Source organism: Devosia sp. 67-54 (assembly GCF_001899075.1).
Taxonomy (GTDB): domain Bacteria; phylum Pseudomonadota; class Alphaproteobacteria; order Rhizobiales; family Devosiaceae; genus Devosia_A.
Genome location: NZ_MKVA01000011.1, coordinates 387,548 through 441,948, shown reverse-complemented (window position 1 = coordinate 441,948; position 54,401 = coordinate 387,548). Strand labels below are relative to the sequence as shown.

The window sequence follows — 54,401 nt, the reverse complement described above, 5'->3', positions numbered from 1 at the left end:
GATTTCGGCATCGGAAAATACCTGCCTCGACACCTTCTGCGGAGTGCTGGCGTAGTCGTAGTAGATCATCTCGATCGGAAGCGACGCGGGTACCGCGTCAAGGAAGAGCGAGAGCTGATCGGACGCTGCACTGTCGAGTCCGGCCCTGAGAGCGGAGACCAGCGGATGAGTTGAATTCAGGGCGTACCGGATGCCGTTCTGATCAGCGTAACGCTCCCAGAGCGGGGCGGTCGTTTCCTGAAACAGTCTCGCGCCGCGCCCGCTGTGAACGGTCGTGCTGCGGGTCGAGATGCGCTCGATGATCTGCCGCAGGCGTTCGCGGACGGCATGGGGCGGACGCGCACGAGACTTCTTGATATCGATGGTCCACGATTCATCGACGCTGTTTGGAAAATCGATCTGAATACGGGCGAGCTTTGTGGCCTCGCCCTTGGGAATGAGTCGGAACCAGTCGCCCCAGGCCATCAGTCGGCCGTTGCGGTAGATGTAGGCACCCTGATTGGAAAGAAAGTCGCTGCGGCTCTGATAGAAGTCATACTCGGCAGCCGTCAGTCTGCTGTGATGCGGCAGGATGTACGGCTGGATATGGACCTCGGCCCCAGCGACCCGGACTACTTCCTCGGGCAGTATCTGCGTTGCAGGGTTCTTGCGGCAGAAGGGATCGAACTGCGCAACCGGATGGCCGTTCACGGCAATGGTCAGCTTTCTGACGCCCCTTATTTCCCCCGCAAGGAAGCGGTGGAACACCAGCGCGAGATGCTTTTCCAAGGCATCGAGCTTCTCGTTGACGATTTCGTGCCGTCGGTCGCCACGCTCGTCCTCGAACAGCCTGTCGAGGTTGCGCCAGATGACTGCGGTCCCGTGACCGGCGAGCTTTTGGGCAACAGGCTGACCCGCTGCTTCCTCGGGCTCGAGGACAAGCAGGGCCCATTCATCCTCACGGTCAATCAGATCAAGGTCCCATTCAGCCCCGGATAACGCGCCGTCCTTCAGGGTCAGTACGGTGAGGCGACGGCACTGCGAGAAGGATGCGGTCTTCAGGCCAAGTCCGAACCGTCCGAGGTCGTCGGGACGGCGGGCGTCCCCCGGATGACCCGCGCCGTGACGCATGGCGATGAGCAGCTCGTCGGTTGACATGCCGCTGCCGTTGTCGATGACAGCGAGACTTGGACTGTCATGCTCAAGGTCGCAGACAATGTCCACTTGGGTTGCCCTGGCGGAGATGCTGTTGTCCACGAGGTCTGCGACAGCGGTCTCAAGCGAGTAACCCAGATCGCGCATCGAAGCAGCGAGGGACGATGCGCTCGGTGGAAGAACGTGCCTGCGGCTCATGGAACCGCCTCCACAAGGTCAGCCCGAATCTGCCGGATGACGGAGTCCGGCGACTTCTGAAGCTCGCACTCCCAGACGGTCAGAACGTTCCAGCCAAGGCGTCGCAGCTCTGCCGATTTCTTTGCGTCGCGCGCGACAGTGGCATCGAACTTTGTGGTCCAGAATTCCGTTCGGGATGAAGGGGTGTACGCCTTTGAGCATCCTTCATGGCGGTGCCAGAAGCAGCCATTGACGAAGATCGCCGTCCGATATTTCGGAAGCACAATGTCAGGTCGTCCCGGCAGCGAAGATGCGTGAAGCCTGAAGCGGTAGCCAGCCCTGTGCAGGATCGAGCGGAGCTGTCGCTCCGGTCTGGTGTCCTTTCCCGTGATGCGGGACATGTTCCAGCTGCGGCGATCCGGCGACAGGGTATCCGCCATCACGGCTCCTCGCTGACGCGGTCAAGCACATCGGCGACAATATCGGCGATCTGCCCGGCGAGGTGCGGAGGAACGGCGTTGCCTACCTGGTGATACTGAGAGGTGCGGTTGCCCAGAAATCTGTAGTTGTCGGGGAATGTCTGGAGGCGGGCTGCCTCGCGCAGCGTGAGACTGCGGCATTGCAGCGGGTCGTAGTGGATGAAGTAGTGGCCGTCCTTCGAGATGTGCGACGTGATCGTTGTCGAGGCACGCTGCGGGAGCTGCACTCGGAACCGGTCAGCAAACATATCGCCGGAAACGCCCTTGGTGACGTTTCCATGAGCAGGCAGAAGCGAGGGAGGAAAGTCCGCGAGTTTGGGGCTGCGCCCCGTAGCATCGGCAAAGACGGCTGCGAACAGATAGCGCTGAAGGTCCGAGGCCATGTGGGATCGGGACTCGTGTCCATCGAGAACCTTAAGCAGGGGATCACGGACGAGCGATACGGCGTTGGACGGGCGTCCCGGCGCGTAGGCTGTGGCAGACGTGTCCTCGGGCCAGTCGGCAAAAGGGCCTGTGACAACCTCGATCTCGCTGCGCACCGCCCTGGTGTAGTCGGCTCCATTGAGATGTTTTGCGATCTCGGCAGGGCGAACGGATGTGACTGCGGCACGCCAAAGGTCCGGGTTGTCGGGCTGCCGTGAGAGTCGGCTTCTGATGCGCGGCAGATCGCCGATCATGTCACGGACTGAAGGTCCATCCTGACGCTTCAGAAGAGAGGGCCTGACAATAAGGTCATTGCGAATGCCGACAATGAACATGCGATGCCGGGCCTGGGGAACACCGTAGTCTTCGGCGCGGACGATGAACATGCGCGGATCGACTTGCCCTCCGGGAGCATCCTGCTCAACAAGCGAAAAGAGCCTGTACGTCACGCCATCCGATTTCCCCTTGAGGGCCTTGGATGGGTCTTCAAGGTCGGCCACGATCCGCGTGATCATCGACACACCTTCGACCGTCGCGGACAGCAGGCCCTTCACGTTCTCCATGACGAATACCGGAGGCAGGTGATCTGCGATGATCTTGAGGTATTCCTTGTAGAGGAAATGGCGCTCGTCCTGCTCGAAATCAGGATCTCCGCCCATTCGCGACCGACCGACAAGTGAATAGGCCTGGCACGGCGGTCCGCCGACGAGCGCCCATTTCGTCTGATCTTTCAGCCGGGTGGTCAGCAGCTTCTTCACTTCAGCGTGGCTGCTCTCTCCAAGCGTGATGCGGCGGGCCGAACCCGACGCTGAGGCGTGCTCTTCCGGGTGCGCCGCGTACAGGTCTTCGAGGCTCATCTCTCCAGCGAGAAAGCTGTAGTAATCTTCCGGGAACTCGGCCCCGAAGGCGCGAACGAAGTGTCGCAGCGTCAAAGTCGCATGCGCGTCCTCGTCCTTTTCGACTGACAGAGCGGATTTGAAGCGGGAGCTTCCCTTGCTGTCTGTTCGGGACAGAAATCCCTCGCCAAGGCCGCCTGGGCCCGCGAACACGTCCACCAGTAGATGCGGCTGTTTTCTGCCGGTCAAAGTAAGTCCCTAAAATAAAGTACGGCTGTCCAGGCACTGCCCGGAGCAATCTGCCGATCAAAGCGGAATTCCCCCCTGTGAACTCTAGTCGGTTGCCCCGGAAAATGCCAGCGGGGCCGCCACGTTCGACATTATGGGAAGCTGCTCCGCGTCCTGCAGAAATGAGTCGGGGAACGACGCCTGCGGGACGGCTCAGGCCGCCCCTTCACGCTGACCCACCGTGAACCGCAGATTGTCCAGGTTCCATTCCGTCGGGGGTTCAGGTCGATGATGCTGAACGCCGCCAGGGGCCTCGCCGTTCTTCAGCGCGGTCATGAGGTCCAGCAAAGAGTGAGAGCGGGGCGCATCAAACGTCGCAAGCTGGACCGCGTTGTAGAACTGCGGCCACGTGGCGTATGTGGTGTCAGCACCTTCAGCCACATCCTTCAGCGGAAACGCGTAATGGCGCGACACGATGACCCTAAACAGACGAACCGGGGGAAATCTGCGATCAAGGCGCAGGGCGGAACGAATACCGCTGTCGCCCGCAAGTGAAGTCCACTCATCGAGCGCCTTCAGCCAGTGAGAGACCTGGTCCTTCAGTCTGTTCAGGCGATTATGTGCCGACCGAAGGTCGGCCCCGTACAGGTCCTGGTGTTTGAGCTGGCACAGCAGGACAACACCGGTCTTTTCCTCCATGACAACGAGATCAATGTCCGTCAGTTCACGCCCACCGACTCTGACCTTGATATTGTCGCGATAGGTAAGGCCCGCGAATGCTTCATCCAGGACTCGCCGGATGGCGGCCTGCATTGACGCTTCGCGGGTCTGCTGATGGCGATCGTATTCCCTAGGAAAATGATGGCGCAGGGAGTTCAGCAGGAACTGCATCGGGTTGGACGCGGCTCCGGTGTTGCACCAGATAAAGTCGTGGTCGGAGCACTGGACCATTAGTGGCAGCGGGGACGCGGGCTGTGCAAGCAGGCCGGTGTTTCGCCTGCTGATGGAGAGCACATCAAAGATGCGGCGAACCTCATCCAGATCAGCGGCACTGTAGTCGGGATACCGTGACCCAAATGCGTTGATTGCTTCACGCATCGTATCGAGGAAGCCGTCTGTGGCCGCCGACACGGTCAGCACGTCCTCAAGCCGTATCGAGGAGTGCTTCTTCACAAGCGTCTCGGCGAAGCTCTGATGCCGAATGCAGCATGCGATAAGGAACGTTACCGCGAGCACGTATTTTCCGAACGGCACGCCACCGAAGCGGGTAGAGTAGTGAAATGTATCGTAGCCATCACGCAACTGGATCTGGTGCATCGCCATGGCGAAGAAATACTCGTCCAGCAGCGGGTCGGCGTCGTAGCCGATGAAGTAGGTGGCGAAGACATGCACGAGGTCCCGCATCACGCGGCCGACCTCCTTGCCCAGCTTCTTCCCCGTTCGCGACCGCAGCTTTTTCTGGAACTGGTCTTCGCTGGCACTGCGATAGTGCTCGCGGACGGCTCGCTCGTAATACTCACCGTCGGGCAGGCTGTCCGGCAGCGTGAACCGATATGTTCCGTCTACGGTCAGTTCAACCTCACATTCGCCCGTCGTGGCTGCGTGTGCGACACGCCGTCCGTGCTCAACGAACGCGATACCGGCGACCAGTCGAAGCGCCTTTGAGGTAATGTTCTGGTTTCTGCGGAACATCACGGTCGGCACATCAAACGACGGGCGCACGTCGAGGGCCAGTTTCACGAGCCGGGGCACTCCGAGCTGAAGCAGATAGAACTGCTCTTCCTGCTCCGGCGTCGGGTTCGACGTGCGCACCATGTGGTAGGCGTACCAGTCGAGTTCGTTAATGGCCGCGCGCAACATCAACCCGAGGTTGTCGGCCGCGAGGGACCCCCGGAAATTAGCTTCCTCAAGGTCGAGGGCATTCAGGAAATTGCTGATCGTCTGGTTCATCAGGGGATCGTAGGCCCAAATGCCGCAGGGGCGAAGTGATCAAGCACTCCATCGCAGGCCATCAAAGACGACGTGGTTCACCGGCGAAACGGTGACGGCATCAAACCTGTGGAAGGTTGGTCGAAGGGCTGGAAGGGAGAGCGGAATTCTCCCGTCCTTGCGCTCCACCGGCAAGCACGGTGGCGGCATCCAATCGGCGGACGGTTGGTCATGGGGTCTCGGGGAGCAAGAAGGCTTCAGGTCTGGCTAGCGGATGTTATGAGGGGTGGCGATACGCCCTTCATGTCGATGGGGTGTCCGAGAGAGGGGAAGTCTCCCGCTCAAGTGGTCAGCGAATGCCCGGTGGCAAAAGCACTCTCGGGGCGCTGGCGCTGCTGGCGCATGATGGCTCCTCCTTAGTTGACAGCGGGGCCGCGAGAACAACTGACAACGGATCTGCATGATCGGTGAAGGCCGGAGTCAATTCCGGCAGGCTCGCCTGGTGTGGAGTCGCTTGAGACGGCTTTCTGTCCTGCATGGCAGAACACCACTCACTGTAGGTCATATCCGCCGAACTGGCGCGACCGGCTCCAATTCCCCAGTACTCCGTCAGTATCTCTTTCAAGGGCTGCGGGTTGTGCGCCGCACCATTGAGAGATGCTCCCTGCCGCGTGACCACAATGCCGGTAAAGGGCAATGGGTCGGTGCAGGGTTGGGACAGTTCGCCGTAGGTCGGGTTTGCCTTCTTTAACGCGTAGGCCCAAACCGCTCCAAACAGGGTCATTCCATCCAGCCCGGCAGAGGCTGAAACATTGTTCATGCCAAGGAATACGCGGCTCTTCATGTCATGCAGCACCTGATGTAGCATGGCTCGGTCGGCTCCGGCCAAGCCAGCCTCAGCGAATGCAGAGAAGCTGTCCCGGTCAATCAGGTGACCATGCCGATCATCCAGAACCGGCTGTTCGTCGGCCAGACGGCGCAGGGCAGTTTTGATGTGATCCGAAAATTCTTGTGCCAACTGTTCTGTATTTCGCATATTTCCTCGCTATTGTTGCCATTATGGCAAATATACAATAACTATTATGAATATGTCAAAATTTCCGAATATCTACTTGAAGTATGAAGGACTTTCTCATCTGATCAGGGGCGGCGAGCGATGACGCCTTGGAGCCCCGGGCAGCGGACGAATGGTGGCCGCAATGGGCGCGGCTCGACGCCGAATGCTGGCAGCGCCTCAAGGTGCGCCGGGCTCGTGGGGCGCACCTTGAGACCAATGTATAGTTACAGGGCGGCCGTGGCCGCGAGTTCTGCCTTCTGTTGGGAAGACGGGCGCAACGTACCCACGGGAAGCTCCTCGGTACGCACCGCAGAATTGTCCGAGTGGCGATAGGTCCGTTCAAAGACATCGCTTTGAATCAGACGATAGTTGTCGCCCTGCCGAACGATTACTGCCCCATCCCTGAACTGTTGAGGTGTCGCCGCTGGACCTGCGAACGTTCCTTCTCCAGTCAGTCGGATTGCCGGGCAAATGTCCCGGTCGTCCCGCTTGTGCAGCCCAAATCCATCGGCCCCCAGATCTCCAACAGGGCTCATTTTGCTCTGCACAAAGCCGCGATCGGAATTGTACGTATCCTCCAGGCCAAGCCCTCTCGCCATTTCGAGAACGGCCTTGATCTGGGCGAGGGACAAAGCCTCTGGTGTCCCTGCGAGTTGCTCGATGAAGGACGTAAGCTTCTTTGCCTGCTGATCATTCACTTCATTCATAATGATCACGCCGCTGCCGTCGCCTCTCGCCGCCTGCACCGCTCGGTCCTTGCCGTTGTAGAAAACGACCCCCGACTGCCCGATGGCATTTCCCTGCCAGTCAACGATCGGCATGCCCTCTACGAGAGAACCATCCTTCCCTCTCGATCCGCCTGGGTAGATCAGAGGCTCGCCATCTGAAAGCTCCGGGATGGGAATTATGTATTTCTGCGCAGATGAAATTACTTTCACAGCATCTGCAAAATAAAGTTCTTCAATAGTAATTGTTTTCATGCAATCTCCACGTTAGTTGAACACTGTCAGATATTATGCCGTACGGGGTTGTATTCGTCAAAATTCCGCCTTTGGCGACTAGACTAGAAGGGCGGCCCGCCCGACGGTCGAACGGTCGCTGACCGCAGATGCTGGCGCTCGCCCAACCTTGCATTGCGCTCCACCGGCAACCACGGTGGCGGCATCCAATCGGCGCACGGTTGGTCATGGGGGTCTCGGGGAGCACGAAGGCTCCCGCGAGCGCGATGGAACGGCGGACGTTCCTCCATGGTCCGGTGCCGGTGGAGCGGGAAGGCTCCAGGTCCGGCGAGCGGGTGTCATGAGGGGCGGCGATACGCCCTTCATGTCGATGGGGTTCTGCAGGGGAGCGCGACGGCTCCCCTCAGTGGCGATGAAACGGCCAGACGGTGTCGGTGGAGAGGCACGTCTCCAAGTCCGACGAGTGGATCAACCGGCGATACGGTTGGCGGTGCGACGAGGCTCAATGCCGAGGCCGCGCCGCAGGCCGGGGGTATGCAACAGGGGCGCGCAGCGGGCCCCTTTGCCAAGATGTGTGGTACTACCACACACATCTTGCGCATCCTTCTGCGGGGGGTTTTGACCTTGACCCTGCTGCTCTGGTATTCTTGCTGATGATGGGGATGGGGCTCCCCGATAACCGCCGTCGTGGCTGATAACTCCTGCTGCAACGAGAGGCTGCAAGGCTTCGTCGCGGTGGGATGTTTTTGCGAAGACCCCTCCTGAACGAACCGGACCCGGCCTCCAACTTGAAGGGGTGGCCATGGGCGCTCTTGGATTTGTGATTGTGTTCGTCGGGGCCGGGCTTGGCGGCATGGCCCGGCATGGGATGAACATCGTGGTGGGCACGATAGCCGGGACCGGCTTCCCGATGGGGACGCTGGTGGTGAATGTGTCGGGCTGCTTCATCATGGCGATCATCGCCGAGTATTTTGCGCAGCGCTCGGGTCTGCCGCAGGAATGGCGGCTGTTTCTGACGACGGGGGTGCTCGGCGGGTACACGACGTTCTCGGCGTTTTCACTCGACACGGTGCTGCTGGTCGAACGCGGACAGTTCGGCGCGGCGGTCGGCTATGCCGCCGCCTCGGTGTTCGTGTCGCTTGGCGCGCTCCTGCTCGGCCTGATGCTCGTGCGCGCGCTTCTGGCCGGTGCATCCTGAGCGCATGCGAAAAGGCCCCGCCGTCCACCGGCAGGGCCTTTCGGGATCGAGGGGGCTGTTCAGTTCGGTCGCGGCTGACGGTTGTTGGAACGCGCACTCGGTGCCTGTTCCTGGTCGCGGGGCTTGTTCACCCGAAGGGCGATGCGGCCATCGACGGGAATGCCGTCGAACATGAGAGCGAGGCCCTTTTTGTCCTTGTGGGGGAACGCGACGCCCACCTTGATCCATCGGGCGGTTTCACCGTCGCCGAGCACTTTATAGATCGTGTGGGTCGGGTGGGTTCTGTTGCTTGTATCGGTCATTCCAGTCTCCTTCTTTTCGCCGGGCACCGTGCCCGGCTTCATGGGGACGTAGAGCCGCAAGCGCGGGATCGACCGATCACACGCCAACGCCCGAAGGGGCGCTGCTGCACAAGCGAAGCGCGGAAGCGAGCGCGTTGATCGTCGATCAGCTTGCGGCAGGCCCCACCAATGAAGCCGTGTTCGATGCCCCGGAGGACGCGAGACGAGATGTGCGGTACTGCCAACAGGCCCCGACTTTTCTCGATGCAAATGCCTGGACGAAACGCGGATTGCCCAATGAAGGCAGCGGGTTAACCTGTCACCAAATCTTCACCGAGATTCCGCTTCCCAACGCACCGTCGTCGGCGCTATTTTTCTGGTGTCTCGCTGGGGTGCTCCCGATCCGGGAGCTGAGCAAAACCCATTAATCCGGAACTGAGTGGCAATGCTGCCGCCGTTCGGCGTGGTCGTTGTGACCCCGGCAGATGACTCCGTCATTCGCCCGTCGCGCGCTCCGCCAATGCGGCACGCTCTCAGTCCCCAGCGATACAACTGCGGGTTGAAGTCCAATCATAGGTTCAACCAGCAATATGTGAAATAACTTGCAGTCATATGGCTGTGAATGGCAGTATTAAACTAGGGACATTGCCAGCAACGGCCCGGAGTAACTGACTGAATAACTGAGATCGGAGACGGCAGATGATAAAGGACAAATTCAATAGCGCCGCCGGGTCATTCCCCGTCGCAAGCGACGGGCTGCCGAGCCACTCCCAGATTCAGGTTTTCAACGATCCCGACACTGTCGGCGAGGGGCGAACGGCTCTGAACTTCGATGTGAGCAAGTACCTGCCATATCTGGAGGACAGCGAACTCACGGAAGCGCAGGGCAAGGAGCTTCTGGAGTCGCTTTGGGTCATCGTGGTCGGCTTCGTTGATCTCGGGTTCGGAACGAGCCCGATCCAGCAGGCTATGGATAAGTCCAAGGTAATTGAAGGCACCGCGACTGCCGCGATGGTAGTATCGGTACCCGGACAATCCGAAACCGCAAAACAAACCGACGAGGCGCGCTCATCCCGTGCGCCGCGTGAATGGAGGACTCATGAGCCATACTGAGTGGGACTTTGAAATGGATCGCGCCGACAAGCGCGCGATCATCTATGCACGCGTCAGCAGCCCCAATCAGGTGCGGAAGGGCGATGGCCTCGCGTCGCAGGAAGCGACCTGTCGTCAGTATGCCGAGCGCATGGGGTATGATGTGGTCGAGGTCTTCCGTGACAATGTCACGGGCGGCGTGACCGACCGCCCCGCAATGGGGGCGCTCATCAAGTTCCTGCGCACCCGCCGCGCCGACAAGCTCGTCGTCATCGTGGATCATCCCAATCGCTTTTCACGCGACATTCGCGGGCACTGGGATTTGCGGGACCTTCTGACGGCGGCGGGCGGGCGGCTGGAAAGCCCGAACATGAAGTTCGGCGACAGCTCGGCCGAGCGCCTGGTCGAGAATCTCATGATGTCCACTGCCCAGTATCAGCGCGAGCAGAATGCAGAGCAGACCAAGGACCGCATGAAGGGACGACTGCTGAACGGGTTCTGGCCATTCATCCCGCCGCGCGGCATGCGCCAGGAACGCGTCGCAGGCGTCGGCAATATCCTTGTGCGTGTCGAACCGGAAGCATCGGTGATCGCCGAGGGTCTTGAGGCCTTCGCAACTGGCCGGCTCTGTTCACAGGCGGAGCTGGCGCGTTGGCTCAATGAGCACCCCGACTTCAGTAAGGGTCGCCGCACGCGCATAACGAACCAGCAGGCGCATGACCTGCTCACCAATGTGCTTTATGGCGGCGTAGTCGAGAAGGCCGACTGGGGCGTAACGCGACGCAAGGGGCGTCATGAGGGTCTCGTGAGCTACGAGACCTTCGAACGCATCCAGCAGCGGCTCATCGACGGGTCACGTGCGCCTATGCGCACCGACCTCAATGTCGATTTTCCGCTGCGTGGCGCTGTGGTCTGCGCCTCTTGTGACCACCCGCTGACCGCATGCTGGTCCACCAGCAAGACCGGCGCGAAGCATCCCTATTACATGTGCTTCAAGCGCGGGTGCAGCGAGTACCGCAAGTCGATCCGCCGTGACGTGATCGAAGGAGAGTTCGCAGGTGTCCTCGACCAGCTCACGCCCTCTGCAAAGCTGATGGACCTCGCCATGGCGATGTTCAAGGACGCCTGGGATCAGCGAAGTGCTCAGGCGAGTGCCATGGCGGCACACTACAAGCGCGAGCTTGCAACCGTTGAGACAAGCATAGCACGGCTCGTGGATCGCATCGTCGAGAGCACGACGGACGCGGTTGTGCGGGCCTGCGAAGCGCGCATCGCGGAACACGAGCGCACTAAGCTGGTGCTGCTCGAAAAGGCAGGGCAGACGTTGCCGAAGGCAGGCAAGTTCGACGAGTTGTTCGAACTCGCCTTCGAGTTCCTCGCAAACCCTTCCAAACTCTGGGATTCGGGTCGCTACGACTACCGCAGACTGGTGCTGAGAATGACGTTTTCGGACAAACTGGCTTACAGCGCGAAAACGGGTTTTCGAACCCCAGAAACCACCTTACCATTCAATGTGTTAGGTGGTCTTGGCGAGGGTGTTGAAGGAATGGCGGAGAGAAAGGGATTCGAACCCTTGAGACGGTTACCCGCCTACACACTTTCCAGGCGTGCGCCTTCGACCACTCGGCCATCTCTCCGCGCGGCGGGCGCCGGCGACATCGGCCTTTGCCGCACGGGGCGGGACGAGGGGGCGGAACACCCCTCCAAAGGCGGGGGCAATATACTCATGGAGGGCGGCGCCGCAAGGCCGGAAAACATGGGCTGTGGAGCGGTGCCGGCGCGGCGGCGGCACACCTTGTGCCGGCCGGATGCAGCATGCAAAAAGGGCCGCACTCCATGGTGGTTTACCGGACGTCGTGGTTCCGGTGGTGGAAAGTGGCGGCATGCGGCTCCTGCTCCGGATCATCGGTACATTGCTGATCGCCTGCGCGGTGATCCTGGTGATCATCGACGGCACCAAATCGCTGGGCGCCAACGCCATCGTGATCACGCCGCTGCGCGACAGCTGGACCCAGATGCACCCGCAAAGCCTTGCGGCGGTTCATGATTTCCTGACGAGCCGGCTGTTCGGGCCGGTGCTGCAGCCGGCGGTGGAGGCGCTGCTGGGCTGCCCCGGCTGGGCGGTGATCGGGGTGCCCGGACTGCTGCTCGCCTGGGCCGGACGGTCGCGGCGGGTGCGCGTCTTCCTCCGCCAGGACCAATTGTGAGCCCTGACACTGTGTCCGGTTATCGCGGGTCGACGTCGCGCTTTGCCGTGCACATCGCCGCCGGGTGCGATTGACGGCGAAGCGGGCGGCCCGTTTACTCGACGGATTAGCGACCGGGCCGGGGGCCGGAGATGATTGCCATCCTGCTGTATCTGATCGGGCTGATCTCGGTCGTCGTCACGGTGGTGCTGGCGGCGTTCGACGCCCCGGCGCTCGTGCAGAGCCTCATGGCCGCCTACACTTCCGGGCTCGACGCCGTGCTGCCGGCGCTGGGGCGCGCCGCGGCGTCGCTGAACTGGGCGCTGATGCCGTTCCTCGGCGGGCTGCTGCTGATGGGGTTTGCGCGGATCATGATGCTGCTCGGCGCGATCCGTCACGCGCTGAAGGGTCCCGCATAAACCTCCGCGGCAAGAAAAACGGCCGCCCCGGGAGGCGGCCGCAGTCTTCGTCGGGAGACGACCAGGAGATGAAACGCGCGTCAGGCTCAGCCCTGCGGCTGCGGCACGATGCGCAAATAGGGGCGCGGCGCCGTCCAGCCACCGGGGAATTTCGCCCTGGCGGCCTCGTCGGTGAGGCCCGAGCCGATGACCACGTCCTCGCCCGGCTTCCAGTTCACCGGGGTCGCGACCGAATGCTTCGCAGTCAATTGCAGGCTGTCGATGGCGCGCAGGATCTCGTCGAAGTTGCGGCCGGTCGAGGCGGGGTATTCGATCTTGAGCTTCACCTTCTTGTCCGGGCCGATGACGTAGACGGCGCGCACGGTGAGCGAAGTGTCGGCATTGGGGTGGATCATGCCGTATTTGGTGGCGATCTCGCGGCTCGGATCGGCGAGCAGCGGGAAGTTGAGCGCAGTGCCCTGCGTCTCCTCGATGTCCTTGGACCAGGCGTCGTGGTTCTTCAGTTCGTCGACGCTGACGCCGAGCACGACCACGCCGCGCTTGTCGAAATCGGGCTTCAGCCTGGCGGTGTAGCCCAGTTCGGTGGTGCAGATCGGGGTGAAGTTCTTGGGGTGCGAGAACAGCACCGCCCATTTGCCGTCGATGTAGTCGTAAAAGTGGATGCGACCCTGGGTGCTTTCCGCCTCGAAATCGGGGGCGGTGTCGCCGATGAGAAGTGCCATTGCGTCAGTTCCTTCCGGCCCGCTCGCTCGGGCCATGCTGAAAGGGAATATCGGCGCTCGGGCGCGGCGGGGGCAGCGGCGGACGGGAAAATTCTTTATGTTTTCGGCGGCGGGCGGACCAAGCCATTCCCCGCCGCGGCCGATCGGCGCGAAGTGCGGCCGAAGCGCCTCAAAGACTGGCGGCGGCCGCCTCGAGCGCGAACAGCAGCAGCAGCGGGGCGAAGGCGAACGCGAAAGCCACGCCCTGGCGGGCGCGCAGCACCCGGGCGATGCAGAAGAACGTGACGAACACCACCACGCTCGCCATCAGCGAGGCATAGGCGCCATCGAAGAAGCCGAAAATCGCGGGCATCGGACCACCTCGTCATGGACAGGCGCCAAGGATGCGACCCCGAGGCTCGCGGCAGCCTTACCGGCCGAGACAGAATTTGTCGCAAATTGCCGCGATGGGGTGGCCTGCATGGTTGCTCGCCCGCACGTCATCCCCGGCTTGACCGGGACCCGATTCGACGCTGGCGCAAGGCGAGGGTCGGGTCCCCGCTTTCGCGGGGATGACACCTGGTGGGGGCGTCCGATCGCCCAACCACCAAAGCGTTTCAGCTTCGAACGGACGCATGTCCGGTGGTTGAGGCCCCCACCCTCGGTCCCTCCCCGCAAGGGGGAGGGAGGCGATGGAGCCGCATTCTCCGGTGCTTCAGTCAGGCTCCCCTCCCCCTTGCGGGGAGGGGCTGGGGTGGGGGGCAACAGCCAGCGGGCTCTATCTCATCGCTAGATGCTTAGTTGGGCTTGCCGTTGCTCCAGGTGACGTCGAGGCCGTTGAGCGGCACGGCCGAGAGCGACATCTTGCCCGAGCCCATCTGCAGCTCGCGGGCATGGGCGAGATAGAGCAGCGTGTTGTTGGCCTTGTCGTAGATGCGGGTGATGCGCAGCGATTTGAAGATCAGGCTGCGCTGCTGCTTGAAGATCTCCTGGCCGCCGGCGGAGGTGGAGATGTTGCCCACCGTCACCGGCCCGGAGGCGGCGCAGTCGATGGCCGAATAGGACGGATCCTCGAACCAGTTGCCCTGCTGCAGGCGGTCGATGAGGCTGCGGTTGAAATAGGCGACGTGGCAGACGACGCCCTTCACGTCGGGGTCCTCCACCGCCTCGATGGCGATGTCGTTGCCGGTCCAGTCGACATTGATCTTGCCGACGCCGGTCGAATTGTCCTTGCCGCAGGCGGCAAGCAGCACGACGAGCGCGAGCGCACCGGCGGCGCGGGCGAGATTGGTCAGCATCAGCGTGTTTCCCTCGACGGAGCCAAAGACCGCGATGATGTGGGGATGATCCGGGCGGGCGCAAGTGGGGGGCCGGCATCCGGTGGATGGGGCACCGGGTATCCGGTGGCTTGGCCGGCATCCGGTGGATGTGGCCCCCACCCCCGGCCCCTCCCCGCAAGGGGGAGGGGGGCGATGGAGCCGCATTCTCCAGTGCTTCAGTCAGGTGGGGGGGCACGCAGCGGCTGTCGTGCGACGCAGAGAGCCGGATCAGCGCTTCATGCGGTGTTCGATGTAGCGGACGACCAGCGACAGCGAGATGGTCATGGTCAGGTAGAGGAAGGCGACGACGTTGTAGGTTTCGAAGAATTTGAAGGTGGCGGCGGAATAGACCTTGCCGAGCTGGGTGATGTCCTGGACGCCCAGCGAGGAGACGAGCGCCGAATCCTTGATCATCGACACGAAATCGTTGCCGAGCGGCGGCAGGATGATGCGGAAGGCCTGCGGCGCGACGATCCTGCGGAAAATCTGGCCGCGGCTCAGGCCCATGGCGCGCGCCGCCTCGAGCTGGCCCTCGGGCACCGCCTCGATGCCGGCGCGGAAGATTTCGGCGAGGAAGGCCGAATAGCAGATCGTCAGCGCCACGATGGCGCGCCAGGTGAGATCGAAATTGCGCACGGTGAGCGCCGGCATCCAGCCGAACTGCTGCAGCGGCGCGGTGAGCCAGTTGGCGGCGACGATGGTGGCCGGAGCGCCGACGAAGGCGATGTAGAACAGGAACACCAGGATGGGGATGCCGCGCACCAGCTCGGTGTAGAAGGTCGCGAGCTGCACCAGCAGCGCCCGGCCGGAGGTGCGCATCAGCGCGACGGCAAGGCCGAGCAGGATGGCGAGGGCGAAGGCGACCAGCGTCACCCACATGGTGGTGAGCACGCCGCCCGACAGCGCCCGGAAGATGCGGGTGTAGTCGCCGTCGGCGACGATGGCCCAGAGCGCGACGATGCCGAGCAGCGCGATGGCGAGCAGCCAGTACGGGAAATCGGCGAGGCGTCGGCGGTGACGGTCTTGCATGTGCGCTGCTGTGGTTGTGGATGCTTGTCTGGTGGGCCTGGCCCCCACCCCCGGCCCCTCCCCGCAAGGGGGAGGGGAGCCCGACTGCTTCATCGGAGGAGCGTGGCACCGGCCCCCGCTCCTCCCCGCCATGGGAGCGGACGCGACGTGGCGTGGCGGGCGTGGCGGGTGTGGCCCCCACCCCCAACCCCTCCCCGCAAGGGGGAGGGGAGCCTGACTTCCACATCTCGCTCGCGGCTCTATCGCCCCCCTCCCCCTTGCGGGGAGGGGACGGGAGTGGGGCCACGCGCACTGTCGATGGGGCCCCGTCGCCGCTATTTGGCGGCGCTGTACTCGTAGAACCATTTGCGGTTCAGGGCGTCGAGGGTGCCGTCGGCCTGCATCGATGCCAGGGCGGCGTTGACCGGGGCCACGAGGTCGGAGCCCGGCTTGAAGATGAAGCCGAACTGGTCCGAGCCGATCGGATCGCCCACGGTCTTGAACACGCCCGGATCGGCGGCGATGTAGCCGTTGATCGAGGCCTGGTCCATCAGCACCATGTCGACGTCGCCGGCCTTGAGCGCCTGCACCGAGGCGCCGAAGGTGTCGAACAGCTTGATGCGGCTGTCGTCGGGCGTGTCGCCGTCCTTGAGGTCGGGATTGAGCAGGCCTTCGGCGGCGTAGAAGCCGGAGGTGCCCGACTGCGCGCCGATCAAGAGGTCGGTGTTGGTGACGAGATCGCCCGGCTGCCTGATGCGATCCTCGCTTTGGCGGACCAGCATGTATTCCTTGTTGTCCATGTAGGGGTCGGAGAAATCGACCTGCGCCTTGCGCTCGTCGGTGATGGAAATGCCGTCCATGCCGATGTCGAACTGGCCGTCATGCACGGCCTGGATCATGGTGTCCCACGACATGACGTTCCAGTTGATCTTCGCGTTGAGGCGCTTACCGATCTCGTCGACCGCGTCGTATTCCCAGCCGATGCCCTTGCCGGTGGCCGGATCGGCGAAGTTGAGCGGGGTGTAGGCGTTCTCGGTGACCGCCTGGATGGTGCGGCCCTTGAGGTCGGGCAGCTCAGCGGCAGCGGCGGAACCGATGGCGGCGGCGGCGGCGAACAGCGTCGCGGCGAGCGCGGTCAAAGCGTGTCTCATGAGGCGCAGTCTCCCTGATCGTGTGCCTGCACATCGTCCCCGGTGCAGGCTTGCCGGCGACACTAGAGCAGTTAAACCGCAAGCGAAAGCGCGGTTGGCGGCGGTGGGGCTGGCGGGGTTGGTGGATGGCGCGGCCGGTGGGCGTGGCCCCCACCCCCGGCCCCTCCCCGCAAGGGGGAGGGGGGGCCCGACTGATGCGTCGGCGCGGGCCGCTCGATCGTTTCCCGCGGCCGGCTTTTGCGGCGTCAGCCGTCCGATGGAACAGGTTTTGCGGCGCGGTCGATGTGGCCGAGGTCGCGGCCGGGATCGATGCGGTCGCGCAGCAGCTGCTTGAGCTGCCGGACATCGGGGAAGCCGCCGTCGCGCCTGCGGTCCCAGAGCAGCGCGCCATCGAGGTGGATCCGGAAGATGCCGCCGGTGCCGGGAACGAGCGCCACCTCGCCCAGCTCGAGCGAGAAGGTCGCGAGCGCCTCCTGCGCCATCCAGGCGGCGCGCAGCAGCCAGTTGCACTGGGTGCAGTAGGTGATGCGCAGGACGGGCTTGCCGGCGGTCATATCGCGGGGTCGGTCCAGCTCGACATGAAATTCTGCGGCAGGACCAGCGCCGGCTCCTCGGCCTTGTCGCGGGTGAGGAGCGCGGTGGTGGCGTTGACGCGCTGCGCCAAGAGGCGAGCGATCTGCAGCAGCCAGTCGGGGTGGGCGTTGAGCACGGCGATGGCGTCGTCGATGACGAAATAGTCGACGGCGGTGACGGCGCGTACCGTGGCGCTTTGCGGCATGTCGAGCAGGACGCTGATTTCGCCGACCACGGCGCCGGGCGTCCGGATGGTCGAGACGTGCCGGCCGTCGCGCAAGACTTCGAGCTGGCCGTCCTTGAGGACGTAGAGCTGGCCGGTGCTGCCGCCCTGCTCGATCAGGGTCATGCCGGGGGCGATCCAGTCGCGGCGGAGCCAGGGAGCGGGCACGGCGGCGTCCTCTCGGTCGATGCGCAAGGGCCGGACCCCGAAGGCCCGGCCTTTGCATGCTAGCCGATGATGGCGCCGGAGGCTATTCGACCCAGACCACGGTGCGGCTGCCGGTATCGACCAGCGCCGGGCGGTCGTTGAGATAGACGTAGCCGTAGCCGCGGGCGTCGGGGATGGCGGTGATCCGGACGCTGCTCTTCAGATGCGCGCCGGGCGCCAGGCTGCCGGAGAAGCGGACCGAGCCGGTCGGGTGCGCCTTGACGTAGGCGACGGTGCGGTCGGAGACGACGAAGCCGGGCGAGGCGACGATCTTGCCGCTGCTGCGGTCGACGATCCAGACGCGGTTGTTGGCGTAGAAATAGGCGTGCGCGTCGTCGCCGTCGATCGGGTAGAGCTTGACGGTGCCGCCGACCTTGTAGCCGACCTTCACATGATCCTTGAGATAGACCTGCTCGACCGGATGGGTGCCGGCGAAGGTCACCGAGGTGTCGGGAACGGTGCTGCCGACGACGGCGCCGGAAAAGCCGCCGATGATGGCGCCGACCGGGCCGCCGAAGATGAAGCCGAGGGTCGAGCCGGTGGTGGCGCCGGCCGCGGCGCCGAGGGTGCTCGCGGCATAGGCGGCGGGCAGGGTGGCGGCGCCGAGGCTGAGCACGGCGACACCGGCCAGGAGGAGTTTGCGCATGGGGAATCCTTTCGTGTTGTCGGGACTTGCGACCTCCACCCCCCAACCCCGGTGCCCGCGGCCCGGTTCCCGCGACAATTCGCGGCGGCGGGGATATGCGGGGCCTTCCGGCGGCGCCGATTTTTCGGCATGAGGGAGCGGCCCCGCGCCGGCCATGGCGGACGCGCGGCGGGCGCCGGCGCCGGGCCGGTGAGGAGCGCGCGATGGGTGAAACGACGGCACGACGGCGGCTGCAGGCGGTCGACGTCTATCGCGGCCTGGCGCTGGTGGCGATGGCCGCCTACCATCTGTGCTGGGACCTCAATTATTACGGCCTGATCAATGTCGGCATCGGCGTCGATCCGGTGTGGATCACGGCGCAGCGCGCGATCCTCACGGCGTTCCTGCTGCTCGCCGGCGCCGGGCTGACGTTGGCGCATGGCGAGGGCATCGCCTGGCGCGGCTTCTGGCGGCGCGAGGCGATGCTGGTGGCCGCGGCCGCCGCGGTGAGCGCCGGAACGTGGTTCCTGTTCGGCGACGATCTCGCCTATTTCGGCGTGCTGCACATGATCGCGCTGGGCTCGCTGCTGTGCCTGCCGCTGGTCGGCGCGCCGCTATGGGCGGGCGCGGCGGTGGCCGCATTGGCGCTGGGGCTGCCGGCGGTGTTTTCGTCCGATGCGTTCGATCCGCGCTGGCTCAACTGGATCGGCTTGTTCAGGGTGACGCCGGAGACGGCCGACCTGGTGCCGGTGTTCCCGTGGCTGGGGGTGATGCTGCTCGGCATGCTCGGCATGCGGGTGCTGCGCGGCACGCCGGCCTTCGGCTGGTCGAGCGGCAGCCGGGCGGTGCGCGGGCTGGCGCTCCTCGGGCGCTGGAGCCTTGTCGTCTACCTGGTGCACCAGCCGATCCTGTTCGGCATCGTGACGCCGATCGCCAATTGGCGGCAATCGGCAGAGCAGGCCAAGCTCGAGAGCTTCACGCAGAGCTGCACCGCGAGCTGCCTTGCCGGCAAGGGCAAGGCCGAGGGCGCCGGCGGGCCGCAATTCTGCACCGCCTATTGCCGCTGCGCGCTCGACATGACGGTGGAGCACGATCTGTGGAGCGCTTCGCCGACCGAGCTCAAGGACATGAGCGCGCTGTGCACGGCGATGAGCGAATAGCGTTCTGGTGGGCGGCTATTTCTTCTCGACGTGGCCGCCGAAGCCGAAGCGCATGGCGCTCAGCAGCTTTTCGGCGAAATTGTGCGACTGGCGCGAGCGGAAGCGGGTGTAGAGCGAGGCGGTGAGCACCTCGGCGGGGATCGCCTCCTCGATGGCGGCCTCGACGGTCCAGCGGCCTTCGCCGGAATCCTCGACATAGCCGGAGAAGGTTTCGAGCGCCGGATCCCTGGCCAGCGCCTCGGCGGCGAGGTCGAGCAGCCAGGAGGAGATCACCGAGCCGCGGCGCCACACTTCGGCGACGTCGGCGAGCTTCAGATCGTAGCGCTCGCCGGGCGGCAATAGATCGGCGTTCTTGCCCTTGAGGATGTCGAAGCCTTCGCCATAGGCCTGCATCATGCCGTATTCGATGCCGTTGTGCACCATCTTGACGAAGTGCCCGGCCCCGGCTGGCCCGGCATGGATGTAGCCGAGCTCGGCACGCGGATCGTGATCGTCGCGGTCGGGGGTTCTGGGAATGTCGCCGGCGCCGGGCGCCAGGGTGCGGAAGATCGGGTCGAGCCGGCGCACTTCGGCATCGGGGCCGCCGATCATCATGCAATAGCCGCGGGTGAGCCCCCAGACGCCGCCCGAGGTGCCGACGTCGATATAGTGGATGCCGGATTTTTCGAGCTCGGCGGCGCGGCGCACATCGTCCTTGTAGTAGGTGTTGCCGCCGTCGATGACGGTGTCGCCTTCGCCGAGGATGGAGGCGAGATGAGCGATGGTGCCCTCGGTGACCTTGCCGGCCGGCAGCATGACCCAGACGGTGCGCGGCGCGGCGAGCGCGCCGACCAGCGCCTCGAGCGTTTCGGCGGGTATCGCCCCCTCGCCGCCGAGCGCGGTGCGGGCGGCGGCGTCGATGTCGTAAACCACCGGCGCGTGCCCGCCCTGCAGCAGCCGCCGCGCGATATTGGCCCCCATGCGCCCGAGTCCGACGATACCGATCTGCATGAAAGCCTCCGTGGGTTGCGCGCCGCTGTTCTAGCACATGCGGCGCGGGCGAAGTCCACGGGCGGCGGGTGCGGCGAGCGCGCGCGGGCCGGCCTTCAGGCGCCGGGGCGCGGCGTGCCGTTCAGCGCGCCGAACAGGCGGCCGAGCATGGATTGGTCGGCCTTGCCGGCGTCGCGGCGCATCTCGACCAGGAGCGCGCTGGTGGCATCGAGCCGGGCGCAGGCGAGCGTCGCGACATGCAGCGCCACCAGCGGCGTGCGCTCCATGAAGGCGACGGCGTTGTCGATGACGCGCACGCTGCTCGCCGCCTCGGCCCGCACGGTGGCGCTGTGGGCGGTGCCCAGCAGCACGCTCATTTCGCCGATCAGCGCGCCGGGCTCGCTGATGGTCGCGAGCGGCACACCGTCGCGCTCGACGCCGAGGCGGCCGGCCTCGAGCACATACATGTCGCCCGACGGCTCGTCGCCGGCGGCGATCAGCACCTCGCCGCGCGCCAGCGTGCGGACGCCCAGCCCCCTGGTCAATGTCAGCAGACTGGCCATGCGCGATCCCTCCACTGCGCGGACGGTAGCGGAGGCGCGGTGTCGGGGGAAGACCCCGGCCATACACCGTAGCGCCGAACACGGCGCTCAGATCGGCGGCGAGGTCGTCGGGCGGCCGAACGCTCAGCTAAGACGAAAGTCATCCACGAACAAATTGCGCCTTACGAGGCTCGGCCGGGTCGAGGTTTCGATGCGAATGGAGAAGCCGTCACGGAGAAGCCGGATGGCTTCCTCCTCGGTGCGAACAAGCACCTCGTTCTTCTCGTGATGCTTTTTGTCACCGGCGCGTGGATCGCCTAGCACAAACAAGCCATCCTTCTTTGCGGGCGGCCATTTTTTGCCGTCGTGAAGCCGATAGATACGCATCAATTATCATCCATCTTTAGCGCCGCGATGAACGCTTCCTGCGGGATCTCCACGCTGCCGAACTGGCGCATGCGTTTCTTGCCCGCCTTCTGCTTTTCCAGCAGTTTGCGTTTGCGGGTGGCGTCGCCGCCGTAGCATTTGGCGGTGACGTCCTTGCGCATGGCGCGCACTGTCTCCCTCGCGATGATCTTGCCGCCGATGGCGGCTTGAATCGGGATGACGAAGAGGTGGGGGGGGATCAGGTCCTTGAGCTTTTCGCACATTTGCCTGCCACGGCTTTCCGCGGCGTGGCGGTGGACCAGCATGGATAGCGCGTCGACCGGCTCGGCGTTGACGAGGATGGTGAGCTTCACCAGATCGCCGGCGCGGTAGTCGGCGAGGGTGTAGTCGAAGCTGGCGTAGCCGGCGGAGATGGATTTGAGGCGGTCGTAGAAATCGAACACCACCTCGTTGAGCGGCAGGTCGTATTCGATCATGGCGCGGTTGCCGACATAGGTCATGTTGCGCTGGATGCCGCGCCGGTCCTGGCAGAGCTTCAGGATGGAGCCGAGATATTCGTCCGGGGTGAGGATGGTGGCCTTGATCCAGGGCTCGCGGATTTCCTTGATGCGCGTGACCTCGGGCATGTCGGCGGGGTTGTGGAGCTGGATGGTTTCGCCGGAGGTGAGCTCGATCTCGTAGACCACCGAGGGGGCGGTGGCGATGAGGTCGAGGTTGAACTCGCGGCTCAGCCGTTCCTGGATGATCTCGAGATGCAGGAGGCCAAGGAAGCCGCAGCGGAAGCCGAAGCCGAGGGCGGCGGAGGTTTCCATCTCGAACGAGAAGCTGGCGTCGTTGAGGCGCAGCTTGCCCATGGCCTCGCGCAGCTCCTCGAAATCGGAGGCGTCGACGGGAAAGAGGCCGCAGAACACGACGGGCTGCGCCGGGCGGAAGCCGGGGAGCGCGGTGGCGGTGGGGCGGCGGTCGTCGGTGATGGTGTCGCCGACATTGGTGTCGGCCACCTGCTTGATGGCGGCGGTGAAAAAGCCGATCTCGCCGGGGCCGAGCTCGCCGACGTCCACCAGCTTGGGGGTGAACACGCCGACGCGGTCGAGCTCGTAGGCGGCCTTGGTGGCCATCATCCGGATCTTCTGGCCCTTTTTGATGGTGCCGTCGACGACGCGGATGAGGACGACGACGCCGAGATAGGTGTCGTACCAGCTATCGACCAGCAGCGCCTTGAGCGGCGCGGCGGGGTCGCCCTTGGGGGCCGGCAGGCGGTGCACGATCGCCTCGAGCACGGTGTCGATGCCGAGCCCGGTCTTGGCGGAAATCTCGAGTGCGTCGGAGGCGTCGAGGCCGATCACGTCCTCGATCTGCTGCTTGACGCGATCGACGTCGGCGGCGGGCAGGTCGACCTTGTTGATGACCGGCACGATCTCGTGGTCGACTTCCATCGCGTGATAGACGTTGGCGAGGGTCTGCGCCTCGACGCCCTGGGTGGCGTCGACCACCAGCAGGCTGCCCTCGACGGCGGCGAGCGAGCGGTTGACCTCGTAGGCGAAATCGACGTGGCCGGGGGTGTCGATAAGGTTGAGGACATAGTCCTCGCCATTCCTGGCGCGATAATTGAGGCGGACGGTCTGCGCCTTGATGGTGATGCCGCGCTCGCGCTCGATCTCCATGGAATCGAGCACCTGCTCCTTCATCTCGCGCGCCTCGAGGCCGCCGGTCATCTGGATCAGCCGGTCGGCCAGCGTCGACTTGCCGTGGTCGATATGGGCGACGATGGAGAAGTTGCGGATATGGTCGAGCGGGGTGGACATGGGCCTCAGAATCGTCCGGCCGGCCGGGGAGCAGCCGCCTGAAGCGGGCTGATAGCAGGCCGGCAGGGGCCGCGCAAACTTGGTTTATCGGAGGTTAAGCCGGAGATCGGCCGGCGGCGGGCGCGGCCGGCTTCAGCCTGAGGGCGAGGATCAGCGGGATGGCGAGGGCGTAGAGGGCGACGACGGAAAGCCAGACGGCGCCGGGCCAGACGGGGCGGACCAGCACATACAGGCTGGAGAAGCCGAGCGGGGCGACGATCGAGGCGAGGCTGACGATCGAGGCGAGAACGCCCTGGAACTGGCCCTGGCGGGCGGCGTCGACCTGGCGGGTGGCGAGCGATTGCAGGGCCGGCACGCCGATGCCGCCGAGGGCGAAGACCGGCATGACGGCGAACACCACCCAGCCCTGCCGCGCCAGCGCCATGACGACGAGGGCCACGGACACGCCGGCGATGCCGGCGAGAATGGCGGCCCGCTCGCCCAGAAGCTTCACTGCCGGGCCGGGCAGGATGGCCTGGGCGAGCGCCTGGCAGAGGCCGAAGGCGCCCAGCGACAGGCCGATCCACAGCCCGTTCCAGCCGAAGGCGTCGCCGCCCCACAGGGCCCAGCAGACGCCATAGGCCTCGCCGGTGGCGCTAAGCAGGAAGAACAGCACGATGAGCGGCAGCAGGCCGCGCAGCGACAGCGCCCAGCGCAACGGCCGCAGCGGGTTGAGCGCCGCAAGCTCGAGGCGGCCGCCGCCCGGGCGGCGCGATTCCGGCAGCAGCAGCAGCGCCAGCAGCAGATTGCCGCCATTGAGCAGCGCCGCGGCGATGAACGGCAGGCGCAGCCAGTAATCGCCGAGCAGGCCGCCGAGCACGGGGCCGACGACGAAGCCGATGCCGAACATGGCGCTGAGCAGGCCGAAGCGGCGGGCGCGCATATCCTCGGCGGAGATGTCGGTGATGTAGGCGGTGGCCACCGAGACATTGGCGCCGGTGAGCCCGGCGATGGCGCGGCCGGCGAACAGCAGCCAGAGGCTGGGGGCAAAGGCCAGCAGCAGGTAGTTGATCGCGGCGCCGGCGAGCGAGAGCAGCAGCACCGGGCGGCGGCCCAGCCGGTCGCTGAGGGCGCCCAGCACCGGCGCGAAGACGAACTGCATGACGGCGTAGAGCGCGGTCATGACGCCGATATAGGGCGCGACGTCGGGCGTGTGCGCGACCTCGGCGAGCAGCGCGGGCAGGATGGGAAAGACGAGGCCGATGCCGACGGCATCGAGGACGACGGCGGCGTAGATGACGACGAGCGGTCGGGTCATGGGCGTGCTCCGGTGGCGCAGGCATGCGGACGCCGCGCGCGGCGCCGGATGGCTGCGGTGGCCTGACAGGGTCAGGCGATCAGGGTTCTGGGGGACGCTGGCCGGACCCGGCGCAAGGCGCAGGGCCGGCGTGTGCTTGACCGCCTGGACGACAATTCGTCCACCTGCTTACTCCGCCACTGAGCGGATCAAGGGAGGCGGCCGCTTTTCGCGACGGCCGCCCTTTACGCCGCTGCGGCGCGCACCGCAAGCGGCTTCTGCCGGCGCCGATTGGCTGCTAGGTGCGTGGGCGGACGGCAGGGAGGATGCGATGGCGATACGGGTGCTGGTGGCGGGACTCGGGGGGATGGGGCGCAGCCATGCGCTGGCCTATCACCGGCATGAGGGGTTCGAGATCGCGGGCCTCGTCAACCGCTCGACGCCGCGGCTGAGCCCGGAGCTGTCCGGCTATGCGGTGCAGCCGGACTACGCCGCGGCGCTGCGCGAGACGCGGCCGGAGCTGGTGTCGATCAACACCTATTCGGACACGCATGCCGACTACGCGGTGATGGCGCTCGAGCAGGGCGCGCATGTGTTCGTGGAAAAGCCGCTGGCCACCAACGTGGCCGACGCCGAGCGCGTGGTGGCGGCCGCGAACGCCAACGGGCGGAAGCTCGTGGTGGGCTATATCCTGCGGCACCATCCGAGCTGGGTGCGGCTGATCGCCGAGGCGCGGCGGCTGGGCGGACCCTATGTGTTCCGCATGAACCTCAACCAGCAATCGAGCGGCTCCGGCTGGCGCACGCACAAGGCGCTGATGCAGACGACGTCGCCGATCGTCGATTGCGGCGTGCACTATGTCGACGTGATGTGCCAGATCACCGACGCCAAGGCGGTGGAGGTGCGCGGCATGGGATTGCGGCTGACGCCGGAGGTGGCGCCGGACATGTACAATTACGGGCAGTTCCAGGTGCTGTTCGCCGACGGCTCGCTCGCCTGGTACGAGGCCGGCTGGGGGCCGATGATGTCGGAAGAGGCGTTCTTCGTCAAAGACGTGGTGAGCCCCAACGGCGCGGTGTCGATCGTGCCGGCGCCGGGCGGGCGCTCGGACGACCTCGAAATGCATACGCGCGCCGACCGGATAAGAGTGCACCACGCGGCGCTGGACGCGGCGGGCGGCTTCGCGCAGGCGGACGAGCTGATCGCGGTGCCGGCGGAGGCCGGCCATGACGGGCTCTGCGCCCTGGAACAGGATTTCGTCTATCGCGCCATCGTCGAGGACATGGACCTGAGCCGGCAGATGCAGGACGCGGTGGAGTCGCTCAGGATCTGCCTTGCGGCGGACGAGAGCGTGCGCACGGGGATGGCGGTGCGGTTGTAGGGATCGCGCCTCCGGTGGTTGGGGCCCCCACCCCCGGCCCCTCCCCGCAGGGGGGAGGGGGGCCTGACTTCACCATCTGTGCCTGCGGCTCCATCGCGGGGAGGGAGCTAAGCGCACCGATATATTTGATCTAGAATATGGTTTCGGTCAGGAAGGCGTTGCGGAATTTGCCTTCGGGGTCGTACTTCCGCGCCAGCTCCCTGAATGCCTCGAGCCTGGGCCAGCGGGCGGCGATGTCGGCTTTATGCATCGTGAACAGCTTGCCCCAATGCGGGCGGACGGCGAAGGGCGCGAGCGCCTGCTCGATGACCGGCAGCACCTGCTGCACACTGGGCCAGTCGCGCTGCCAGGTGAAGTGGAAGGCAAGGCAATCCTGGCCCTGGGCCGAGCTCAGCCACAGCTCGTCGGCGGCGACGGTGCGCAGCTCCGAGACCATCAGCGGCGCGGCGAAGCGCTCCTGCACGGCGTGCAGGGCGCGGAGCGCGGCGGGGCCATCGCGGCGCGGCACGAAATATTCCGATTGCAGCTCGGCGCCGGCCGAGGGGCTGAACTCGATGCGGAAGTGCGGCAGCCGCAGGTACCACGGGCCGGGCACGCCGAGCTGTTCGGTGGCGGGCGCCGGATCGAGCGTTTCGATCGGGTGGTAGGGGCGGTCGGCCGGGCGGGCGCCGAACAGCTCGCCGGGGCGCGGCGGCGCGTCGGCGAGGCTCTTCAGCCAGACATGGGCGATGCTGTCGCCGCGCCAATGGGTGAAGGCGCTGACCGAATAGGCGCTGCCGGTGATGGCGTCGAAATTGTCGACATAGGCGGCAAAGGGCAGATCGACATAGACGTTCTGGCGCACCTCGAAGCGCGGCACCACGTCGAGGGTGATGGCGGTGACGATGCCCAGGGCACCGAGCCCGACCACGGCGCCGGCGAAATCGGCATCGCCGCGGCGCAGCGTGACGATGTCGCCGCCGGCGGTGACCAGCTCGAGGGCGGCGACGGCGGCAGCGAGGTTGCGGTTGAGATTGCCCGAGCCGTGCGTGGCGGTGGCGACGGCGCCGACGATCGAGATGTGCGGCAGCGAGGCGAGGTTGGCGAGGGCGAAACCGTCGGCATCGAGGCGCGGGCAGAGATCGCCATAGGTCGCGCCGCCGTCGACGGTGACGGTGCGGGCGGCGGGGTCGAGGCGGTAGAGCCGCTCGAAGCCCTTGAGCGAGACGATGGCGTGGTCGCTGTCGGCGATGCGGTTGAAGGAATGGCGCGAGCCCAGGGCGCGCAATTTTCCCGCATGCTTAACCAGGTCCTGCAATTCGGCGCGGTGGCGCGGCATCCGGATGTCGGTGGTGGCGTAGGCGATGTTTCCGGCCCAGTTGCGGGGCGTTTCGGCCATGATCATGGTCCTTTGGCGCGGTTATGGGCGCAAGCTAGAGCCCCCGGCCCGGCCTGTCGATGATCTGTCCTGCGGGACAAACGCTTCACGAAATCTGGTGTGTGTTGCCCCCACCCCCGGCCCCTCCCCGCAGGGGGGAGGGGGGCGATGGGACCGCATTCTCTGACGTCCCAGTCAGGCCCCCCCTCCCCCGTTTGCGGGGAGGGGATGGGGTGGGGGCGGCGCGCTCCGGATCGGCGTTCATGGGCGCCATGCAACCCCGGCGCTTGCGTTCGGGGCGGTTCTGCCCATATAAGCCAGCGTCGCCCGCAGGTTCGCCTGCAGCACAGGGCGACCGGCTTCTCTTCTTATCGGCCAATGCGGTGAGCGGCGAAGTCCCCCGGAAGCGCGGAAACGCGCAGGGTTCCGGGTGGGAAACGCAACCGCGGCACTTCCTGTCGCCATTGCTTGATGCAACGCCCGCCGAGAGCGCGGGCCTCCTGCCGTGCGCGCCGATTGGCTGGCGCGCCGGCCAAACATGAGATTTTACGTGACCAAGACTTTTTCCGACCTCGGCCTGCCGGCGCCGCTGCTGAGCGCGCTCGATGCCGCCGGGTTCGCCACCCCCACCGCGATCCAGCTCAAGGCCATCGGGCCGCAGCTCGAGGGCCGCGACATCATCGGCATCGCGCAGACCGGCTCGGGCAAGACCGCGGCCTTCGGGCTGCCGATCCTCGCCGGGCTCAGCACGCTGAGCGGCCGCGCCAACCCGCTGACGACGCGGGCGCTGATCCTGGCGCCGACGCGCGAGCTGGCGGTGCAGATCGACGAGGTGTTGCGCACGCTCGGGCCGAAGAAACTGTCGACCGTGCTGGTGCTGGGCGGCGTGTCGCGCTCGGCGCAGATCAACAAGATCGCCCGCGGCGTCGACGTGATCGTCGCCACCCCCGGCCGGCTCAAGGATCTGATCGACGACCGCAAGCTGCGCCTCAACGAGACGCGCTGGCTGGTGCTCGACGAGGCCGACCGGATGCTCGACATGGGCTTCATCCATGCCGTCAAGCAGATCGCCGCCGCCATCGGGCCGCGCCGGCAGACGGCGATGTTCTCGGCGACGATGTCGGACGAGATCGCCAAGCTGGCGAGCGGGCTGCTGAAGGAGCCGGTGCGCGTCGAGGCTTCGGCGCCGGCCACCACGGTGGTCAAGATCGAGCAGAAGGTCATTCTCGCGCACACCAAGCAGAAGCGCGACGAGCTCAACACGCTGCTCAAGGACCCGGCGCTCGAGCGTGTCATCATCTTTTCGCGCACCAAGCACGGCGCCGACAAGGTGACCAAGAACCTGAAGATCGACGGCCACGACGCCGCGGCCATCCACGGCAACAAGAGCCAGAATGCCCGGCAGGCGGCGCTCAAGGCGTTCGCCTCGGGGCAGGCGCGCATCCTCGTCGCCACCGACATCGCGGCGCGCGGCATCGACGTGCCCAACATCACCCATGTGATCAATTACGAGCTGCCGGACGACGCCGAGAACTACGTGCACCGCATCGGCCGCACCGGGCGCAACGGCGCCTCGGGCATCGCCATCAGCTTCGTCAATGGCGAGGAGCGGGCGAAGCTGCGCGAGGTGGAGCGGCTGATCCGCCGCACCCTGCCGGTGACGGGCGAGCTGAAGCCGATGCCGGGCGAAGCGCCGGCGGGCGAACGCCCCGCCGGGGCGCGGCCGCATCGCGGCCAGGGCCGGCCGGAGGGGGCGCGGCGCGCCGAAGGCGGCAAGCGCCGCGCGCACGGCAACGCCCCGGGCAAGCCGGCGGCCGGCAAGCCGAAGGCGCGGTTCGCGCCCGGCCGCAAGAGTGCGGGCAAGGCGCAGGGCAAGCCCGCGGCCCGGCCGCAGGGCGCCAGCGTGCGCTACGGCGCCTGAAGCACGCCACGACAACAAGAGAGGCCGCTGCCCGGGTGGGCGGCGGCCTTTTTGCTGCGCGTGGCGCAACCGCTCCGGCTGGAGCTCAGCTCTTCTTCATGGTGCTGTTGAGCGAGGCGAGCTGGTCGCGGATCTGGCCCAGCAGCACCACGTCCTCGGCCGGCGGCGGCGGCGGCGCGGCGGCCTCCTCCTTCTTCATGCGGCTGGTCATCATGTTGATGCCGCGGATCACGAGGAACAGCACGAAGGCGATGATGAGGAAGTTGATGGCCACGGTGATGAAATTGCCGTAGCCGAGCACCGCGCCCTCCTTCTTGGCGTCGGCATAGGCGAGGCCCGCCTGCACCTTGGACGACAAGGGCACGTAGTAGTTGGAGAAGTCGAGCCCGCCGGTGACCGCGCCGATGATCGGCATGATGATGTCGCCGACGAGCGAGGTGACGATGGCGCCGAAGGCGGCGCCGATGATGACGCCGACGGCGAGATCGACGACGTTGCCCCTGAGGGCGAATTTCTTGAATTCCTCGAACATGCACTGGCTCCGTGATGACGGGTTGCCCCCCGACCGGCCCAGCATAAGCCCGTCGGCGCGCCCGCGAAAAGCCGGATCGATGTTCCACCCCCCGGCAAAATGGGGCTTGCGCGGCGGCGCGCAATGATCGACGGTTTGCCGGAGCGCCTGCGGCAACCCGAGCCGCCCCGGCTGCGTTGCAAAGGCATGCTGAACCGCGTCTTGCTGCTTGCGCTGCTGCTGGCCCCGCCTGCCATGGCGGTGGCGGCGGGCACCGTTCCCCTGCCCCGCGTCCGGCCGGAGCCCAGCGCCCAGGCGGCCTCCGCGGCCGTGCCGCTGCCGCGCGAGCGGCCGTCGCAGATGGAGGAGGCGGCATCGGAGCCGCCGGCCTCGCCCGCCGCGTCCGGTGCCGAGCCGTCCTCCGGTTCCAGCGCGGAGCCGTCATCCAGCTCCAGCGCCGAACCGCCCGCCAGCTCGAGCGAACCGCCCAAGCCGCCGCGCGACTACCAGGTGGCATGTCCGGCGCTGATGCAGGGCAAGGTGGAGGGCAAGGCGCTGCCGCCGATCCATGAGGGGCAATGCGGGCTGCAATCGCCGCTGGCGATCAGCGCCGTGGCCGCCAATGGCCGGTCCATTCCGCTCAGCACCACGATCACCACCGATTGCGGCATGGCCACCGCCCTGCCCGACTGGGTGGCGGAGGTGGACAGCTATGCGTTCGCGCACGACAAGGCGCGCCTCGCGGCGATCAATGTCAGCACCAATTACGAATGCCGCAATGTCGACCACGCCAAGAGCGGCAATCTGAGCTTCCACGCCTTCGCCGACGCGCTCGACATCATGGGCTTTGCGCTGAGCGACGGGCGCAAGATCAGCATCGCGCCCGGCTTCAACGGCACGCCGGAGCAGGGCCGCGACATCCTGCATTTCGCCCGCGACGCGGCGTGCACGCATTTCATGACGGTGCTGTCGCCCGATGCCGACAGCTTCCACCAGGACAACATGCATCTCGACCTCGCCTGCCACGGCAAGGCGTGCACGGCCCGGCTGTGCGAGTGAGGCGGGTCCGGCGCTAGTCGGCGCGGGGGTGATGCACCGGCAGATCGGCCCAGTCGCGGGTGGTCCAGCGGCCGACGAGCTCGGCGGACGGCGCGCGGCGGCGCTGCGGGGCCGGGGATTTCCGGCGGGCAAAAAGCTGGGCGAGTTTCATTGTGGTCTCCTGGTCTTCTTATGAACGGGGGCTTGTGCCCGCGCCCCGATGAACGCCTTATGAACGGACGGACACGGCAGGCGCGGGACGGCCATGAGCGAGCGCAGCTTCAGCAGCGATGACGGGGTGCGGCTGGTCTATGACGACAGCGGGCCGCGCGACGGCGTGCCGCTGGTGCTGTGCCACGGCCTCACCATGGAGGGCGCGCAGTTCCGCGACAGCGCCGCCTGGTTCGCGGCGCGCGGCTATCGCGTGCTGACGCCGGATCTGCGCGGGCATGGCCGCTCGGGCGTGCCGGCGCAGGTGTCGCGCGCCAGCTTCTCGCTGGCCCGATTCGGTGCCGACGCCGCGGCGATGCTGGCCGATGCCGGGCTGGAGCGGGTGCATTGGGTGGGCAATTCGCTGGGCGGCATCGTCGGGCTCAGCCTGCTGCCGGCGCACCGCTTTTTGAGCCTCACCACCTATGGAACGGCGTACCGCATCGGGCTGCACGGCGCCATCACGCAGGCCTGGGTGGGGCTCGGCTTCCTGCTGCTGCCGCGGCGGGTGATCGCCCGGATGATGGCGCTCCTGGTGTCGCGGCACCGGCCGACGGCGGACTACGTGGCGGCGCACATCCTCGCCACCCGCCCCGACGTGATCGCCGCCATCGCCGGGACGGTGGGGCGCTACGATTTGAGCCCGGGCGTGCGCGCCGCGACCGCGCCGATCCTGCTGCTCGACTGCCGCAAGGACTGGCTGGTGGGCTGGGCCATGGGCTCGACCCGCCGGCTGGCGCACGAGCTGGCCGGCGTCGAGGTGGTGACGCTGGCGGCGGGCGGCCACTGCGCCGACCTCGACGACGCCGCCGCATGGCGCGCGGCGGTGCTGCGGTTCGTGGAGGGCACGCGATGAGAGACCGCCCTACTCCCTCGCTAGAACGATGATACGGTCGCCGGCCTGGTAGGATTGCGTTTGCGATTTCCTGGGGTTGACGACGACGCCGCCCATGTTGCGGGGGTCGGCGGTGCCGGGGACGGGCTGCTTGACGTAGCCGAGGGCGACTTCGCCGCGGCGGCGGCAGGCCTCGGTTACGGTGTAGAAGCTCATGTCCTGGCCGAGCTCGAGATAGGCTTCGGCCGGCCGCATGTAGATTTCGCTGCCCTGCTCGTCGAGCAGATCGGCGAAGATGGCGCCGATGTTCTCGTTCTCGCTGGCCTGCGCCAGCATCAGGCTGACCAGCTTGTTGGAGACCACGAAATCGTCGGCGCGGGTGACGGTGGCGAGCTCGCGGTTGCGCACGTCGACCATCTCGCTCACCACATTGATGCGGCTGCCGGCCTGCTCGGCGATCCTGCGCAGATGCAGCAGCGTCACCAGCGTGCGGGTATCGGTGGCCTGGGCATCGAGATGGTCGGAATAGCCGAGCACCAGAACGTGGTTATAGGAAGGTATGTCGAGGCTTTCGAGCGCGGCGCGGCTGGCGGTGTCGACGATGCCGTATTCGACCTGCAGATTGCTGCCGGCGATCATCAGCGCGCGCACGTCCTGCTGCAGCTCGGGAGTGTCGGCGGCGATGGTGAGCACCGAGCCGGGGGCGACGTAGCGGCTGAGCTCGAAGGCGATCATCGAGCCGCGGCGGTTCCAGCCCAGGAGCAGGGTGCGCTCGGGCGCCTTCTCCTCGCGGCGGTAGAGGCCGATGGCGGCGTGGTCGACATTGGGCGGGTTGGCGGTGACCTTGATGGTGGTGTCGTCCTCGGCGATGAGGATGGCCTGCATGCCGGGTTGGATGTGGGTTTCCATCGGCGGGTTGAGGTGGACGCGGCCGGTGGCGTCGCACAGGCCGATCAGCGTGCACCCGTCATAGGCCATCAGCGCGTCGCCGAAGCTCGAGCCCTCGATCGGCTTCTGCTCGGCGGTGTAGATCTCGCAGCCGTCGAAATCGAGCAGCTCGGAATAGACGGCGCTCAGCCCCGACTGGCGCGAGGAGTGGACGACGATGCGGGCGATGAGCTCGTCGGCGAGCACCAGCTGCACCTCGTCGCCGCCGACGATCCGCGCCAGATCGGCGTTGCGCGCGTCGCGGATCTCGGCGGCGATGCGGTATTTGCCGGGGCGGCGCGCCGGGTCGTTGACCAGCGCCAGCACGGTCTTGACGACGCGGCTGTCGGGGTCGGCGGCGCCCTCGGGCGACACCACGATGATGGAGCGGCTGGCCTGCGGGCCGACGATCTGCAGGTCGGCGAGATCGGTGGGGTCGCCGGAACGGCAGATGATGCGGGTGTTCCCGAGGTTCGGCACTTTCCGCGCCAGCTCGTCCTCCATCGCCACCTTGTCGCGGTCGGCCATGATGACGATGCGCGGCCGGCGCCGGCTCTGGTTGGCGATGCTGAGCTCGGTGACGATGTCGAAGATCGAGGGCGACCAGTTGAGGATGATGGTGTGGTCGGTCTCGAGCACGTCGGAGCGGCCCTTGCGCAGTTCGTCGAGCTTGCCCTCGAGGCCGCTCGAGAGCACGCCGATCAGCGCCGAGACGACGAAGATGCCGCCCAGCGTCACCGCCAGCATCACGGCGCGGAAGCCCCAGCCGGTGTCGCCACCCATGGTGCCGGAATCGAGGGTGCGCATCAGCGCTTCCCAGGCGGCCTCGCCGAAGCCCATCGGGGCGGCGCCGTCGGGGGCGAGGCGCAGCAGCGCGATCACCGCCGCCGCCAGCACGATGACGACCAGCGAAATCACCGCCAGCCAGCCGATCAGCGCGACGGGGCCGGCCGCCATCGACTTGTCGAACTCGTAGCGCAGCCGGTCGCCCCACCCGCCCCGCGGCTTTTTCGCTTTGGCCATCCCCCTGCCCGCCTGCAGACCAGCCCGGATCATTCAAGCATCTGCGCCGGCCGATGAGAAGGCGGCGGCCGCGTCAAATGTCGCGATTTGCCGGCACGGCGCGAAATGCTAAAAGCGCGGCATCGGAAACAATTCGGGCGTCGGCGGTTGCGAGCACTGGGGCGGATGATCTTGGCGGGAAGCGTCGCGGCGCTGCTTGGCGGCTGCGCCAGCGCGCTGCCCCCGGGCCTGCGCAGCGCGGTGAGCGCACGGCACGTGGCGGCCGCGCCGGTGGCGCTGGCCGAGGTGGCGCCGGTGGCGGCGGGGCCGCGCAACATGGACGGGATGATCGCCCGCTATGCGGCGGAATACGACGTGCCCGAGGCGCTGATCCGCCGCATCATCGTGCGCGAGAGCGGCTACAACCCCAAGGCGCGCAACGGCCCCTATTGGGGGCTGATGCAGATCCGCTACGACACGGCGCAATCCATGGGCTATCGCGGCTCCGCCTCCGGGCTGCTCGATGCCGACACCAACCTGCGCTACGGCGTCAAATATCTGAGCGGCGCCTACAAGGTGGGCGAACGCAATTCCGACCAGGCGGTGCGCAACTACGCCAGCGGGTATTATTACACCGCCAAGGCCAAGGGGCTGTTGGCCGAAGTCGGGCTGGACTAGCGGTTTCACACGGTCGGGTGCGCTGCCCCCCACGACCGCACCGGCTTTCCTTGTCGTCCACCGGAAACACGGTGCGCGTGGCCCCCACCCCCGTCCCCTCCCCGCAAGGGGGAGGGGGGCGATGGAGCCGCGACCACGACGGTGCAGTCGGGCTCCCCTCCCCCTTGCGGGGAGGGGCCGGGGGTGGGGGCGGCGACCACCGGTTCTGCGGGTTTCTTTCGGCCAACGAAGCTTTATTCGTGCTCTGGCCGATCGGTCCCAAGGGGGATCGATCGGCCAACCGAAGCTTTATTTGCGGTGGTGGTCAGGCCGACGCCGCCTCGACTTCGGCGAGCAGGGGGATGGCGGGCTGGGCGCCGGGCTTGAGGCAGGCGAGGCTGGCGGCAATGGCGGCGCGGCGCATCGCGGCGGCGAGGTCGAGGCCGGCATCGAGGCCGGCGGCGAGGTAGCCGACGAAGGTGTCGCCGGCGCCGACGGTGTCGACCGGCTCGACGGGGAGCGCCGGCACGGCGATGATGTCGTCGGGGGTCGCGGCCACGGCGCCGTCGGGGCCCAAGGTGACGATGATGGTCTGGCGGCGGCTGCGGGCCCACAGGCTCATGGCGGTGCGCAGATCGCCCATTTCGCCGCCCGAGAGCAGCGCGAATTCGGTCTCGTTGGCCACCACGATCGAGGCGGTGCCGGCCACCGCGGCGGTGGTGTCGAGGAACGGCGCGGTGTTGAGGATGGTGGTGGCGCCGTGCAGGCGCGCGACGCCCAGCGCCCGCATGGTGGCGGCCTGCGGGATCTCCTGCTGCACCACCAGCACGTCGCGGTCGGTGAGCGCGGCGACGGCGGTGTCGGCGTCCTCGGGGGTCAGCGTGCCGTTGGTGCCGGGCACGATGCCGATGATGTTCTCGCCGGCGGCATCGACCATGATCATGGCGACGCCCTGCTGCAGATCGAGCCGGCGCACGGCGCCCAGATCGACGCCGCCCTGCCTGAGCAGCGCCAGCGCCTCGTCGCCCATGCGGTCCTTGCCGGCGGCGCTCACCAGCTTGACCTTGCCGCCGGCGCGGGCGGCGGCCAGCGCCTGGTTGGCGCCCTTGCCGCCCGGGGCGGTGGCAAAGCTCGTGCCCGGCACGGTCTCGCCGGGATGCGGGATGCGGCTCACCGTCGCGATGAGGTCGAGGTTGACGGAGCCGAGTACGGTAATCATGCCAGAGCTTTCAGAATTGTGTTCCAGTTGCGCATCGTCACCAGCGTGCCCTTGGGCAGGCGCTTTTCCAGGTCGAAATTGGAGTTGCCGGTATAGGTGCCGTCGGGCTTGCGGTAGAAGATGCAGAAGATTTCGCGCGCGGTGACGGCGGCGACGTCGAAATCGCCGGGCAGGCCCGTGGGCGCCAGCGTCGACGGGATCGGGGCGTCGAACAGCAGGACGTGCAGCTTGGCGTCCTCGCCCTCCTGCCGCTTGAACGGATCGGCGGCGACCATCGCGGTGAGCTCGTCGAGAGGGCGCAGCACGGTGCCGACCGGAAAGCCGAAGCGGGCCTCGAGCCCGGCCTCGATCTTCTGCTTGAGGCCGCGGGCGCTGCCCGCGTCGAACAGCACGTTGCCGCTCGCCAGCAGCGTCTTCACATTGGCAAAGCCCATGGCCTCGAACGCCGCCTTGAGCTCGGCGCTCTTGACCGTGCGCTTGCCGAGATTCACCCCGCGCAGGAAGGCTATGTAGCGGGTCACTTGGCTTTGCCGTTGGGGTAGATGGTTTCGCCGCGCTTCAGCATGGCGACGAACGCCGCGATCTTGTTTTTGCGGCCGGCCTCGGTCTTCAGATTGTGGACGCGGAAGGCGAGCGCGAAGCGGTTCTGCGCCGTCAGCTTTTCGAACAGCGCCAGCGCCGCCGGCTCGGCCGCGATGGCGGCGAGCAGGTCGGGCGGAAACTCCATGGTCTTCGAGCCGCCATAGGCGCGCTCCCAGCGGCCATCGGCCCTGGCGCGGTCGATCTCGGCCTGGCCGGAGGGCTGCATGCGCCCGGCCTCGAGCAGCCGCGCCACGTGCTCCTGGTTGCGCGTCGACCAGATGCTCCTGGGCCCGCGCGGCGTGAAGCGCTGCAGGAAGCTGTCGGCGTCGAAGGATTTCTTGATGGCGTCGATCCAGCCCCAGCACAGCGCCACGTCTAGCGCTTCGGCGTAGCTGACCGAGGGCCGGCCCGAGGCCTTCTTGTGCAGCTTGAGCCAGAGCTCGGGCGCCTTGGCGTGGTGCCGCGCGAACCATGCCTCGAGCGCCGCCTGGTCCTTGAATTCGCGGACCGCCTCGGGATTGACGACAACGGGGGACATCAGGCGGCGGCCTCGGGGCGGAGGGCCTTTTCGAGCGCCGGGTCGAGCCGGTCGGTCTCGGGCAATTGGATGCCGAACACATTGGTCAGCGCGTCGCGCAGCTCGAGCAGGCTGCCGAGGGTGCGGGTTTCGGTGGCGCCGTTCTCGTGGATGTTGAGGCGGGTGTTGCGCAGCGCGTAGCGCCGGCCGCCCTCGATACGCGAGGCGACGAGGTCGTCGCGGAACAGGCCCATGGTGACGTCGTTCATGGCGATGTAGTCGTCGAGGCTGCGCTCGGCGAGGGTGAATTCGTAGAGCGGCATCCATTCGCCGGCGATCTCGCTGTCGAGCCGCCATTTCGGGTGGCCGCCGCTCAGCCGGTAGCGCTCGCCGGCCGGCCCCTGCTCGACATCGGCGCGCAGGCGCAGCGGCAGGGTCGGCGTCTGCCCGCCGAAACCGACATCGGCGATGTAGGGGGCGCCGCCGACATCGACCAGCAGGAGCATATGGGTCAGGTCCCTGGGCTCGTGGCCGGGCGGCTGGCCCCACAGCACGCCGGCGCCGAGCGCCGTCACCTTGAAGTCCATCGCCTCGAGCACGGCCTTGAGCAGCAGATTGTGCTCGAGGCAGTAGCCGCCGCGGCGCTCGATCAGCAGCTTCTGTTCGAGGTCGCTGAGCTGCAGCCGCACCGGCAGCTCCATCAGCGGGTTGAGGTTCTCGAACGGGATCACCGCCGGATGCAGCCGGTGCACCGTCTCGAGCGTCTCGAGCGTGGGCGCGATCGACCCCGCATAATTGATTCGCTTGAGATAGGCGTCGAGATTGGCTTCGTCGCTCACCCAGTTTCCCCGCCGCCGTTCATGGGACGGGCATAATGATCAAGCCCGTCCCGTTTGTCACCAGACCAGCGACAGGGCCGGCTCGAGCCCCAGGATTTCCGGCGGATAGCGCAGCATGCCGCGCAGCTCGGGCGGCAGCTCCGGCACGCCGCCGGAGCGGCGCAGCAGCACGATGTGCTGCGAGCGATTCTTGACCACCGGCACCGCCGGCACGTCGTTGACCGCCTCGAGCGTGGCGAACGCCGCCACCGGATCGAGCCCGGCCTTGCGCAGCAGCAGCCGGAGCCAGAGCTGATAATTGCCGATCTGCTCGGGGAAGCGGACCTCCGAGATCATCACCGCCCAACGCTCGCCGGGACGGCTGGGGCGGATGCCGTCGGCGGGCACGATGGTGCGGGTCAGCAGCACCTGCTCATTGTGCAGCAGGTCGGCCGATTCGCGCCGGTGCGCGGCCCAGTCGGCGCCGGCGTGGAAGGCGGTCAGCGCCCGGCGGCGGGCCGGCATCGAGGCGAAGCCGCGCAGGAGCAGCAGGCGGTCGGGATGGTCCTCCACCCGGAAGTGGCCGAGCGCCACCCCGCCGGCGGCCACCAAAGGCGCCGTCAGCCGCGTTTCGAGCAGCGACAAATACTTGTCGGACCGGAACTTTTCGGTCCGGATGTCGTGGAACTCCACCACCGGGCAGGCCGCGCTCTGGTTCAGCCATTGGTAGGTCATGGGACGCTCTCCTCGCTCTTTCCCGCGTTGGAAAAAGACGATACGACTCGATCCCTGACACCGAATGTCAGCCTTTGGCGAGGACCTCCGAAAAGATGCGCGCGAGCCGGCTGCTGTCGATCATGATGCTGCTGCAGGCGCGGGGCCGGATGAGCGCCGAGGCGCTGGCCGACGAGCTCGAAGTGTCGGTGCGCACCATTTATCGCGACATCGACCAGCTGAGCGCCGCCGGCGTGCCGGTCTATGCCGATATCGGGCGCAATGGCGGCTTCGCGCTGCTCGACGGCTGGCGCACGCGGCTGACCGGACTGACGGCGCCGGAGGCGCGGGCGCTGTTCCTCTCCGGCCTGCCGGGGCCGGCGAGCGAGCTGGGGCTCGGCGACGAGGTGGCGGCGGCGGAGCTGAAACTCCTGGCGGCGCTGCCGGCCGACTGGCAGAGCGAGGCGACGCGCATGTCGTCGCGCTTCCATCTCGACCCCAAGGGCTGGTTCTCGACCGGGCCGCGCCCCGAATTCCTCAAGGCCGTGGCCGAGGCGGTGTGGACCGAGCGGCGCATCCTGATCACCTATGACAGCTGGACGCAGGTGAGCGAGCGGCTGGTCGAGCCGCTCGGCCTCGTGCTCAAGGGCGGCGTCTGGTACCTGGTCGGCCGGCGCGAGAGCGGCATGCGCACCTACCGGCTGAGCCAGATCCAGGCGCTCACCCTCACCGACGAGCAGTTCGAGCGGCCGGCGGAGTTCGACCTGCCGCGGCACTGGCAGGAGAGCACCGCCGCGTTCGAGCGCGAAGTGTATGTGGGGGTGGCGCGGGTGCGGGCGACGCGCATCGGCGTCTCCCGCCTCAAGGACATCAGCCAGCGCGTCAAGGACGCGATCGAGGCGCAGGCGCTGGCCTTCGACGCCGACGGCTGGGCCGCGCTCGACGTGCCGGTGGAAGAAGAGCGCTGGGCCAGCCGCGAAATGACCCGCGTCGGCGCCGAGGTGGAAGTGCTGGCGCCGGAGACGCTGCGGACGCGGATGGTCGAGATCGCAACGCGGCTGGCACGCAGCTATGGGCTCGTGGAATGAGAGTCTAGTCGGCGCCTGCGGGCGATGCGGCGACAGCGCGCAAGGTTCGGAATCGCACCCCTCACCGGCTTCGCCGGTCCCCCTCCCCCGTAAACGGGAGAGGAGTCCCGACTGAGAGTGTCGTTCTACTTGACCGTCAGCTCGGTGCGTTCGCCGACCTTGATGGTGGTGTCGGCTTCCCTGGTGGAGGTGTCCTTCATGGTGACCACCACGTGGTAGTCGCCGGCGGGCAGGGTGCGGGTGGCCGACATGTCGTAGCTGCCGCCGAAGGAGAGGCGGTGGCCCTGGATGTCCTTTTTGGCAGAGAACACTTCGACGTAGTCGGCATTGGGGGCCGAGACGGCGAGGGCGCCGGCGTTGAGGTCGATCACCAGATCGCTCGCCTCGCCCGCCTTGATGGTGAGCGGCTGCTCGACCTTGACGGCGTCGTAGGTGGCCTGCACCACGTAGTCGCCGGGCGGCAGGTCGGTGGAGATGGTCGGCCCGTAGCCGTTGGCGACGCTGTTGCGCCTGCCCTGGATGTCCTTTTTGGCCTCGAAGATCTCGACGAACAGCACGCTGTCGTTGACCGGCTGGCCCTCGGCGAAGACGGCGGTGATGTCGGCATGGCCGGCGCCGAGCACCAGATCCCTGGTGACGTTCTCGCCGGCCTTGACGGCGATCGTGTCTGTGAGCGTGGCGGCGCCCATGGTGACCTTCACCTTGACGTCGCCGGCGGGCACGAAGCCCTTGGCCTCGCCGTAGAAGGTGGTGCTGTTGCCATCGGCGAACTCGAGCGCAACGGCGGCGTTGCCGTCGATGTCGGCGCCCTCGGCGATGCGCGGGCTGAGGTCGATGTAGCCGGCCTCGAGGTCGATTTCCGGATCGGCCACGGCATCGGCGGCAATCGTCAGCGGCACCGCGACATGGGCGTAGTCGAGCTTGACGTCGAGGATGTAGTCGCCCGGCTGGATGCTGCCCGAATAGGTAGCGCCGTATTCGGTGCGCACCCAGTCGCCGGCCGAGCCGTCGGCGGCCTTCTTGTGGAACTCCCAGATGACGTTGGCGTCGTTGGGCACGCGGTCGCCCGCCTCGCTCAGCACGGCGGTGGGCTTGAAGTTGACCGACGGGTTGGCCGGCTCCTCGGACGAGGGCGGCGGCGGGGCGGTCTCGACCACGTCGCTGACCATGTCGGTCAGCGCGTCCTTGAGGCCGTCGGCGTCGTCGGCGGACAGATATTTGCCGTTGGTGTTGTCGGCGAGGCAGCGCACCTGCTCGCCCTCTTCCTTGCTGAGGGCGAGGCCGACCACGTCGACCTTGAAGTCGACGCCGTCCTTGGCGAGTGCGCTGGCGAGCGCGCAGGGGTCGGCGTCGCAGGTCTCGATGCCGTCGGTGATGAGGATCACCGTCGCCTTGTCCTCGGTGTATCTGAGCTCTTCGGCGGCGAGCTTCACAGCGGCCGAGAGCGGCGTCTTGCCCTTGGGGTTGAGCGCCATGGCGGACGCGGCGATGGCGCCGGCGGTGCCGATCGCCGGCTCGACCAGCGTCTCGATGTCGTTGCAGTCGCCCTTGCTGCGATGGCCATAGGCCATGAAGCCGAGCTCGAGGCTGTCGGGCACGCCGCTCAGCACCTGCTTGAGCGTATCGCGGGCGATCTCGATGCGCGACTTGCCGTTGATCTGCGCCCACATCGAGCCCGAGGCGTCGAGGATGATGATGGCGCGGTCGGCGGCGAGCGCCGGCAGCGACAGGAGCAGGGCAGCCAGCAGGCCGGCGGACAGGCGGAGCAGAGGACGCATCGGGTCTAGCCTCGTGGGGTCAATAGTGCAGCAGGCGCGATTTCGCGACACAGAAGCCGTGCCGCTTGTCGGTGGTCTCGCAGGTGAGCCCTGCGGTGGAGGAGGTGCACACGAACCCGTCGAACCGGGCGGTGTTGCCATAGGCGAAGACGTTGTCGGCGCCGCAGCAGGACTGTTCGCCGGGGTTTTGCGTCAGCACCGCCGGGCCGCGGGGGCCGAGCGTCATGTTGACGTAGCTGGGCGCGATCCGGTCGCAGCTGAGCTCGGGGCCGCCATCGGCGGGGGCATAGGTGTCGGTGCCGCCACGCGGCGTGTAGAGGCAGCCGACATTGCCCGAGGGCATGACGAAGCTGATCTGGCCGCTGGGTTCGGCGGTGAAATGCTGCTCGCGGGCGTGGACCGGCGCGACGAGGACGAGCCCCGCCAGCAGCGCCAGCAGCACAGCGCGCAACGATCCGAGCACCCCGCCGACCTCCCATGGCATCGGCGCCCACCGTCTCGCGGGCGCGCTGAAGCACGGATGAACGGGCCGTTCATCCGCCGGTCGGCAATGTTGCCCAGCCGCTGCCGGCTTGGCAATCGACCGAATGGTGGAGCCCCGGGGGGAGCCGGCGCGGCGGATCGGCGTTAAGCTCGTGCCCCGAGCCGAGGAGGATGCCATGAATTTCGCCGCCAGCCAGGCCACCGCCATGCTGCCCGCCAGCGACATTGCCCGCGCCAAGCGCTGGTATGCCGACACGCTCGGCCTCACGCCCGCCGAGGAGTTCGGCGAGATGGGCGCCGTGTACGATCTGGGCGGCACAAGGGTGTTCCTCTATCCCACGCAGTTCGCCGGCACCGCCGGGCACACGCTGCTCAGCTTCGACAGCGCCGACCTCGCCGCCGACATGCGGGAGCTGCGCGGCCGCGGCGCGGTGTTTCTCGACTACGATCTGCCCGGCCTCAAGACCGTCGACGGGGTGGCCGATTTCGGCGGCCTCAGGAACGCCTGGTGCAAGGACAGCGAGGGCAACATCCTCGGTTTCGTCGAAGGCGAGATGTAGCGCCGGCGACCCGCGGCAGATTGGGTGCTGGAAACGGCCTGACGCAAAGATATGCTGTCACCTCCAAGACTCAGAGGACAGCATGCTCAATCGTGGCGCAATCGCAGACATTTTTCCTGGATTGGCGCTGTCGATTGGAATCGCCGGCGGGGCGCAGGCGCTGGAGATGGCGGAAACCCGGCTGTTCGGCACGGCCTGGGTGGACGGGCTGGTGCTGGCCATCGTGCTGGGCACGCTGCTGCATACGCTGTGGGGCCTGCCCAAACGCTTTGCGGCGGGCGTGCATTTCGCCGCCAAGACGGTGCTCGAAATCGCCATCGTGCTGCTCGGCGCCTCGATCAGCGCGGCGAGCCTCGCCGCCTCGGGGGTGGCGACGATCGGCGCGGTGGTGGCGGTGGTCATCGTCTCGCTCGGGCTCAGCTACGGCGTCGGGCGGCTGCTGGGGCTCGACGACCGGCTGGCGACGCTGGTGTCGTGCGGCAATTCGATCTGTGGCAATTCCGCCATCATGGCCACCGCGCCGGTGATCGAGGCCGAGGCCGACGAGGTCGCCGCGGCCATCGCCTTCACCGCGGCACTGGGGGTGGTGGCGGTGCTGGTGCTGCCCGGCACGATGCGGCTGTTCGGCCTCAGCGAGTGGCAGTATGGCGTGGTCGCCGGGCTCAGCGTCTATGCCGTGCCGCAGGTGCTGGCGGCCACCCTGCCGGTCAGCCTGGTGAGCGCGCAGGTGGGCACGCTGGTGAAGCTGATCCGGGTGCTGATGCTCGGCCCGGTGATCCTGCTGATCGGGCTGAGGCGCGGCGCCGGCGGCGCGGCACGGGTGCCATGGTCGCACCTGGTGCCGTGGTTCGTGGTGGGCTTTCTCGCCACCATGGCGGCGCGCAGCGTCGGACTGGTGCCCGACGTGGCCGAAGCGCCGCTGCGCACGCTGTCGACGCTGCTCACGCTGGTGTCGATGGCAGCGCTCGGCCTGTCGGTCGACCTCCGCGCGATGCTGGCCTCGGGCGGCCGGGTGCTGCTGGCCGGCGCCATCTCCGTCGTCATGCTGGTGGCGCTCGGCACGCTGGCGGCGCGGCTCCTGGGATAGCTCAGCGGGCGCCGGCGGCGACGAGGCTGGCTTCGATGGCGGCATAGCCGCGCGAACGGGCGTGCTGCAGCGGCGTCGTCCCCTCGCCGTCGGCGAGGCTGGCGTCGGCGCCGGCCGCGAGCAGCAGCGCCACGATCTGCTGGTGCCGCTCGCCGCCATCGCCGAGGATGATGGCCTCGAGCAGCGCCGTCCAGCCGAGCCTGTTGACGTGGTCGACATCGACGCCCGCCGCGATCAGGGTGCGCACCGTCTCGACATGGCCGCGCTCGGCGGCCGGGATCAGCGCGGTGCCGCCGAAGCGGTTGGTGCTGCCGAGGTCGGCGCCATGCGCCAGCGTCAGCCGCAGGATCTCGAGATGGCCGCGCGCCCCGGCATAGAGGTAGGGGCTGTCGCTGATGTCGTCCTTGGCGTTGACGTCGGCGCCAGCGGCGATCAGCGCGCGGGCCGCCTCGAGGCGGTTGGCGTGGGTGGCGACCAGCAGCGCGGTGGCGCCGCCGGCGTCGCGCGCATCGACCGGCGCGCCGGCGGCGAGCAGCGTTTCGATGCGGGCTACGTCGTTGGCGGCGGCGGCGGCGTGCAGGGTGTCGCTCATGGTCTCTCCGAAGGCGGCAAGCGGCGCCGCCAGCAGCAGCGCGAGGGCAAGGGCAAGGGCAGTCGGGAGGCGCAGCATGGCGGTCATTCCGGCCGGACGATGCAGCCGGGATAGAGGCGCGGCGCGGATTTGACAACGCGGCCGAGCCGCCGCCCGGCCGCGGCCTTTGGTCCCTGCCCGCCCGCGCTCAGCCCGCCGCCGGCCCGGATGCGGGGTGCGGCCGGGCGGCCTGCCGCCGCATGCGCCGCGCCGTCTCGGCGAGGCAGGCGAGACCGAGCAGGCCGATGCCGGCGACCAGCCACAGGGCCGGCCGCGCCCCTATGGCCTCCATTGCGGAGGCGAGGATGAAGGGCGCGATCGAGGCCAGCACCTGGCGCACCGAGGCCATCACGCCAAGCCGGGCGCCGTAGGAGGCGGGGCCGAACAGCGCCAGCGGCAGCGAGCCCTGGACGATGCTCTTGAGGCCGGAGCCGAAGCCGAAGACGACGATGAACAGGATGCCCGCCGCGACGGCCGGCGCGCCGATGGCGAGCAGCGCCAGAGAGGCCGGGATGGCGGCGAGCGACACCAGCGCCGGCACGATCGGATGGCGGTTGCGGCCGGCGAAGAGGGTGCCGAAGCGGATGCAGAACTGCGCCGGGCCGAACAGCGCCGACACGAACAGCGCCGAGCCGCCAAGGCCGATGGCGGTGAGCAGCGGCACCATCTGGGCGAGGACGCCCGACAGCGCGAAGCCGGAGAGCGCAAAGCCGAGGGTCATGAGCCACATCAGCCAGCGGTCGGCGCGCGGCGGCGCCGGAGCGCGCGCGGCCTCGCCCGCTGCCGCCGGCGGCCGCGGACGGCGGGCGATCAGCGCGTGCAGCGGCGCGCAGAGCAAAAGGTTGGCGAGCGCGAAGACGAGGTAGATCGCCCGCCAGTCGAGCACGCTCGTGAGCCAGGCCGTCAGCGGCCAGAAGATGGTCGAGGCGAAGCCGGCGATCAGCGTGAGCTGGGTGATGCGCTGATGCGCCCCTGCCCCCGCGGCCTGCACCAGCGCGGTGAAGGCGGCGTCGTAGAGCACCAGCGTCGCCGCCACCTGCATGACGACCACGGCGGCGGCGAACACCAGGCCATTGGGCGCCAGCGACGCAACGATCAGCGCCAGCGCCGCGACGACGCTGCCCAGCGTCATCACCGCCCCGGCGCTGTGCCGGTCGATGCGGCGGCCGATTTCGGGCGCGGCGAGGCCGCCCAGCAGCAGCCCGAGCGAAAACGCGCCGAACAGCCACGGCTCGGGCCAGTGCAGCGAGGCGGCGGCCTTGCCGGCAAGAATGGCGTAGCTGTAGTACAGCGTTCCATAGCCGACGATCTGGGAGACGCCGAGCAGCCACACCACCAGGACCGGAGCAAGCGGCGGCCGCGAACCGAACGAAGCGATGATGACGACCCCCAGGTCAGGCGCGGCACGGCGGGCAGGAGGACAGCAGGCGGCCGCCTCGTGCCGCCGGGGCCGCCCGGCCGCCAAGCTGGACCAGCGCGCGGCCGCGGTCAACGCCGCGCGGCGTATGCCGGTCGCCCGGCGGGCTTGCCTCCGGGGCGGCGGCCATGGCTATCTCCGCCATCATGTCGTCCGACCCCCGCTTGCCGTTCGAAATCCACTGGTCGCGCGTTCCCGCCGAGGACGCCGCGGCGCTGGCGCCGGACGGACGGCTGCTGGCGATCTGGCCGGCGCCGGTCAACCACGATGCCTGTTTCGCGGCGGCCGGGTTCACGCTGTTCGGCGACACTGACGCGGCGTGGGACGAGGCCGCCGACGGCCTGCTGCAGCGCGTCATCGACGCCCTCGCCCAGTTCGGCGCGGCAACGCTGCTGAGCAAGCCGCTGACGGCCAGAACTTCGTGGTACCGGCGGCTGTTCGCCGCGCCGCGGGCGCTGCCGCTCGTGGAGCAGGCGCGGCTGCCGATGCATTGGGACTCCCTGCCGCCGTTCCATGCAAGGTTCGGCGATGATGGCGCAGCGCTGCGCACCGGCGACGGCCATGTTCTGCTCTGGGTGCAACTGCCCCCATCCGCCCCCGACGCCGCCGCGTTCGTCCGCAGCGTATCGGCACTCTGGCCGCTGGCCGAAACCACCTTGCGATGGCAGGCACTGCTCCCCGGCTCTCCCGAATAGCGGATCAGCAGCGGCAGCGGCCGCCAACGCGGGGGATGCCGGCCCTTTGCGTCCGTTACCTTCCAGTCTCGCCGCTCGGTCCGGTGTTGCGCTTTCGATCGACTCAAGGTTCGCCGATCACCTTGATGCCGTTCTCGCTGGGAAGATGAGGTCGCGCAGAAAGGCAGACCAAAGGGCTCGGCTTCGCTCGGACACGCGGTAGCCGGCCTCCGTCGATGACACTCTTGGCTCTCCGCGACACATCATGGAGGTCAGATGCGGTTCGCCCCGCATGGCCCTGCATCGCGTCGGTCACCCGAGACATCCCATGGTGCGGCCGACCCACCTCCTCCCGGGCAGTCAAACGCCCCGGGTCGGCCGCATTCGGCCATTTAGGCGGGCACCACCACGGATTCATCATTCGGCATTTACACCAGATGTCATATCGTTATAACGTCATATCGTAAGAACGTTGTGATTGTTCAGTTGGAGCGTTGGGACAATGGTTTTGCCCACACGGACGTCAGCAGCCTTCGGTGTGCGGACGCGTTGGCGGCGCTGGTTCGGTAGAACCAGCACGGGCCGCTAGGCAGCAGACGTGGCCGACCTCGTCAGGCCCGATCGCCGCCGCCCGGAGCCGCTTTGGAGGCAGACCGAGCAATCGTTGCGGGCATCGATTGAGAGCGGCGAGTGGCCGGTAGGCACCCAAGTCCCCAACGAAGACCGCCTGAGCGCCGTGCTCGGCATTTCGCGCATTACGGTGCGCCATGCCCTGCGCAAGCTTGAGGAAGCAGGTCTGGTTCGTCGGGAACAGGGCCGCGGCACCTTCGTGCGTAGCGCCACGATGGTCGCCGGCGCCCGTGGCCTCACCAGTTTCACCGAGGAGATGGCAACCCTTGGGCTCGCCGTCGGGTCGCGTTTGCTCTCCGCCGATACATCCGCCGCCACAACGGAGGTCGCCGCCGCGCTCGAGATTGACGTCGGGAGCCCGGTGACCCGCATGCGCCGGCTGCGCCTGGGCAACGACGCGCCGATCGGCATCCAGACCGCCCATCTGCCCTCGCCCCGCTTTCCGGACCTGCTCGGCTGGGTTGCCGACGGCTCGCTCTACGAGACGCTGCGCGCGAGGTTTGGCCTCGTGCCGCGGGAAGCGCGCGAGGTCTATCGCGTGGGAATGATCGGCGCGGAGGACGCCGCGCTGCTCGGCCAACCCGCCGGCACCCCGGCCTTCGCCGTCGAGCGCGTGACGCTCGATGACAAGGGACCATTCGAATTCACCGTCTCGACCATGCGAGCGGATCGCTACGAGATCCGCTCGGTGCTCTACAGCTAGATCCCCGATGGCCAACGATCACTGCCATTTCCCGATACCGACCGCTGGGGACTTACCTCAGGCTTCGCGAGGCACGTAAGGCCGAAGCACACAACTGAAGTGGAGAGAGAAATGACGACGAGGAGAACGTTCATCCAGGGCGCCGGCGCTTCCGCGCTGGCGATCGCGGCCGGCACCGCGCTCACGCGCCCGGCCTATGCTGCCGATACGGTCACGCTGTGGAGCTGGCGGACCGACGACCAGGCGGCGATGCGCAAGATGTTCGATGTGTTCGAGGCCAAGACGCCGGACGTGAAGGTCGATCTGCAGTTCACCGCGGACGCCGACTACCAGAACCGTCTGTCCACCGCTCTGCGCGGCGGCAAGGGGCCGGACATCGCCCAACTCAAGGCCTATGGCGAGTTGCAGCCATTGGTCGAAGCTGGTTACCTCGATCCACTCAACGATACGGTCAAAGAGATCGCGACGATGCCGCAAGCGGCATCGGGCGGCGCCCTGGCCAAGTCGGACGGGAAGTTCTATGGCGTCCCCTATTCCATTCCGATTCTGTGCGTCTTCTACAACACCGAGCTGTTCGACAAGGTCGGCGCCAAGGTGCCGACCACCTATGCCGAACTCATCGACACCTGCAAAAAGCTCAAGGGCGCCGGCATCATTCCCATCGCCACCGGCGGCGCCAATGGTTCCGGCTGGGAGCTCGAACTCGGCGTTGGCGTGTTGGGCCCGTCGGTGTATGGCGCCGGCTTCTACGACGAGATGATGTCGGGCAAGGCCAAGTTCACCGACCCGCGCTTCGTTGCGGCGCTGCAGCGCTTCCAGGACATGCTGCCCTACTACGAGGACGGTTTTGCCGGTGTCGACTACACGGCAGCAACGCAGCTCTTCGTCAACGGCAAGGCGGCGATGTTCCTCGGCGGCTCGTTCGAGAACGGCAGCTTCCGGGCGCAGAACGCCGATCTAAAGTTCTCGGTATTTCCGTTCCCAGGCGACACGGCGACGGACAAGCCCGTCGTCTCTGCTTTCTGTGACGGCTCCTATGGCCTGGTTCAGACCAGCCAGAAAAAGGATGCTGCGCTCAAGGTGCTCAACTGGATGGCGTCGCTGGAGTTTGCGCAGCTGTTTGCCGATTCCGTCGGCTGGCCGGCCGCCCGCCCCGAGATCAAGTCGACCGATCCCGTGCTGTCGGCAATGATCGCCATGCAGCAGAACTCGACGCCCTACCTGACGCTGGTCGGCTACCGCTGGCAGCAGCCGACGGCCTCGTCAATCATCCAGTCCGAGATCATCGACATGGTGACAGGCAAGATGACGGCGCAGAAACTCGCCGAGGACATTGATGCGGGTGTCAGCACCTGGTTCAAGCCTGAAGGCGCATGAGGATGGCGGGCCGCGGCCAGGCGCTGCGGCCCGCCTTCCACCGGCGCGGGACCGCGACCGGGGGCAACAGGAGGGGCAGGAGATGGCTGGAGGACAGGGCGCACAGCGCCGCAGGATGCACCTGATGGCAATCGGCTTCATCCTGCCTGCCCTTGCCATCTATGGCGTATTCGTTCTCTACCCACTGGCGATTTCGCTATGGGGCAGCTTCTTTCACTGGCGGGCGCTGCGCCATCTGGAGTTCATCGGCTTCGGCAATTTCTCGCGGCTGTTCGTGTTTCCGAACGCGCCGCGCTTCTATGGTGCCTTCTGGCACAACGTCGCCTGGTTCTTCGGGATCATGCTGTTCCAGAACGTCGTTGGGTTGCTGTTTGCCTACCTTCTGTTCTGGCGCCGTAAATTCGGCATGTTCCTGCAGTCGGTCTATTTCTTCCCCGCGGTATTGAGCCCCGTCATCGTCGGGGTGCTCTGGCGGCTGCTGCTGGCCCCCAACGGCCTGGTGGAATGGATGCTCAATTCCGCCGGCCTGCATGAGGGGCGGCTGACCGTCTTGTCGGATTCCACCTTTGCCCTGTGGGTGCTGATGGCGATCGATGCCTGGAACTGGATGGGATTGCCGGTGCTGGTGTTCGCCGCCGCCTTCCGCCAGATCTCGACCGAGGTGTTCGAGGCGGCGCGCATCGATGGCGCCAACACCGCACGCATCCTGTGGTCCATCGCGCTGCCGCTGATGGTGCCCTCGATCAGCGCCGTGACCACCCTGACCTTCATCAACAGCTTCAACCAGTTCGACATCGTCTATGTCATGGAGGGCGTGCAGGGCGATCCGAACTACGCCACCGATACGCTGGTGACCTATTTCTACCGGCTCGCCTTCGGGTCGGTCGGCGGCACCGGCATCACCGACATCGGCCTGGCGCTGGCGCTGGGCACGACGCTTTTCGTCATCGTCACGGCGGGAACGCTGTTCCTGCTGCGCATGTTCGACCGCGCCACGGTGCAGCCATGAAGCTCGCCGCCTTTCTCAAGACGCTGCCGGGCTGGGTCGTGCTGCTGCTGTGGGCGATCGCCGTCGGGCTGCCGCTCTATGCCCTGGTGGTGTCGTGCTTCAAGTCGACGGCCGAAATCTACGCCGATCCGCTCGGGCTGCCCGCACGCTGGGGGCCGGACAACTTCATCACCGCCTGGACCGCGCTCAATCTAGGGCGCGGCCTGATCAACAGTCTCGTCGTCACCGTGTGCGCCGTGGTCGCAACTGTCCTGGTGTCGGCCATGGCAGCCTATCCGCTCAGCCGCTACGACTTGAAATGGGGGCCGTGGATGCTGCTGCTGTTCCTCGCCGGCATCATGCTGCCCATTCGCCTCGCCTCGGTCGAGCTGTTCAACCTGGTCAAGGCGTTCGGCCTCATCGACAGCCTGTTTGGCCTCATCCTCGTCTACATCGCCATCCGCATCCCGTTCGCCGTCTTCATCTTCGCCAATTTCATGCGCACCCTGCCACGCGAGTTGGAAGAGGCGGCACGGATCGACGGGGCCGGCGAGGTGCGAATCCTGTTCCAGGTCATCCTGCCCATGGTGTGGCCGGCAGCGGCGATCGTCGCGATCTTCACAGCGATTGCCGTCTGGAACGACTTCTTCTTTCCCCTCATCTTCATCTTCTCGGACGAGAACAAGACCATCCCACTGACCATCGCCAGCTTCATCGGGCAGTTCCGCACCGATTGGGGCAGCATCTTCGCCTCTCTTGCCATTTCGCTGGCGCCGGTGCTTGCCATGTATCTGCTCATGGCACGACAAATCCGCGAGGGCATCGGCACGACCGGAGCGGTCAAATGATCGAGCAACAGCTCTACGGCGCCAAATCCATCCTCGTCGTCGGCGCGCATGCCTTCGACGCCGAGGTCATTGCCGGCCCGCTGGCCTTCGTCGCCGCGAGCAAGGGGGTGACCGTCACGTTCCTGCATCTGACGATGGGCGAGCAGGGGCACCGGTGCCTCTCCACGCAACTCTACGCGGCCCAGAAGAAGCAGGAGGCCAGTCTGGCTGCCGAACGGCTCGGCATCGCCTGGCGCACGCTCGACCAACCTGACGCCTTCCTGCCCAGCGATGACGCGACGGCGCAGGCGGTGGCCAGGATCATTCGCGAAACGCGGCCCGAGATCGTGATCACTCATTGGCATGGCTCCTGGCACAAGGATCATCGCGCCGCGTCCGAAGTGGTCCGCAACGCGGTATTTTTCGCGTCGCTGCCCACGCTCGACCTGGGCCTCCCGGCCCACGGCCCGCAAATGCTGCTGTTCGGCGAGAACTGGGAAGACGACGAGAACTTCAATCCCGCCTTTCTGGTGGACGTGACGCCGGGATTCGAGCCGTGGCGGGACGCGGCGCTCAAATACGAGCTGGCGCGTGGACTGAGTTCGTTCCCCTACATCGACTACTACAGCGCGCTTTATCGCCTGCGCGGGTGCATGCGCGGCACCCAATACGCCCAGGCCTTCGCCACGATGCCGCATTCGTGGCTGGCGGGGTCGGGCCTGTTTTTGCCGCCTATTGGCTGACGATACGGGGCACGTCGTCACCGATGCCTTCGCGGAGCCCAGTGTTTACGGATCGTGACTTGAGACTCAGGGGTCCGGTTATTCTGCTTTCTTGACCCCGCCCCGGCCGAAACCATCCCAACCGTATTGCTGAATGCCATTAGCTGGAAATTCACCGTCTCCGTGGCGTTCTTCATCAGTGCCAGAAGGGTGATAATACAGGCTATCGGCTTTCCACCATCGCCGAGGAACCTGTCATTGCTGTATTCGAAATCCTTGGTGACGACATAAGTGTCGGCGCCCGATACTGACGACACATCCGAGCAGCAACATCAAAACGCAAATAGGACGCGCATGGTCCAGCGCCCTTCCGCCAGTCTCAAGGCAGCAGTCGAACATGAGGCCCGGTAGCGAACCAAGAAGGTACACCAGTTCGCATTGGTGCCGTCGGCATTGGTCACCATCACCTTGAACAGCGACCAATCGTCGTCGCCGGAATCCAGCTGATTGTTGTGGTTGGTGTCGAAGATGTCCCGCAGCGCCTGCATGTCCGATTTGGCGGTCGGGTCCCAGGCCGTGAAGTCGATCTCGTTCCGGCGCGAGATGATGCCATCATTGCCGTCGTCGCGCACCAGCACCCCGTCGCCCGCGCCCGCCCAGGCCGTCCGGTGCTGCTTGCCGTCGCCGGCCGTGTCCATGAACACGTTCGAGCTGCTCTGCTCCGTAAGCGAAATCCCGTTGCCGTCTAGATCGAGAACCACTGGATTGAGCATTCCCCATTGATTCAGCATGGGATTTGAACGCGCCGGCTCGCCGTTCATTGCTATCACAACGTCACCATTCTGATCCGTTCGATAGCCGTCCGTCTGCTGCGCCATGAGAGCGTCATGCGTTGAGCTGGCGCCCGATTGGCTGGGGCTGCTGCTGCCGCTGGACGTTGAACTGCCGCTCGATCCGGTTGAGCTGCCACCGCTCCCAACGGTCACCCACGTATTGGTGTCGGGATCATAGTGCGTCGTCCCATTGCCAGACGTGTGGCCGGTATCGAGATCGGTCACCGAGCCATTGTCGTTGACGATGAATCGATAGCCATCGCCGGTCGTGAACACGGTGCCAGCATTGACGACCTTTCCCGATGCCAGTTTGACCGGAGGGCCGTCCCCCGTAATCTGCGCATGGGCGAAGGCACCTTCTGATGCCATGTTGTACTGCTCAGACGGACTGATGTCGCGCCGTTCTTGAATACTGGCGGCCGCGGCAGAAATATATAGAGGTTGCCCAGCGGTTCGGGTGGTATACCCCACGTTATTTGTCATCGAGCCGTCGGGGTTCATTACCCACGTATAGCCATCTTTACCTTGTATGATCGTCCCAACAGGAATGTCCTTGCCACTCGCGGTGAAGTACGACGTATTGTGCACTCGCGCGCCGCCGGCCACGTAGGTGTGGAAGCCCCTCAACCTCGAAATTATAGGTCCGCCAGCCCTTTCGATATTCCGGGGCCAGCGCCGCACTTCCTTCGACCGGCAGCGCGTATCCTTCGGCTTCTTCAAAGAGTGACGCGGTGGCTTCGGAATATCGGACGTACTCCCCCTCAACCTTCGAAAGCTCGCCGTTCGCCGCCACGATCAAGCCGCCTGCTTTGAGAATGTTCTCGATCGTCCGAAATCCTCCATCCGAGGCCACAAAATGATGTCCTGGCGTAACGACCAGGCCATTGTTGAGTTGTATCAAGGTATCGGTAATTCCCCGAAACACGCTAACGACTCTTCCGCCGCCAAGGGCGCCAAGGATGGCCGTGCGTTCATCGAAGGCAGCCACAAGGTCGTTGGGCGCAATCTCTTCGATCGCCTTGCTCAGGCCGTTCGCTAACAAGACAGGTGTGCCAGCAACAAAGCAATGCGCATTGACGCTAAAGATGTCTTGTGAATTGGTTCCCCCGTCACCACCCATCAGTAGGTTATACTGAGATGGCATGTATGGCTGAGGATCATAGGTCCTGAGCGTCGCAGTTCCATTGAGACCAGGCGTGATAGTTGTGCTTGTTATCGTCGTGCCAAGCGGCGTGTTGTAATTAAACGCGTTGATGTGGATCACGCCATCCTCGTCAATGAAGGCGCGCCGATCATAGTTGCCTGTCTCGCTTCCTTGCGACGTGACAAGAGCTGATACAGAGACGTTAAGGAACGACGGTCCAATTTGACGTCCTACTCCATACGCCAATTGTCCGCGCTCCGAGCCGGCAACGACGCCGTTGACCTCGAACTCCAATCCACCGAGCGTTTCGAACGTACCGCCTTGTTTAATATTGCCGCTGTTGGAGATCTCAGTTTCTGCGCTTAGGCCACCAACGGTGTACTGCAGCGTCAAACCTTGATCGGTCGATACGCCCGTAAGCGTTGAATACTGCGCGGAGTAGTAGTTTACCCCCGCATTCCCCTGCACCTCGAACTGCAAACCAGTCTGATTGCCCCAATTGGGCACGAGCTGAAGCTTAGAAAGCCGACTCAGATACTCTTCGCGTGAGAGAATGGTGGTTTCCATTTTTGCACTGTCCTCTAATAGCTAGTGGCCCTGAGGCAACGAATAGGATGCCTGCACGCAATCCGCGACTGCATCAGGAGACTTAGAAAATTTCTTGCAGTGAGTGACACGAGCAATGAACTCCTCGTCAACCGAGCGGGTAAATGGGTTTGGTTCAATTGAAACGAACTGCTCCAGACTCCTGTACAAGCCGAGTGCGTTCAACACGGTATTATTAAGACAGACAGCCGGCTTTGGAAGCGTCGCGCCTGCTCTAGCGACGGCAAGAGCGACCGCTCCGCGCCCCTCGCCCATCTCGTCCAATGTTTGTAGGAAGCATGCATCATGCTTCTGCAAAAAGACCGACCACTCTACACCTGCCTGATCCCTTGGCACACCTAGGTCTACCAACATGCCACGCAATTCATCAGCGGTGGCGGGTGTGACGAAAAGGAAGTTTGGCTTCGCACCAGAGGGCGAGAGATCAATCCCAAAATTTCTCAAGTTGCGCTTAACGACCGTCAGTTCATCGCCAGTAATTCCCTTGAGCTGTGAAAAGCCAAAGACCGGAGCCGATCGCAAAAAAGGACCGACGCGAATATGAGCGACATTGTACGCTACAAACTCGGATAGTTGCCGCGCGTACTGTTGGTACTGATCTACCGCCTCGGGTGGCGCGGCCCCGTCGTCCGCCGCAAACGCACCGCTTGCGAGTCCAAACCAGAAAATGATGCAACTCAAAGTTCCTCGTGCAATGCCCAAAGCTCGGACTAGGCAGGTCTTGAGCCGTCTAGTTCCAAGGACTGTTCGAATCCAAACAAGACCCGGTGCCAATGCGGCCACTTTCACAATTGCCATAGATCGGCGACCAATGGTTTCA

General features: G+C 66.2%; 56 protein-coding genes, 1 tRNA gene, 3 pseudogenes and 1 riboswitch (2 of these 61 running past the window's edge). Of the genes and pseudogenes, 22 read left to right on the top strand and 38 right to left on the bottom strand.

Going from position 1 to position 54,401, the window contains the following annotated elements; translation table 11 throughout:
• The 6 genes from BGO82_RS19055 to BGO82_RS19030 form a co-directional block, all read right to left on the bottom strand.
• On the bottom strand, positions 1 to 1,332 hold the 5' portion of the coding sequence (locus BGO82_RS19055; protein WP_291307205.1) for an ATP-binding protein. It extends 147 nt beyond the left edge of the window; the window shows 1,332 of its 1,479 coding nt (coding positions 1-1,332); it begins with the start codon at positions 1,330 to 1,332; its stop codon lies off the left edge, out of view.
• Positions 1,329 to 1,751, bottom strand: a complete 423-nt coding sequence (locus tag BGO82_RS19050; protein WP_291307204.1) for a very short patch repair endonuclease — start codon at positions 1,749 to 1,751, stop codon at positions 1,329 to 1,331. The genes BGO82_RS19055 and BGO82_RS19050 overlap by 4 nt, the downstream gene beginning before the upstream one ends.
• On the bottom strand, positions 1,751 to 3,298 hold the full coding sequence (dcm, locus tag BGO82_RS19045) for a DNA (cytosine-5-)-methyltransferase (RefSeq protein WP_291307203.1): 1,548 nt from the start codon (positions 3,296 to 3,298) through the stop codon (positions 1,751 to 1,753). Before dcm ends, BGO82_RS19050 begins: the two co-directional genes overlap by 1 nt.
• A gap of 192 nt (positions 3,299 to 3,490) precedes the next feature.
• Positions 3,491 to 5,227: a hypothetical protein gene (locus BGO82_RS19040; protein ID WP_291307202.1), complete on the bottom strand. Its 1,737-nt coding sequence runs from the start codon at positions 5,225 to 5,227 to the stop codon at positions 3,491 to 3,493.
• 328 nt (positions 5,228 to 5,555) lie between these two features.
• Positions 5,556 to 6,242, bottom strand: a complete 687-nt coding sequence (locus BGO82_RS19035) for a hypothetical protein (RefSeq protein WP_291307201.1) — start codon at positions 6,240 to 6,242, stop codon at positions 5,556 to 5,558.
• A 245-nt stretch (positions 6,243 to 6,487) separates the two neighbouring features.
• Entirely contained in the window at positions 6,488 to 7,243 is a 756-nt protein-coding gene (locus BGO82_RS19030; protein WP_291307200.1) for a hypothetical protein, read from the bottom strand.
• A gap of 628 nt (positions 7,244 to 7,871) precedes the next feature.
• A riboswitch (Fluoride riboswitch) is annotated at positions 7,872 to 7,933 on the top strand.
• A gap of 91 nt (positions 7,934 to 8,024) precedes the next feature.
• Between BGO82_RS19030 and crcB the strand changes: the two genes are divergently transcribed.
• Entirely contained in the window at positions 8,025 to 8,420 is a 396-nt protein-coding gene (gene crcB / locus BGO82_RS19025) for a fluoride efflux transporter CrcB (RefSeq protein ID WP_291307199.1), read from the top strand.
• A 59-nt stretch (positions 8,421 to 8,479) separates the two neighbouring features.
• Here crcB and BGO82_RS19020 read toward each other — a convergent pair whose 3' ends face one another.
• A complete protein-coding gene (locus tag BGO82_RS19020; RefSeq protein ID WP_291307198.1) occupies positions 8,480 to 8,722 on the bottom strand; it encodes a hypothetical protein in 243 nt (80 codons plus the stop codon).
• Between the two features lie 134 nt (positions 8,723 to 8,856).
• Between BGO82_RS19020 and BGO82_RS19015 the strand changes: the two genes are divergently transcribed.
• The 3 genes and pseudogenes from BGO82_RS19015 to BGO82_RS19005 form a co-directional block, all read left to right on the top strand.
• Entirely contained in the window at positions 8,857 to 9,129 is a 273-nt protein-coding gene (locus tag BGO82_RS19015) for a hypothetical protein (RefSeq protein WP_291307197.1), read from the top strand.
• A 271-nt stretch (positions 9,130 to 9,400) separates the two neighbouring features.
• Entirely contained in the window at positions 9,401 to 9,814 is a 414-nt protein-coding gene (locus tag BGO82_RS19010) for a hypothetical protein (RefSeq protein WP_291307196.1), read from the top strand.
• A pseudogene (locus tag BGO82_RS19005) lies at positions 9,801 to 10,265 on the top strand (recombinase family protein); the annotation flags it as partial. The gene BGO82_RS19010 and the pseudogene BGO82_RS19005, both read left to right, overlap by 14 nt.
• Before the next feature lie 159 nt (positions 10,266 to 10,424).
• Here BGO82_RS19005 and BGO82_RS19000 read toward each other — a convergent pair.
• The gene (locus BGO82_RS19000) at positions 10,425 to 10,589 is read right to left on the bottom strand and encodes a hypothetical protein (RefSeq protein ID WP_291307195.1); all 165 of its coding nucleotides are present in this window, start codon (positions 10,587 to 10,589) and stop codon (positions 10,425 to 10,427) included.
• 69 nt (positions 10,590 to 10,658) lie between these two features.
• Between BGO82_RS19000 and BGO82_RS18995 the strand changes: the two are divergent.
• A pseudogene (locus BGO82_RS18995) lies at positions 10,659 to 10,838 on the top strand (zinc ribbon domain-containing protein); the annotation flags it as partial.
• A 502-nt stretch (positions 10,839 to 11,340) separates the two neighbouring features.
• On the opposite strand, the gene BGO82_RS18990 reads toward BGO82_RS18995, so the two are convergent.
• Positions 11,341 to 11,430, bottom strand: a tRNA-Ser gene (locus tag BGO82_RS18990).
• A 246-nt stretch (positions 11,431 to 11,676) separates the two neighbouring features.
• On the opposite strand from BGO82_RS18990, the gene BGO82_RS18985 reads away from it, so the two are divergent.
• Positions 11,677 to 12,000 carry a hypothetical protein gene (locus tag BGO82_RS18985; protein WP_291307194.1) on the top strand — a complete coding sequence of 108 codons (324 nt, stop codon included), beginning with the start codon at positions 11,677 to 11,679 and terminating at the stop codon, positions 11,998 to 12,000.
• A gap of 131 nt (positions 12,001 to 12,131) precedes the next feature.
• The gene (locus BGO82_RS18980) at positions 12,132 to 12,398 is read left to right on the top strand and encodes a hypothetical protein (RefSeq protein WP_291307193.1); all 267 of its coding nucleotides are present in this window, start codon (positions 12,132 to 12,134) and stop codon (positions 12,396 to 12,398) included.
• Positions 12,399 to 12,484: 86 nt separating this feature from the next.
• On the opposite strand, the gene BGO82_RS18975 is transcribed toward BGO82_RS18980, so the two are convergent.
• The 8 genes from BGO82_RS18975 to BGO82_RS18940 form a co-directional block, all read right to left on the bottom strand.
• Positions 12,485 to 13,120, bottom strand: a complete 636-nt coding sequence (locus tag BGO82_RS18975; protein ID WP_291307192.1) for a peroxiredoxin — start codon at positions 13,118 to 13,120, stop codon at positions 12,485 to 12,487.
• 169 nt (positions 13,121 to 13,289) lie between these two features.
• Positions 13,290 to 13,472 (bottom strand): hypothetical protein, encoded by a 183-nt coding sequence (locus BGO82_RS18970; protein ID WP_291307191.1) that lies wholly within the window; start codon positions 13,470 to 13,472, stop codon positions 13,290 to 13,292.
• Between the two features lie 424 nt (positions 13,473 to 13,896).
• Positions 13,897 to 14,397 carry a CreA family protein gene (locus BGO82_RS18965; RefSeq protein ID WP_291307190.1) on the bottom strand — a complete coding sequence of 167 codons (501 nt, stop codon included), beginning with the start codon at positions 14,395 to 14,397 and terminating at the stop codon, positions 13,897 to 13,899.
• A gap of 249 nt (positions 14,398 to 14,646) precedes the next feature.
• A complete protein-coding gene (locus tag BGO82_RS18960; RefSeq protein WP_291307189.1) occupies positions 14,647 to 15,447 on the bottom strand; it encodes an amino acid ABC transporter permease in 801 nt (266 codons plus the stop codon).
• 314 nt (positions 15,448 to 15,761) lie between these two features.
• On the bottom strand, positions 15,762 to 16,586 hold the full coding sequence (locus BGO82_RS18955) for a transporter substrate-binding domain-containing protein (RefSeq protein WP_291307576.1): 825 nt from the start codon (positions 16,584 to 16,586) through the stop codon (positions 15,762 to 15,764).
• A gap of 236 nt (positions 16,587 to 16,822) precedes the next feature.
• Entirely contained in the window at positions 16,823 to 17,131 is a 309-nt protein-coding gene (locus tag BGO82_RS18950; protein ID WP_291307188.1) for a SelT/SelW/SelH family protein, read from the bottom strand.
• Complete coding sequence (locus BGO82_RS18945) at positions 17,128 to 17,541, bottom strand: cyclic nucleotide-binding domain-containing protein (protein WP_291307187.1); 414 nt, start codon at positions 17,539 to 17,541, stop codon at positions 17,128 to 17,130. The genes BGO82_RS18950 and BGO82_RS18945 overlap by 4 nt, the downstream gene beginning before the upstream one ends.
• Before the next feature lie 82 nt (positions 17,542 to 17,623).
• Positions 17,624 to 18,226 carry a DUF1236 domain-containing protein gene (locus BGO82_RS18940; protein WP_291307186.1) on the bottom strand — a complete coding sequence of 201 codons (603 nt, stop codon included), beginning with the start codon at positions 18,224 to 18,226 and terminating at the stop codon, positions 17,624 to 17,626.
• A 203-nt stretch (positions 18,227 to 18,429) separates the two neighbouring features.
• Between BGO82_RS18940 and BGO82_RS18935 the strand changes: the two genes are divergently transcribed.
• Complete coding sequence (locus BGO82_RS18935) at positions 18,430 to 19,365, top strand: heparan-alpha-glucosaminide N-acetyltransferase (RefSeq protein ID WP_291307185.1); 936 nt, start codon at positions 18,430 to 18,432, stop codon at positions 19,363 to 19,365.
• Positions 19,366 to 19,380: 15 nt separating this feature from the next.
• Here BGO82_RS18935 and gnd read toward each other — a convergent pair whose 3' ends face one another.
• The 5 genes from gnd to BGO82_RS18910 form a co-directional block, all read right to left on the bottom strand.
• Positions 19,381 to 20,355: a phosphogluconate dehydrogenase (NAD(+)-dependent, decarboxylating) gene (gene gnd, locus BGO82_RS18930; protein ID WP_291307184.1), complete on the bottom strand. Its 975-nt coding sequence runs from the start codon at positions 20,353 to 20,355 to the stop codon at positions 19,381 to 19,383.
• 95 nt (positions 20,356 to 20,450) lie between these two features.
• A complete protein-coding gene (locus BGO82_RS18925) occupies positions 20,451 to 20,897 on the bottom strand; it encodes a cyclic nucleotide-binding domain-containing protein (RefSeq protein WP_291307183.1) in 447 nt (148 codons plus the stop codon).
• 123 nt (positions 20,898 to 21,020) lie between these two features.
• On the bottom strand, positions 21,021 to 21,263 hold the full coding sequence (locus tag BGO82_RS18920) for a hypothetical protein (protein ID WP_291307182.1): 243 nt from the start codon (positions 21,261 to 21,263) through the stop codon (positions 21,021 to 21,023).
• The gene (gene lepA, locus BGO82_RS18915) at positions 21,263 to 23,068 is read right to left on the bottom strand and encodes a translation elongation factor 4 (RefSeq protein WP_291307181.1); all 1,806 of its coding nucleotides are present in this window, start codon (positions 23,066 to 23,068) and stop codon (positions 21,263 to 21,265) included. Before lepA ends, BGO82_RS18920 begins: the two co-directional genes overlap by 1 nt.
• A 94-nt stretch (positions 23,069 to 23,162) precedes the next feature.
• A complete protein-coding gene (locus BGO82_RS18910; RefSeq protein WP_291307180.1) occupies positions 23,163 to 24,365 on the bottom strand; it encodes a TCR/Tet family MFS transporter in 1,203 nt (400 codons plus the stop codon).
• Positions 24,366 to 24,675: 310 nt separating this feature from the next.
• On the opposite strand from BGO82_RS18910, the gene BGO82_RS18905 reads away from it, so the two are divergent.
• Positions 24,676 to 25,725 (top strand): Gfo/Idh/MocA family oxidoreductase, encoded by a 1,050-nt coding sequence (locus tag BGO82_RS18905; protein WP_291307179.1) that lies wholly within the window; start codon positions 24,676 to 24,678, stop codon positions 25,723 to 25,725.
• A 130-nt stretch (positions 25,726 to 25,855) separates the two neighbouring features.
• On the opposite strand, the gene BGO82_RS18900 is transcribed toward BGO82_RS18905, so the two are convergent.
• Positions 25,856 to 27,103, bottom strand: coding sequence for a D-arabinono-1,4-lactone oxidase (locus tag BGO82_RS18900; protein ID WP_291307178.1), 1,248 nt, complete (start codon positions 27,101 to 27,103; stop codon positions 25,856 to 25,858).
• Between the two features lie 529 nt (positions 27,104 to 27,632).
• Here BGO82_RS18900 and BGO82_RS18895 point away from each other — a divergent pair.
• Positions 27,633 to 29,003: a DEAD/DEAH box helicase gene (locus tag BGO82_RS18895; protein ID WP_291307177.1), complete on the top strand. Its 1,371-nt coding sequence runs from the start codon at positions 27,633 to 27,635 to the stop codon at positions 29,001 to 29,003.
• 85 nt (positions 29,004 to 29,088) lie between these two features.
• Here BGO82_RS18895 and mscL read toward each other — a convergent pair whose 3' ends face one another.
• Positions 29,089 to 29,535, bottom strand: a complete 447-nt coding sequence (mscL, locus tag BGO82_RS18890; protein ID WP_291307176.1) for a large conductance mechanosensitive channel protein MscL — start codon at positions 29,533 to 29,535, stop codon at positions 29,089 to 29,091.
• Between the two features lie 186 nt (positions 29,536 to 29,721).
• On the opposite strand from mscL, the gene BGO82_RS18885 reads away from it, so the two are divergent.
• On the top strand, positions 29,722 to 30,573 hold the full coding sequence (locus BGO82_RS18885; protein ID WP_291307175.1) for an extensin family protein: 852 nt from the start codon (positions 29,722 to 29,724) through the stop codon (positions 30,571 to 30,573).
• 13 nt (positions 30,574 to 30,586) lie between these two features.
• Here BGO82_RS18885 and BGO82_RS18880 read toward each other — a convergent pair whose 3' ends face one another.
• Complete coding sequence (locus BGO82_RS18880; RefSeq protein WP_291307174.1) at positions 30,587 to 30,724, bottom strand: hypothetical protein; 138 nt, start codon at positions 30,722 to 30,724, stop codon at positions 30,587 to 30,589.
• Between the two features lie 93 nt (positions 30,725 to 30,817).
• Between BGO82_RS18880 and BGO82_RS18875 the strand changes: the two genes are divergently transcribed.
• A complete protein-coding gene (locus BGO82_RS18875) occupies positions 30,818 to 31,618 on the top strand; it encodes an alpha/beta hydrolase (protein ID WP_291307173.1) in 801 nt (266 codons plus the stop codon).
• A 9-nt stretch (positions 31,619 to 31,627) separates the two neighbouring features.
• Here the strand turns inward: BGO82_RS18875 and BGO82_RS18870 are convergent, their stop codons facing one another.
• Positions 31,628 to 33,547, bottom strand: coding sequence for a hypothetical protein (locus tag BGO82_RS18870; protein ID WP_291307172.1), 1,920 nt, complete (start codon positions 33,545 to 33,547; stop codon positions 31,628 to 31,630).
• A gap of 306 nt (positions 33,548 to 33,853) precedes the next feature.
• On the opposite strand from BGO82_RS18870, the pseudogene BGO82_RS18865 reads away from it, so the two are divergent.
• Positions 33,854 to 34,204, top strand: a pseudogene (locus BGO82_RS18865) (lytic transglycosylase domain-containing protein); the annotation flags it as partial.
• Positions 34,205 to 34,508: 304 nt separating this feature from the next.
• Here the strand turns inward: BGO82_RS18865 and BGO82_RS18860 are convergent.
• From BGO82_RS18860 to BGO82_RS18840, 5 genes are read right to left on the bottom strand one after another with little or no spacing between them, the layout of a single operon-like run.
• Positions 34,509 to 35,402: a ribokinase gene (locus BGO82_RS18860; protein WP_291307171.1), complete on the bottom strand. Its 894-nt coding sequence runs from the start codon at positions 35,400 to 35,402 to the stop codon at positions 34,509 to 34,511.
• Positions 35,399 to 35,923 carry a DUF1697 domain-containing protein gene (locus BGO82_RS18855; protein ID WP_291307170.1) on the bottom strand — a complete coding sequence of 175 codons (525 nt, stop codon included), beginning with the start codon at positions 35,921 to 35,923 and terminating at the stop codon, positions 35,399 to 35,401. Before BGO82_RS18855 ends, BGO82_RS18860 begins: the two co-directional genes overlap by 4 nt.
• Positions 35,920 to 36,522, bottom strand: coding sequence for a YdeI/OmpD-associated family protein (locus BGO82_RS18850; protein ID WP_291307169.1), 603 nt, complete (start codon positions 36,520 to 36,522; stop codon positions 35,920 to 35,922). Before BGO82_RS18850 ends, BGO82_RS18855 begins: the two co-directional genes overlap by 4 nt.
• Entirely contained in the window at positions 36,522 to 37,340 is an 819-nt protein-coding gene (locus BGO82_RS18845) for an arylamine N-acetyltransferase (RefSeq protein ID WP_291307168.1), read from the bottom strand. Before BGO82_RS18845 ends, BGO82_RS18850 begins: the two co-directional genes overlap by 1 nt.
• 57 nt (positions 37,341 to 37,397) lie before the next feature.
• Entirely contained in the window at positions 37,398 to 38,054 is a 657-nt protein-coding gene (locus tag BGO82_RS18840) for a hypothetical protein (protein WP_291307167.1), read from the bottom strand.
• Between the two features lie 95 nt (positions 38,055 to 38,149).
• Between BGO82_RS18840 and BGO82_RS18835 the strand changes: the two genes are divergently transcribed.
• On the top strand, positions 38,150 to 39,121 hold the full coding sequence (locus BGO82_RS18835) for a YafY family protein (protein ID WP_291307166.1): 972 nt from the start codon (positions 38,150 to 38,152) through the stop codon (positions 39,119 to 39,121).
• A gap of 125 nt (positions 39,122 to 39,246) precedes the next feature.
• Here BGO82_RS18835 and BGO82_RS18830 read toward each other — a convergent pair whose 3' ends face one another.
• Positions 39,247 to 40,899 carry a VWA domain-containing protein gene (locus BGO82_RS18830; RefSeq protein ID WP_291307165.1) on the bottom strand — a complete coding sequence of 551 codons (1,653 nt, stop codon included), beginning with the start codon at positions 40,897 to 40,899 and terminating at the stop codon, positions 39,247 to 39,249.
• A 19-nt stretch (positions 40,900 to 40,918) separates the two neighbouring features.
• Positions 40,919 to 41,383 (bottom strand): hypothetical protein, encoded by a 465-nt coding sequence (locus tag BGO82_RS18825; RefSeq protein ID WP_291307164.1) that lies wholly within the window; start codon positions 41,381 to 41,383, stop codon positions 40,919 to 40,921.
• Positions 41,384 to 41,558: 175 nt separating this feature from the next.
• Here BGO82_RS18825 and BGO82_RS18820 point away from each other — a divergent pair, with 175 nt between their 5' ends.
• Both BGO82_RS18820 and BGO82_RS18815 read left to right on the top strand, forming a co-directional pair.
• Positions 41,559 to 41,942: a VOC family protein gene (locus BGO82_RS18820; protein WP_291307163.1), complete on the top strand. Its 384-nt coding sequence runs from the start codon at positions 41,559 to 41,561 to the stop codon at positions 41,940 to 41,942.
• Between the two features lie 82 nt (positions 41,943 to 42,024).
• Entirely contained in the window at positions 42,025 to 43,029 is a 1,005-nt protein-coding gene (locus BGO82_RS18815; RefSeq protein WP_291307162.1) for a putative sulfate exporter family transporter, read from the top strand.
• Between the two features lies 1 nt (position 43,030).
• Here BGO82_RS18815 and BGO82_RS18810 read toward each other — a convergent pair whose 3' ends face one another.
• Together BGO82_RS18810 and arsK are read right to left on the bottom strand one after the other, a co-directional pair.
• Positions 43,031 to 43,621: an ankyrin repeat domain-containing protein gene (locus tag BGO82_RS18810; RefSeq protein ID WP_291307575.1), complete on the bottom strand. Its 591-nt coding sequence runs from the start codon at positions 43,619 to 43,621 to the stop codon at positions 43,031 to 43,033.
• 187 nt (positions 43,622 to 43,808) lie between these two features.
• Positions 43,809 to 44,993 carry an arsenite efflux MFS transporter ArsK gene (arsK, locus tag BGO82_RS18805; RefSeq protein WP_291307161.1) on the bottom strand — a complete coding sequence of 395 codons (1,185 nt, stop codon included), beginning with the start codon at positions 44,991 to 44,993 and terminating at the stop codon, positions 43,809 to 43,811.
• Positions 44,994 to 45,205: 212 nt separating this feature from the next.
• Here arsK and BGO82_RS18800 point away from each other — a divergent pair, with 212 nt between their 5' ends.
• From BGO82_RS18800 to BGO82_RS18775, 6 genes are all read left to right on the top strand, one after another.
• Positions 45,206 to 45,772, top strand: coding sequence for a hypothetical protein (locus BGO82_RS18800; RefSeq protein ID WP_291307160.1), 567 nt, complete (start codon positions 45,206 to 45,208; stop codon positions 45,770 to 45,772).
• Positions 45,773 to 46,349: 577 nt separating this feature from the next.
• Positions 46,350 to 47,084: a GntR family transcriptional regulator gene (locus tag BGO82_RS18795; RefSeq protein ID WP_291307159.1), complete on the top strand. Its 735-nt coding sequence runs from the start codon at positions 46,350 to 46,352 to the stop codon at positions 47,082 to 47,084.
• Positions 47,085 to 47,195: 111 nt separating this feature from the next.
• A complete protein-coding gene (locus BGO82_RS18790; protein WP_291307158.1) occupies positions 47,196 to 48,461 on the top strand; it encodes an extracellular solute-binding protein in 1,266 nt (421 codons plus the stop codon).
• Positions 48,462 to 48,585: 124 nt separating this feature from the next.
• Positions 48,586 to 49,470, top strand: a complete 885-nt coding sequence (locus BGO82_RS18785; protein WP_291307157.1) for a sugar ABC transporter permease — start codon at positions 48,586 to 48,588, stop codon at positions 49,468 to 49,470.
• Complete coding sequence (locus BGO82_RS18780; protein WP_291307156.1) at positions 49,467 to 50,297, top strand: carbohydrate ABC transporter permease; 831 nt, start codon at positions 49,467 to 49,469, stop codon at positions 50,295 to 50,297. The genes BGO82_RS18785 and BGO82_RS18780 overlap by 4 nt, the downstream gene beginning before the upstream one ends.
• Positions 50,294 to 51,019 carry a PIG-L deacetylase family protein gene (locus BGO82_RS18775; protein ID WP_291307155.1) on the top strand — a complete coding sequence of 242 codons (726 nt, stop codon included), beginning with the start codon at positions 50,294 to 50,296 and terminating at the stop codon, positions 51,017 to 51,019. Before BGO82_RS18780 ends, BGO82_RS18775 begins: the two co-directional genes overlap by 4 nt.
• Positions 51,020 to 51,330: 311 nt before the next feature.
• Here BGO82_RS18775 and BGO82_RS18770 read toward each other — a convergent pair whose 3' ends face one another.
• The 3 genes in view from BGO82_RS18770 to BGO82_RS18760 are tightly spaced (at most 21 nt apart) and all read right to left on the bottom strand, a layout consistent with a single transcriptional unit that may run on beyond the window.
• Positions 51,331 to 52,419, bottom strand: a complete 1,089-nt coding sequence (locus BGO82_RS18770) for a hypothetical protein (protein WP_291307154.1) — start codon at positions 52,417 to 52,419, stop codon at positions 51,331 to 51,333.
• The gene (locus BGO82_RS18765) at positions 52,352 to 53,542 is read right to left on the bottom strand and encodes a Hint domain-containing protein (RefSeq protein ID WP_291307153.1); all 1,191 of its coding nucleotides are present in this window, start codon (positions 53,540 to 53,542) and stop codon (positions 52,352 to 52,354) included. The genes BGO82_RS18770 and BGO82_RS18765 overlap by 68 nt, the downstream gene beginning before the upstream one ends.
• 21 nt (positions 53,543 to 53,563) lie before the next feature.
• On the bottom strand, positions 53,564 to 54,401 hold the 3' portion of the coding sequence (locus BGO82_RS18760) for a hypothetical protein (RefSeq protein WP_291307152.1). It continues 8 nt past the right edge of the window; the window shows 838 of its 846 coding nt (coding positions 9-846); the start codon falls outside the window, past its right edge; it ends in the stop codon at positions 53,564 to 53,566.

Excerpts from the sequence above, each read along its gene's own strand:
- BGO82_RS18780 (WP_291307156.1), top strand. The coding sequence starts at position 49,467 with ATGAAGCTCGCCGCCTTTCTCAAGACGCTGCCGGGCTGGGTCGTGCTG.
- BGO82_RS18850 (WP_291307169.1), bottom strand. The coding sequence starts at position 36,522 with ATGTCCCCCGTTGTCGTCAATCCCGAGGCGGTCCGCGAATTCAAGGAC.
- BGO82_RS18925 (WP_291307183.1), bottom strand. The coding sequence starts at position 20,897 with ATGGCCAGTCTGCTGACATTGACCAGGGGGCTGGGCGTCCGCACGCTG.
- BGO82_RS18815 (WP_291307162.1), top strand. The coding sequence starts at position 42,025 with ATGCTCAATCGTGGCGCAATCGCAGACATTTTTCCTGGATTGGCGCTG.
- BGO82_RS18800 (WP_291307160.1), top strand. The coding sequence starts at position 45,206 with ATGGCTATCTCCGCCATCATGTCGTCCGACCCCCGCTTGCCGTTCGAA.
- crcB (WP_291307199.1), top strand. The coding sequence starts at position 8,025 with ATGGGCGCTCTTGGATTTGTGATTGTGTTCGTCGGGGCCGGGCTTGGC.
- BGO82_RS19035 (WP_291307201.1), bottom strand. The coding sequence starts at position 6,242 with ATGCGAAATACAGAACAGTTGGCACAAGAATTTTCGGATCACATCAAA.
- BGO82_RS18860 (WP_291307171.1), bottom strand. The coding sequence starts at position 35,402 with ATGATTACCGTACTCGGCTCCGTCAACCTCGACCTCATCGCGACGGTG.
- BGO82_RS18985 (WP_291307194.1), top strand. The coding sequence starts at position 11,677 with ATGCGGCTCCTGCTCCGGATCATCGGTACATTGCTGATCGCCTGCGCG.
- BGO82_RS18880 (WP_291307174.1), bottom strand. The coding sequence starts at position 30,724 with ATGAAACTCGCCCAGCTTTTTGCCCGCCGGAAATCCCCGGCCCCGCAG.
- BGO82_RS18920 (WP_291307182.1), bottom strand. The coding sequence starts at position 21,263 with ATGCGTATCTATCGGCTTCACGACGGCAAAAAATGGCCGCCCGCAAAG.
- BGO82_RS18950 (WP_291307188.1), bottom strand. The coding sequence starts at position 17,131 with ATGACCGCCGGCAAGCCCGTCCTGCGCATCACCTACTGCACCCAGTGC.
- BGO82_RS18960 (WP_291307189.1), bottom strand. The coding sequence starts at position 15,447 with ATGCAAGACCGTCACCGCCGACGCCTCGCCGATTTCCCGTACTGGCTG.
- BGO82_RS18910 (WP_291307180.1), bottom strand. The coding sequence starts at position 24,365 with ATGACCCGACCGCTCGTCGTCATCTACGCCGCCGTCGTCCTCGATGCC.
- BGO82_RS18875 (WP_291307173.1), top strand. The coding sequence starts at position 30,818 with ATGAGCGAGCGCAGCTTCAGCAGCGATGACGGGGTGCGGCTGGTCTAT.
- BGO82_RS18825 (WP_291307164.1), bottom strand. The coding sequence starts at position 41,383 with ATGCCATGGGAGGTCGGCGGGGTGCTCGGATCGTTGCGCGCTGTGCTG.
- BGO82_RS18840 (WP_291307167.1), bottom strand. The coding sequence starts at position 38,054 with ATGACCTACCAATGGCTGAACCAGAGCGCGGCCTGCCCGGTGGTGGAG.
- BGO82_RS18870 (WP_291307172.1), bottom strand. The coding sequence starts at position 33,547 with ATGGCCAAAGCGAAAAAGCCGCGGGGCGGGTGGGGCGACCGGCTGCGC.
- BGO82_RS18885 (WP_291307175.1), top strand. The coding sequence starts at position 29,722 with ATGCTGAACCGCGTCTTGCTGCTTGCGCTGCTGCTGGCCCCGCCTGCC.
- BGO82_RS18965 (WP_291307190.1), bottom strand. The coding sequence starts at position 14,397 with ATGCTGACCAATCTCGCCCGCGCCGCCGGTGCGCTCGCGCTCGTCGTG.
- BGO82_RS18900 (WP_291307178.1), bottom strand. The coding sequence starts at position 27,103 with ATGGCCGAAACGCCCCGCAACTGGGCCGGAAACATCGCCTACGCCACC.
- BGO82_RS18940 (WP_291307186.1), bottom strand. The coding sequence starts at position 18,226 with ATGCGCAAACTCCTCCTGGCCGGTGTCGCCGTGCTCAGCCTCGGCGCC.
- BGO82_RS19000 (WP_291307195.1), bottom strand. The coding sequence starts at position 10,589 with ATGACGCCCCTTGCGTCGCGTTACGCCCCAGTCGGCCTTCTCGACTAC.
- BGO82_RS18975 (WP_291307192.1), bottom strand. The coding sequence starts at position 13,120 with ATGGCACTTCTCATCGGCGACACCGCCCCCGATTTCGAGGCGGAAAGC.
- BGO82_RS18980 (WP_291307193.1), top strand. The coding sequence starts at position 12,132 with ATGATTGCCATCCTGCTGTATCTGATCGGGCTGATCTCGGTCGTCGTC.
- BGO82_RS18905 (WP_291307179.1), top strand. The coding sequence starts at position 24,676 with ATGGCGATACGGGTGCTGGTGGCGGGACTCGGGGGGATGGGGCGCAGC.
- BGO82_RS18935 (WP_291307185.1), top strand. The coding sequence starts at position 18,430 with ATGGGTGAAACGACGGCACGACGGCGGCTGCAGGCGGTCGACGTCTAT.
- BGO82_RS19030 (WP_291307200.1), bottom strand. The coding sequence starts at position 7,243 with ATGAAAACAATTACTATTGAAGAACTTTATTTTGCAGATGCTGTGAAA.
- BGO82_RS18785 (WP_291307157.1), top strand. The coding sequence starts at position 48,586 with ATGGCAATCGGCTTCATCCTGCCTGCCCTTGCCATCTATGGCGTATTC.
- BGO82_RS19020 (WP_291307198.1), bottom strand. The coding sequence starts at position 8,722 with ATGACCGATACAAGCAACAGAACCCACCCGACCCACACGATCTATAAA.
- gnd (WP_291307184.1), bottom strand. The coding sequence starts at position 20,355 with ATGCAGATCGGTATCGTCGGACTCGGGCGCATGGGGGCCAATATCGCG.
- BGO82_RS19040 (WP_291307202.1), bottom strand. The coding sequence starts at position 5,227 with ATGAACCAGACGATCAGCAATTTCCTGAATGCCCTCGACCTTGAGGAA.
- BGO82_RS19010 (WP_291307196.1), top strand. The coding sequence starts at position 9,401 with ATGATAAAGGACAAATTCAATAGCGCCGCCGGGTCATTCCCCGTCGCA.
- BGO82_RS18775 (WP_291307155.1), top strand. The coding sequence starts at position 50,294 with ATGATCGAGCAACAGCTCTACGGCGCCAAATCCATCCTCGTCGTCGGC.
- BGO82_RS18835 (WP_291307166.1), top strand. The coding sequence starts at position 38,150 with ATGCGCGCGAGCCGGCTGCTGTCGATCATGATGCTGCTGCAGGCGCGG.
- BGO82_RS18765 (WP_291307153.1), bottom strand. The coding sequence starts at position 53,542 with ATGGAAACCACCATTCTCTCACGCGAAGAGTATCTGAGTCGGCTTTCT.
- BGO82_RS19050 (WP_291307204.1), bottom strand. The coding sequence starts at position 1,751 with ATGGCGGATACCCTGTCGCCGGATCGCCGCAGCTGGAACATGTCCCGC.
- BGO82_RS18810 (WP_291307575.1), bottom strand. The coding sequence starts at position 43,621 with ATGAGCGACACCCTGCACGCCGCCGCCGCCGCCAACGACGTAGCCCGC.
- lepA (WP_291307181.1), bottom strand. The coding sequence starts at position 23,068 with ATGTCCACCCCGCTCGACCATATCCGCAACTTCTCCATCGTCGCCCAT.
- BGO82_RS18820 (WP_291307163.1), top strand. The coding sequence starts at position 41,559 with ATGAATTTCGCCGCCAGCCAGGCCACCGCCATGCTGCCCGCCAGCGAC.
- BGO82_RS18790 (WP_291307158.1), top strand. The coding sequence starts at position 47,196 with ATGACGACGAGGAGAACGTTCATCCAGGGCGCCGGCGCTTCCGCGCTG.
- mscL (WP_291307176.1), bottom strand. The coding sequence starts at position 29,535 with ATGTTCGAGGAATTCAAGAAATTCGCCCTCAGGGGCAACGTCGTCGAT.
- BGO82_RS18830 (WP_291307165.1), bottom strand. The coding sequence starts at position 40,899 with ATGCGTCCTCTGCTCCGCCTGTCCGCCGGCCTGCTGGCTGCCCTGCTC.
- BGO82_RS18970 (WP_291307191.1), bottom strand. The coding sequence starts at position 13,472 with ATGCCCGCGATTTTCGGCTTCTTCGATGGCGCCTATGCCTCGCTGATG.